The sequence below is a fragment of the Cryobacterium sp. PH31-L1 genome, assembly GCF_030063145.1.
Taxonomy (GTDB): Bacteria; Actinomycetota; Actinomycetes; order Actinomycetales; family Microbacteriaceae; genus Cryobacterium.
On record NZ_JASISM010000013.1, the window covers coordinates 1 to 40745 of the forward strand.

The window sequence follows — 40745 nt, forward strand, 5'->3', positions numbered from 1 at the left end:
AGGCTAACCAGACCCCGGCCAACCCCCACAGAATTCCCTCGCAGGAACCAGGCGGGCCCCACGTGCACACAGCACGCGAGGCCCGCCTTCTTTGCGCGCCCAGACCCGGGACGGCCGGACCGCAGACGCGTCACGCAGGGCGGGTTGACCGCCTACTTGGCCTGGGCGTAGTTGTCTACGGTGGCCACCGTGAGCATGAAGTCGACCGGAAAATCGCCGAAGAGTAGTCGCCCCGCCGTCTCGGCGGCCGTGACGATGATCTGAGCCACAGCGTCGGCCTGCTCCGCCGGCGTGTGCACAATCACTTCGTCGTGCAGAAAGAACACCAGGTGTGGTGCGGTATTGAAGGGCGGGCGGGCACCGGGTACCGGCCACGTCGACCCTTGGTCGAGAGAACCGGACGTGCCGACCGTGTCGGACGCGGCATCCGCTGCAGAATGGGCCGCACTCGAAGGATCGCGCGGCGCCGGTCTCGGCAAGGCCGTGAGCTCGCGGCGGATCTCGGCCATCCAGCACAGGGCCCATTCGGCGGCGCTGCCCTGCACGATGAAGTTGCGGGTGAAGCGGCCCCAGTCGCGGGCCTGGCTGCGCGCGCGCCGCTCATCGCTCGCTGTTGCCGCCGGATCGTACGCCTGCGCCTGGGCCTCATGCCAACCCGGGCCCGGGATCGGCGACGAACGTCCGAGTCTGGTCGTGACGACCTCACCACGTTCGCCCGCACGGGCGGCCGACTCGGTGAGAGCGATCGCCCGGGGATAGGCGCGGGCGAGGCGGGGCATCAGCCGACCGCTTTCCCCGGTCGTGGCGCCGTACATGGCGCCGAGCATGGCGACCTTGGCGTGGTCGCGAGTTTCGACGACGCCGCTCGACACAATTCCGGCATACAGGTCGGTTCCGCGGCCGGCAGTGGCCATGCTCGTGTCCTGAGCCAGCGCCGCGAGGATTCGGGGCTCGAGTTGGGCAGCGTCGGCGACGACGAGCTTCCAGCCGTCGTCGGCGACCACGGCACCGCGAATCTGTTTGGGCAGCTGCAGTGCTCCCCCACCGCGAGTGGCCCAGCGACCGGTCACGACACCGCCGGGCACGTAATCGGGATGGAACCGGCCGTCGACGACCCAGGACTCCATCCAGGTCCAGCCGTTGGCGCTGAGCAGCCGGGACAGTTTCTTGTACTGCAGCAACGGTTCGATCACCGGATGCTCCAGCTTCTGCAACTCCCAGCCGCGCGTGGACGTGACGCTGAGCCCCGCTCGCTTCAGCGCCTTGAACAACTCCTGCGGGGAGTCAGGGTTGAGGTCCGGATCATCCAGTTCGAACCGGATGCGCTGGGCCAGCAGTTCCAGACGCTCCGGTCGTACCCCAGGCGCGACCCGCGGCCCCAGTTCCCGGGTGAGGAGCACATCGTGCACGTCGGTGCGCCAGGGCAGTCCGGTGTAACGCATCTCCGCGGCGATGAGCGCCCCGGCGGATTCGGCCGCCAACAGCAGCCGCAGTCGGCCCGGTTCGTCGGCGGATGCCACGGCGTCCAGCTGGCGTCGAAACTCGCGCGCTGCGCCGGAGTCACCGGCAGCGGCATCACCGGAGCCGTCAGAGTCAACGGTGGGGTCGACGTATTCATCCGCGTCGAGATCCAGGTCGAACAGTGTCGCCCGGGGCTCCGCCTCGTCGATTGGTCCCGCGCCCACCACATCCCAGCGACCTGGTGCGGCCAGCGCGAGTGGGCTCGTCATCGTCAGGGCGGAATTCTTCAGGATCACGTGACAGAGGCGGAGATCATGGCAACGGTTCACACGGATTCCGGCCACGAGCAGCACGGGATAGATTCGTGCGGTGTCCTCCCAAACCCAGCGGGGCGCTGCCGGGTCGTGCTCTGCCGGTTCACGCGTGGCCGGCTCGAGCGATGTCACGAACGAGTGAAACTCGGCCAGGGTGAGTCGGCGGGTAGTCCCGAGCGGGAGGCCGGCTTCGTCCAACGGTTCGACGAGCACGTCGCCCCCGCTTGATTGCCGCACCAGAACATACACCCGTCTATTCTGCCCGGTGCCGTGCCGGGTATCGGACGGCACCGTACCCATCGGCTTCGCGGTGCCGATGGGTACGGAGTCTGCGAGGAAGCGCCGGAGCGGGGCCGCTCTAGCCGGCGATCTTGTCGCCGTTGGGCGCGACCACCCACCACACGCCGCCAACACCCTCGCCGGTGGTGTCACCGGCAGCAGCGTCGCCCGCCCAGTAGTAGAGCGGAAGTCCATTGAGGGTGACCTGTTTGGTGCCGTCGGTGCGGGTGATGACACCAACAGTGCCGGTTACACCGTCAACCGTGGGGGTATCAGAGTCGGCGACGACGGCTGGCCATTTGACGAGGCATTCGCCCTCGCAGGTGCTCTTGCCGGAGTCGGCGACGTCCTTGTCGAACACGTACAGGGTCATCCCGGCGGTATCGACGACGATCGTGCCGAGTGAACTGTCCGCGGTGGCCAGAGCCGGCTTGACGGCGGCGTCGCTCGTCGCACTGGACGAACTCGGGGTGTCGGCTGCCGGTGTCGTCGTTCCCTGCGAGCATCCGGTCAGCGCGAGAACGCTGAGCGCTATCGCCCCGATGACGGGCCCGGCCTTGAGCCAAATTCTGCTGTTCATGATTGCTTCCTTCTCTCGGTGCACGCTTCTCGAAGTGGTGCGTGCTGAGGTGCTATTCAATGAGTTGAGATGACTAGGTGCGTAGTGCGGTGATTCTCGGCGTAGGGATCCTTGGAATTACCACGAGGTGTAGCCGGGAATGGTTCAGTGCTCCGAGCATTTCTTTGGCCGAGAGCCCCGGCGCGCGGCAATGTCGTTAGCTTTGCGCCGTGCGGCGTAAGGAAGTCGTGAGGATCAGCCAGGAGCGTCCCCGGCGGGTGTCTACTTTCTCCGGTGCAGCACACAATTCGCGCCGCCACGTCTATCTCTCGCCGCCACAGAAGGAGCTTTCGTGCTCGACTTTGTCTATCTCCTGGGCGTCTGTGCCCTGTTCGCCCTCGTCGCGCTCGTCGCCTGGGGGGTCGAAAAATTGTGATCGTGTTCTCGGTCCTTGCCGCCGGACTTGCCGTGGCCGCCATCGTCTACCTGCTCGTAGCCCTGATCAAGCCGGAGTCGTTCTAATGGACAACTGGCAGATAGCACTGCAGGCGGCAACCGTGGCTCTGGTACTAACGCTCATCTATCGCCCGCTCGGTGACTACATGGCGCTCATTTACACCAGCCGGCGGGACCTGCGCGTCGAGCGTGGCTTTTACCGGCTGATCGGTGTCGATCCGCGCTCCGAACAGACCTGGCAGTCCTATCTGCGGAGTGCGCTGGCGATCTCCTTTGTTGGCGTGCTGGTGCTCTACGGGCTCCAGCGGCTGCAGGCCGCGTTGCCGTATGCCCTCGGCTTTCCGGCTATCCCGGAAGGTCTCTCGTTCAATACAGCCATCTCGTTTGTGACCAACACCAATTGGCAGTCCTACTCCCCCGACGTCACCATGGGGTATTCGGTGCAGCTTCTCGGCTTGGCCGTGCAGAACTTCGTTTCGGCCGCGGTCGGGCTGTGCGTGGCCATCGCCCTGGTGCGCGCGTTCGCGGCCGTCCGCTCGGGCACCATCGGCAATTTCTGGGTGGATTTGACCCGAGGCATCCTGCGCCTGCTGCTACCGGTGTCGGTGCTGGTCGCCATCCTGCTCATCGCCGCCGGCGTGATCCAGAACGTGGCCGGATTCACGTCGATCACCACCCTCACCGGAACCACGCAGTCCCTGCCCGGCGGCCCGGTCGCCTCGCAGGAGGCGATCAAGATTCTCGGCACCAACGGTGGCGGCTTCTTCAACGCCAACTCGGCGCATCCGTTTGAAAATCCCACGGCTCTCACGAGCCTGCTGCAGGTCGTGCTGATGCTCGCGATCCCGTTCAGCCTGCCGCGCACCTTCGGCACGATCGTGGGAGACCGCAAGCAGGGCTACGCCATTCTGGCCACGATGGCGAGCATCTTCGTCATCTCCCTCACCGCGCTGACCCTGTTCGAAACCCTCGGCGGGGGGACAGCTCCCCAGCTGGCCGGCGCGGCCATGGAAGGCAAAGAGACGCGGTTCGGAATCGGCGCGTCGACGCTCTACGCGACAGCCACCACCCTCACGAGTACCGGCGCTGTCAATTCCATGCACGACTCCTTCACCGCTCTCGGCGGCCTGATGCCGATGTTCAACATGATGCTTGGCGAAGTCGCCCCAGGCGGTGTGGGTTCCGGCTTGTACGGAATGCTCATCCTGGCCGTCATCGCCGTCTTCGTCGCCGGGCTGCTCGTCGGCCGTACACCGGAATACCTCGGCAAGAAGCTCGGCCCCCGTGAAATCAAACTCGCCAGCCTCTACATCCTGGTGACCCCGACCCTCGTGCTGGCGGGCACGGCGCTGTCGTTCGCGATCCCTGCCGTGCGAGCGGATGTCGAGGGCACGTCGATCTGGAATCCCGGCCTGCATGGGCTGTCGGAGGTGCTCTACGCCTTCACCTCGGCGTCGAACAACAACGGCAGCGCGTTCGCCGGACTCACCGCGAACACTCCCTGGTTCAACGCCGCTCTCGGTGCCGCGATGCTGCTCGGCCGGTTCATACCGATTGTGCTCGTGCTCGCACTCGCCGGAACCCTTGCCGCCCAGGACAAGGTGCCGGCAACGACGGGCACCCTGCCGACCAATAAGCCGCAGTTCGTCGGCCTGCTGTTCGGCGTCACGATCATCATCGTGGCTCTGACTTACTTTCCCGTGCTCGCGCTCGGACCACTCGCTGAAGGGCTGCAGTAATCATGACCACTCTGGAAACGGTATCCGTCACTCCCCCGCACAAGCCACGCCCGCCGGCGCGCGCCACGGGTGCCATCAGCGCAGCCCAGCTGCTCGCCGCCCTGCCCGGAGCGTTTCGCAAGCTCGACCCCCGGCAGATGTGGCGAAACCCCGTCATGTTCATCGTCGAGACCGGGGCGCTGCTCACCACCGCCCTCGCGATCGCTGAACCGTTTCTCGGCGGCCCGGCCACCTCGGGCGGCGACACCGTGCCGCCCAGCTTCACCGCGGCGATCGCCGGCTGGCTCTGGCTGACCGTCGTGTTCGCCAACCTCGCTGAGTCCGTGGCGGAGGGACGCGGCAAGGCGCAAGCGGACAGCCTGCGCAAAACCCGCACCAGCACCCGTACCGCGCGGCTGGTCGGCTACGACAGTGAAACGGATGCCGCCGCCCAGCACACCCCGACCGAACAGGTGTCCTCGGCCGACCTCACGCTCGGCGACGTCATCGTGGTCGTGGCCGGCGACCTCATACCCGGCGACGGCGACATTATCTGGGGCATCGCCTCGGTGGACGAATCCGCCATCACCGGAGAGTCGGCACCGGTCGTGCGCGAATCCGGCGGCGACCGCAGCGCGGTCACCGGCGGCACCCGGGTGCTCAGTGACCGCATCGTGGTGTTGATCACCAGCAAACCGGGCGAGACTTTCGTGGACCGCATGATCGGGCTGGTCGAGGGCGCCAAACGGCAAAAGACCCCCAACGAAATGGCCCTGAACATTCTGCTCGCAGCCCTCTCGATCGTGTTCGTCGTGGTGACCCTCACCCTCAACCCCATCGCCGGCTATTCCAATGCGGCGGTGAGCCTGCCTGTGCTCGTAGCCCTGCTCGTCTGCCTCATTCCGACGACGATCGGCGCCCTGCTCTCGGCGATCGGCATCGCGGGCATGGACCGGCTCGTTCAGCGCAACGTTCTCGCGATGTCGGGCCGTGCCGTCGAAGCCGCCGGAGACGTCACGACACTGCTGCTCGACAAGACCGGCACGATCACCTACGGCAACCGGCGCGCCACCGAATTCGTGCCGTTGGCCGGCGTTGAGACCAGCGTCCTCGTGTATTCCGCCGCACTGTCGTCGCTGAGCGACCCCACCCCGGAAGGCAAATCCATCGTCGACCTGGCTGTCGCCCAGTGCCTCGAACGGCCCAACGCTCAAGACGGCATTGTCGTGCCGTTCACCGCGCAGACCCGGATGAGCGGAATCGACCTGCCGGATGGTGCCCAGATTCGTAAGGGAGCCGGGTCGGCAGTCATCGCCTGGGCATCGGAAACCACCCCGAGCGACCCATCCGCGCTGGCCGAGCTCGCCGGCCAGGTCGAGCGCATATCCCAGGCCGGCGGCACCCCGCTCGTGGTCGCCGTGGGCTCAGCAGAGGGGAAGCGACAGATCGTGGGCGTCATTTATCTCAAAGACGTCGTCAAGGAAGGCACCGCCGCACGATTCGCGGAACTGCGCGCCATGGGTATCTGCACCATCATGGTGACCGGCGACAACCCGCTGACCGCCAAAACCATCGCTGCCGAAGCCGGGGTCGACGACTTTCTGGCCGAAGCCACACCCGAAGAGAAGCTCGAACTCATTCGACGCGAGCAGGCCGGCGGCAACCTCGTGGCCATGACCGGTGACGGCACCAACGATGCCCCGGCCCTCGCGCAAGCGGATGTCGGCGTGGCGATGAATACTGGAACCAGCGCCGCGAAGGAGGCGGGCAACATGGTTGACCTCGATTCCGACCCGACCAAGCTCATCGACATCGTGCGGATCGGCAAGCAACTGCTCATCACCCGCGGGGCACTGACCACTTTCTCCATCGCCAACGACGTGGCGAAGTACTTCGCGATCATTCCGGCGATGTTCGCCGGGGTCTTTCCAGGGCTCGCCTTTCTCAACCTGATGCAACTGCATTCGCCGGCCTCCGCCATCCTCTCGGCCATCATCTTCAATGCGCTCATCATCGTGGCCCTGATTCCGCTGGCTCTGCGGGGCGTCAAGTACCGCCCGGCCGCGGCCTCCAGCATTCTGAGTCGCAACCTGCTGGTCTACGGACTCGGCGGGGTGCTCGTGCCGTTCATCGGCATCAAACTCATCGACCTTGCGATCACCCTGATTCCGGGGTTCTAGACCGTGTCTGCCAACCAGAAAGAAGCCCGCTCATGACCAGTACCCGTTCCAATGCCCGTCACTACGGCGTCGCGGTGCGCGCCATGCTCGTGCTCACGGCGGTGCTCGGCCTCGCGTACCCGCTCGTCATCACGGTCGTCGGCCAGGTCGGGCTGTCGGCGCAGGCGAACGGTTCGCTCCTGACCCAGAACGGTTCCGTCGTCGGCTCCGCCCTGATCGGGCAGTCCTTCACCGATGCCGACGGCGCGCCGCTGCCGGAATGGTTCCAGTCCCGGCCGTCAGCGGCGGGGGCCGGCTACGACGCGGCTGCCTCCAGCGGCAGCAACTGGGGTCCCGAGAATGCCGATCTGATCACCGCGATCAAGGAACGTCGTAAAACGATCGCGGCGTTGGAAGGGGTGAAAGCGGATGCGATACCCGCCGACGCGCTGACGGCATCCGCTTCGGGACTCGACCCGCAGATTTCCCCGGCCTATGCCCTGCTGCAGGTTCCGCGAGTCGCCGCGGCACGCGGACTGTCGGAGGGCGAGGTGAAGTCACTGGTCGAGTCTAAGATTGCGGCACGAGACCTCGGCTATCTGGGGGAACGGACCGTGAATGTGCTGCAACTCAATCTGGCCCTCACCCAGCTGGGTGGCTAACGTGAAAGTGGGGTGGTCAGCGTGAAGCGTGGCCGACTGAGGGTGCTGCTCGGCGCTGCCCCCGGCGTCGGCAAAACCTACACAATGCTCGAAGAGGGCCGGCGTCTGCAGGACGAAGGCCACAGTGTGGTGGTGGCGGTCGTCGAGACGCACGGTCGGGAGGCGACGGCCCGCATGGTGGTCGGCCTCGACGTGATCGACCGCATCGAGGTGCAGCATCGGGACATCGTCCTCACCGAGATGGACGTTGACGCCGTACTGGAGCGGGCACCGGAGATTGTGCTGGTCGACGAGATGGCGCATACCAACGCACCGGGCTCCGCTCGCCAGAAGCGCTGGCAGGACGTGCAGGTGTTGCTCGACGCGGGTCTGGACGTGATCACCACAGTGAATATTCAGCATCTCGAGTCCCTCGCCGACGTGGTGGAGCAGATCACGGGGGTGGCCCAGCGCGAAACGGTACCCGACGCCGTGCTACGGGCCGCCGATCAGATCGAGGTCGTCGACCTCGCCCCCCAGTCCCTGCGCAACCGCTTGGACGAGGGACTGGTGTATCCGTCGTCGCGCATCGACGCCGCGCTGTCCAACTATTTTCGACTCGGAAACCTCACGGCACTGCGGGAATTGACTCTGCTGTGGCTCGCCGACGAGGTCGATTCCGCGCTGCAGAAGTATCGGGCCGAGCACGGTATCAGTCACAAGTGGGAGGCCAGGGAACGCGTGGTCGTGGCGCTGACCGGCGGACCGGAAGGCGAGACGCTGCTGCGTCGCGGGGCGCGGATCGCGGCGCGGTCATCCGGAGGCGAGCTGGTCGCCGTACATGTGACCAGCCAGGACGGCCTGCGCGTCTCGCATCCGGGCTCGCTCGCCGCGCAGCGCGCGCTCGTCGATGAGCTCGGGGGAAGCTTTCACCAGGTGGTCGGCGACGACGTTCCGCGCGCGCTCGTGGACTTCGCGCAGGCCGCCAATGCCACCCAGCTCGTCATCGGCGTGAGCCGGCGCGGCAAACTCGCGGCGGCGCTGACCGGCCCGGGCATCGGGTCGACGGTGATTCGTGAGTCCGGCGACATCGACGTGCACATCGTCACGCACTCCGCCGCTGCCGGAAAATGGACGCTCCCACACCTCGGCGGCGCGCTCTCAACGCGTCGGAGAGTGCTCGGCTTCGTCGGCGCGCTCATCGGCGGGCCGCTCGTGACCTGGCTGCTGGTCACCTATCGCTCGGACGAGTCGATCACGAGCGACGTCCTCAGCTATCAGCTGCTGGTCGTACTGGTCGCCCTGGTCGGTGGCATCTTGCCGGCGGTCTTCGCCGCGCTCCTGTCGGGACTCACCCTGGACTTCTTCTTCGTCGCGCCGCTGTACACCGTTACCGTGGCCGAGCCGCTGCACGTTCTGGCCCTGGTGCTCTACGTTCTGAACGGCGTTCTGGTCAGTTACGTGGTCGACCAGGCCGCGCGGCGTACCCGCATTGCGGTGCGCGCCCGCGCCGAATCCGAGCTGCTCGCGACCGTGGCCGGCGGTGTGCTGCGCGGCCAGGACGCGCTGCAAGCGCTCGTCACGCGCACGCGGGAGGCGTTCGGTCTCGTCGGCGTGCGGCTGCGTGTCGGTGACACCGTGCTTTACACCGATGGGGAGCCGGTCGGTCCCGATGCGGTCACCCTGATGCCGGTTGGAGACCGAGCCGTGCTCGAGCTGCACGGACCCGACCTCGCCGCATCGGAGCGACGGCTCTTACAGGTGATCGCCACCCAAATGGATGCCGCGCTCGAGCACAAGGACCTGGCCCAGACCGCGAATGCGATCGCGCCGCTGGCCGAGGCCGACCGGGTGCGGAGCGCCCTGCTCGCTGCGGTCGGACATGACCTGCGGCGCCCGCTCGCTTCGGCCACCGCGGCCGTGAGCGGGCTGCGCGCCACCGACGTGACTCTGAGCGCGGGAGACCGCGCCGAGCTGCTCGCGACCGCCGACGAAAGCCTCGAATCCCTCTCGGCGCTCATCACGAACCTGCTCGATGTGAGCCGCCTGCAAGCCGGCGCGCTGGCCGTGCGGCGGGGCCCGGTCGATGTGGCCGACGTGGTTCTTCCTGCCCTCGACGAGCTCGAACTCGGTCCCGAGCAGGTCGACCTCGACCTTAGTCCCCGCCTCAGCACGATTCTGGCCGACGCGGGGCTGTTGCAGCGAGCCATCGTGAACGTCGTGGCCAACGGCATCCGCTTTGCTCCCGCCGACTCGCGGGTGCGGATCTCCGCCAGCGAATTCGCCGGGCAGGTGGAGATCCGGGTGACCGACCACGGACCGGGAATACCCGCCGGGCGGCGAGCGGATGTCTTCGTGCCGTTCCAGAGACTGGGCGACACTGACAACCTCACCGGCCTCGGTCTCGGCCTGGCCATCGCCAAGGGTTTCGTCGAGGGCATGGGCGGCACGCTCGACGCCGATGACACGCCCGGCGGCGGAGTCACCATGGTCATCTCCCTGCCGGCCGTTCCGGACGGCCCGGCCGAGGAGGAACCCGAATGAGAATTCTCATCGCCGACGACGACCCGCAGATTTTGCGTGCCCTGCGCATCACGCTCGGCGCGCGCGGTTACGAGATCATCACGGCCGGCGACGGCGCCGACGCGCTCAACGCCGTCATCGAGCAGCACCCCGACCTGCTCATGCTCGACCTGGGCATGCCGCGCCTCGACGGTCTGGCCGTGATCGAGGCGGTGCGGGGGTGGAGCCAGGTGCCGATTCTTGTCGTCTCCGGTCGCACCGGTGCCGCCGACAAGGTCGACGCGCTCGACCTCGGCGCAGACGATTACGTCACCAAACCGTTCCCCCACCGAGTGGCGCATTCTGGAAGTTCTGCTGCGCAACCCCGGCAAGCTTGTCACTCGCGAGCTCCTGCTCAGCGAGGTCTGGGGGCCGCACCACACCAACGACTCCGGCTATCTGCGGCTCTACGTTGCGCAGCTGCGAAAGAAACTTGAGGCGGTGCCGGCTTCGCCACGCTACCTGCTGACTGAGGCCGGCATGGGATACCGGTTCGACCGCGATCAGGCGGCGTCAGCCGGGTGAATCGCCGCCGTGGCAGACGATTCACCCGCTGCGCGCTCGGGTAGCGCTCTAGTCGCCGCCGAGGTCCACCGAGAGCTTCACGACCTTGCCAATCGGTTGCGGTGCGCCGGTCGCATCGGCCACGAACGAGTTCGTCGTGACGTAGACGCTGTTACCGGCGAGTTCTATTGCCGACGGTGACGTCACCGGAATCTGCAGCACGCGTTCGGTCAGGGTCGGGTGGAACACCGACACCTGGCCGGTGCCGTTCGGACCACCGAACAGTTCGGTGACGGCGATCAGTCCGGTGCTCTTCGACACGGCCAGGTCCGTCGCACCGACGAACCCGCCCTTCACGAACTGCACCTCACCGGTGGCCGGGTTGAACCGGTAGACGGCGCCGCGTGCGCCGAGGCTGGCGTCTTCGGGACCGCCGGGCAGGCTCGTCACGTAGAGCCAGCCGTCACCGCCCTGCTCGACGTCGGTCGGCACCGGTTCGAACCGATAGCCGAACCCGGCCGTGCAGGCTGGGAAGCCGACCCCGGCAGCGATCTCGGGAGTGACCATGATCGGGTCGCCGGCCGGCAGCACGGCCGCCGTGCTCACCGTTCCGTCGTAACCGACTTTGACAACGGCGTTGGCACCGGCATCCGCTACATAGACGCCATCATCGAGGGGGAGGCTGGCGTACGGGTGGGTATCGACGATTCCGTTGTAGCTGGCGGGGCCGGTGGGCGCCGCCGGATCGAACTGGTCGAGGCAGGTCTGCGGCAGGTCGACGAACCCGTAGCTGTTGACCTGGTCGGGGTTCGCCGTGCTCTCATAGGCGAAGAGGTCGGCCAACGGTGCGGCCACACCCCCCACCGGCATCGAGTACAGCGCCGATGCGGTGTGATCCTGCGTGTTGGTCGAGTAGTAGACGGTACCGTTACGCACGGAGACGGCTCCGAGTTCATCGCCGGGGTTGGCGCTCGCAACGACACTGGTCGTGCCGTCGGGACTGACCTTGGTGAGCACCCCCAGTGCGTTTTGCGAGACATAGGCTGTATCGCCCGCCCCGACGCCCAGACTGAGCGGTAAGAACAGGCCGCTCGCCAACACTGTGGGTCCGCCAAGTGTGGGAATCTCCACAGCGGATGCCGGGGCTGCGATCATCGCGGACGAGACGGCCGTGACGCAAGCTACGGCGGTAAAAACCAACTTTTTCACAACGTGCTCCTTGACTCGATGTGGCTTTCAGGGTGGATGTCCGAGAAAACACGACGGGTCGCGGAGAACGGTGGAACTGGTGAATGCGTCAGCGAGTACTTCCTGTGTGCGGCGCACCGGTGCGACGTGGATCGTGCGTTCCCGAAGAGAGCCGACGCACACAAACGCCGACGAAGGCACAGTATCCCCGAAGCTGAGAGTTGTCTAGGTAATCTGAACTTCGAGCTGTGTCTTCGTCGGCGGTCGTGGGCGGCTCCACGTCACTACCCCGCTCACAGGCCTGGGATCAGACGGTGCGCGGTGCCTTTGCCAGGTTGGCCTCGAGCTCGGCGATTGTCTGACGCACGCCATAGGCAGGGCGGTCACGCTCGACGCGCCAGCTGTCGACGAGGGGGCCGATATTGACGGTGTCGAAACCGAATTCGTCGTAGAGCTTGGTCACGAAAGCAGAGGCATCCGCAAAGTCAGACGACGTGGCCAGCGCGCGCCGCGCGGGGTCCCCGCTCGGGAAGGAATCCGCGGTGATGTCAGCGGCCATGATGTGGTTGAATCCCTTGGCCACGCGAGACGTTGGCAGGTGCTTCTGCAACATGCCCGTCACGGTCGCTTGACCATTGTCGAGGGCCTCGATGTGTCCATCGCGTTCGAAATAGTAGTTATTGGTGTCGATGACGATCTTGCCGGACAGGGGCTCGACGGGCACGTTCGCGTAAGCCTTCAGCGGCACGGTGACGACTGCCACGTCGGCGGCTTCGGCGGCCTGCGTGGCGGTCCCGGCGCTCGCCTTCGGACCTAATTCCGCCAGGAGGTCTGCCAGGGTTTCCGGTCCTCGTGACTTGCTGATTACGACGTCATAGCCGCTCTCGATCGCCTTGCGCGCGACCTGGCTGCCGATGTTTCCTGCACCGATAATTCCAATAGTTGTCATACTGGCGACAACGAAAGCGAACCCAAAAATGTTCCCGCCGTGCGGCCACGCGGAGAGGCGGGGCGGCGCTGAGAAGAGAACGGTACACATCTGATGCCTCGATTCACCACGAAGTTATTGCAAAACGGCAACAACGTCGGCATCGTGATCCCGGACGCGGTCGTTGCAGAGCTCGGCGGCAAACGCGTTCCCGTGTTGATCACGCTCAACGGCACCTACAGCTATCGCAACACGACCGCTGTCATGGGTGGGCTCAATCTGGTCGGACTGAGTGCTGAACACCGGGCTGCCTCCGGACTCGGCGGCGGAGACGCCGTGGAGGTCACTATTGTGCGAGACGACGAGCCGCGGGAGGTCGAGGTGCCGCCGCCGCTCGTAGTGGCGCTCGCGAACGATTCAGATGCTACTGCCGCCTGGAACAGGCTGTCCTACAGCCGCCGAAAGGAATATGCGCGGGCCATCGCGGATGCCAGGGGTGACGAAACGCGCGCTCGTCGCGTAGCGAAGACGATCGCAGAACTAGGTGGTGAGTCTTCAGCGCAGTGACGATCGAATCCTGGGCGATCAAGCATCCGTCCCAACGATGCCGGCCCTGCGACGACTCGCGCACGGTGCCTCGCTTGACGCATGATCAGCCCGGAACGGTGCAGATCCCGGCCCGTGTGGCGTCGTTCTAGCCGACGGCTTTCTTGAGCAGGGCCACCAGCCGATCCTGATCGGCAGCGGTCAGCTTGGTGACGGCGTAGGAGGTCGGCCAGAAATCGCCGTCATCAAGGTGCGCGTCTGGCTGAAAGCCGATGGTGGCGTAGCGCACCTTGAACTTCGCGGCGCTCTGGAAGAACACCACCACCTTGCTATCTCGATCGGCGTAGGCCGGCATGCCGTACCACGTCTTCCCGGCCAGGTTCGTGTTGCTCGTGACCAGCGAGTGCAGGGTCTCGGCTAACTCCTTGTCTGTGCCGGTCAGGTCGGCGATTGCAGCGAGGCATGCTGCCGCCAGGTCGGCGCCGGCCTTGGCGGCTTTCTCCTCGGCCACAGCCGCCCGCATGGCTGCCTTTTCCTCTTTGCTGAAGGTGGTGCTCATGGTCTGTTCCTTTCCAGGGGCCGATCTATGCCATCTACTGTAGGCGGCGTCTCGGACATCCGTTTTATGCGGTTGAGTGAAGAAACGCCAGCGTGCGGTGCAGCAGCAGCGCGGCCGCCTCCGCGTCATACGACGGCAGCGAGCTGTCGGCGAAATCGTGCTGGTCACCGGGATACAGAAAGAGCTCAGCCGCGTCGGTCGACTCGACCAGCGCACGGGCAGCATCGATGTCACCCTCGCCGACGAAGATCGGGTCAGCGTCCATGCCGTGCACTTGCACCGGAACGCCATCCGGCCAGGCTGCGCCGAATTGAGAGACTGGAACGCAGGAATAGTACAGCAGGGCCCCGCGTGCGCACCGGCGCGTCTGCGCCAGCTTCTGGGCGGGGAGCACCCCGAGGGAGAATCCCGCATAGACCAGTTCCCCCGGTAGTCCCTCTACCGCCTGTTCGCCGCGGTAGATCAAGTCGCCGAAGCCGATCTGCTCGGCATAGTTGACGCCACCATCTACGGTTTCAAAGGTACGGCCATCGAAGAGATCGGGTGTGTGAACGACATGCCCATCCCGGCGCAGTTCGTCGGCGAAGGAAACGATGCCCTGTGTGAGTCCCAGGGCGTGATGGAACAGAACGACTTCGGCCATTTCGGGAACTCCATCCGCTTGAACAGCAGGAACGTTGAGCATGCTAGTAGTTCTCATGACTGAGATCAACGTTGCCTCGCCGTTGGCGGGCGTCCCCGCGTCACTCGTCCCAAGTAGGCTGGGAACCGGCCGCGCGCCCGTTACGGCGACCGCAACGGGACCATCTCTCCGCTGGCGTCTTGGCGCGAGCGCGTGAATGTTACTCCTGTTGATTGGCGGCGGCGCACTGTCTCCCCTGGCTTTCGGGGTTGTCGCGGTCATTGGCCGTCGTCGGTTGTGGGGCATCACTGCCGTCGCCGCGGTCGCCGTAGCGCTGCCGGAGGACCCCGTCGGGCGCATCGCTCAGGGCTCGCTGATTCTGGTGGCCCTGCTACAGGGCCTGATCATCAACCATTGGTGGCTTCTACTTCTCTGGGGGCGGAAGGAATACGGACTCACGATCTTCGGCAACGCTCGCGGAGAGATGGTTCGCCGGACAGCGCGCGCTCGGTCGACGCAGCGTGCAGCGCCCGTGCCGGCAGAAGCTACGTCGATGATTCCGGCGCCTCGACTTCTGACCGTGTAAGCAGGTCGACTGAGCGTGAGCATCCACTCGCGTGATACCCCCACGACGACTCTTCCTCGTCTCCCCCACGGTAATCTGGACCTCACCGCCATTGCACCGTGCGTGCGCGATACCCCACCCGAGGAGAACCACATGTCTGTCGGCCTGCTTGCTGTCGTCGATGACATACTCACGGCCGCCCTCAAGGCGAGCGCGAAGACCGCGGGCGTCGTCATCGACGATGCGGCCGTCACCCCGCAGTATGTGCAGGGGCTCTCGCCGGCACGCGAACTCCACGTTGTCTGGCGCATCGCGCTCGGCAGCCTGTTCAACAAGTTCGTCATCATCATCCCGCTCGCACTACTCCTCTCCGCGTTCGCGCCGTGGGTGTTGCCGTTTCTGCTGATCTTCGGCGGGACCTACCTGTGCTTCGAAGGTGCGGAAAAAGTCACCGAGTGGTTCGGCACCCATCACGTCGCCGACGAGACGGAGTCCCGCGACGAAGGCAAACTCATTTTCGGCGCAATCCGCACCGACCTCATCCTCAGCACAGAGATCATGCTGATCGCGCTGGCTAGCCTCGACCCCGGCTTCGGCATCTGGATGACCCTCGGCGCCCTGGTGGTCATCGGTCTCGGCATGACCGCGCTTGTCTACGGCGCCGTCGCACTATTGGTCAAGATCGACGACATCGGCTTGGCGCTGCTGGAGAACCCCGCCCGCCAGGTGCGAAGTACCGGCGCACGCATCGTGGCATCGATGCCCACCGTGTTCCGTGTGATCGGCATCATCGGGACGGTCGCCATGCTCTGGGTTGGCGGCCACTTGGTCATCACAAACTTCGCAGAGACGTTCTGGCACGGCCCCTACGATCTGCTCCATGTCGTCACGCACTCGGTCGAATCCGCCGGCCCGGCTGTCGTCTGGCTCACCGACACGGCCCTGTCGGCCGTATTCGGCTTGGTCCTCGGGCTGATCATCGCCGGGATCACTTTCGCACTGTCGGGCCTTCTCAAGCGAAGTAATCCTCCCGTTTCGACCACGGAAGATTCCACACGGAGCGTCTAGCGGTCATACCGACAGCACGCCACGTCGCGTCTGGAAGCCACAGCCGAACGATCAACCATCGGCCGAGCCCGCGATCGGGTGAGATTGACGAGGCGGGGACGAGTGATCAATCTGGCGCTCCAGTTACGCGCGGCTGCTGAACAAAACGATGCCCTGCACGCGGATCTCGACCAGGAATTCGCCACCCTGATCGGTACCAACCGGGACGCACACGACGTGATGGACGCGCTGTGGTGGGCGGCGCATCCGCTACAGCCGACACCATCGGGCGTGATAGACCCTGGTGTGCACCTCGTGAAACTGCAATCCAGTGTGTTCTCGCGTGACCACACCCGCCGTGCCGCCGCACGTGCCACCAGTCTCCGCCTACGTCGCTCCGTAGTCGAGCGGATGCTCCGAACTGCACTGTCAACGGGTCGATTGAACCGGCAGGCCGCTCCTGCGTCAACGCATCCGCTGCGCCAAAGCCACAATGAATCCCTCGGGACCACGGTACTGTGAGGGCGCGATAACCCGCGTTGGCTCTCTGAGTCCCCACATGTCAGATACGGATGCTCGCGAACTATCTGGCGCGAAAGCCAGCCAGCGGGGCATTGTGCGCGTCACGGGCGTCCGGTCTCTCAGCGCGAAGTCGCGATCGTGCCTCGTGCTCCACCAGAACCGGGATGAAGTCCCTGACCGGCTTGTCTGACAGAGAGGCATAACAGGCCGTCACGACCGCCTGCACCCGATCCGCTGGAAGATCCGAAAACCGCTGTTCAAGCCTTCGAACCACGTCGTCAACCGCATGCTCTTCTTGAATTGCATCCATGATCCATTCTGCGCCCAATCAACACAGTCGGACAAACGTCAGGTTTACCCCCAGACAGACAACGATGGCGTTCGTGTATGGCCGCGACGACGGCCCTGTCGGGGATGTGGACGCTCCTTGCCGTCGGTGTGGACAAGCTCTCAGCGGCCCGCTCACGCTTAGCTGTCATGGGCGACACTCACGACGACCGCGCATAGGTCGATCGTGGGATTCCCCCGGGACCCGACTACTCCCAGGGCATTTGCCGGAGACGTCTCGCTTGCCGGAAGCGTAACCGACGCGTCGAGGAGCGTGTCAGAGGTCTGACACGATATATCTTATGAAGAAGCTCATCGCGCCCATCGTCCTCGTTGCCGCTCTGTCCCTAACCGGGTGCGGCGCCACGGACGCCGCACCCGTAACGACCTCACCCGCTGCCAGCAGTGAGGCCAAGCCTGTCGAGGCAGCACCAATAGCTCCCGACCTGACTGGCGGCTGGAAGCAGAGCAACTCGCAGAGCGAGACGGACTTCATGACGGCAACGATCGTCGATGGCGTCATCAGCATCGACTGGGAACTGGGGAGCGAAGACATCACCGCCGTGTATTGGGTCGGCACGTTCGAAGGCCCGGCCGATGCGAACGCAACGCACACCTGGACCTCGCAGCGAAACGCTGCAGAGACGGATAACGCCTTGATGGCGTCCACAGACAACACCAAAGAATTCACGTACGAGGACGGCCTCATCAGCTACTCGGTGAGCATCCAGGGCGAGTCTGCGACCGTGGAGCTGAAGCACACCTAGCTGCTGGTCCTCCACGCGCTGAGCATCCGTGAGTCGACCCATGCGTCACAGAGTGACACCCTGCGTCTGGCTGAAGGCACCAAGGCGCGACTGCAACTCCCAAAAGGGAGTCGCGGCCGGCGGCTGGCGGTTATCGCGCAGAGCAGTAACGATGCTCACCGCAGCATCCAAGGCTGCACGGTACGACAAGGAGTCCGAACCCACGCCTGACGCCCAACTGCCCCAGCTCAGCGACGGTCAACGAGGGATGTGCCAGCACGTTGACCGGGAGGCCCCCTCGACTAGCGGGACGATGAACACCACGGGTAGCCCGGTAATCACAGTGAGAACGATGAAAACGGTGCCAACCGACGGCAAGAGCCACCCGGGAAGTCGGTTGGCAAGGTTGTGCCAGCGCTCGGCGTGCGACCACGCGTAGGCCGCAGCCGCGAAGGCACCCCGGTTTGGCTGGACACAGGCGTCGGGGAGCGTGCGGGTGGTGTTATTGAAGGCGGCCAGCTGAAAACCTGCGCCCAGTATGCTTGCAGCCGCCGTCTGCCTGCCACTTTGAACACTCATCGTCGATGCACAGCTGCACGAGGCCGGCATCATCCGTGGCGCCGTCAAGCGTCACGGTGAGCGTGTTGGCCCACCCGGTCGCGGGGCACGCAGTCATGATCGGACACCTGCAGCCCGCCAGAATTGCACTAGCGACAAACACAGCGCTAGTACCGACGAGACGAGGGTGCGAAAGTGGCTGGCGAATCGGACCACCCTTGTTACGGGCGAGTCGGGCGCAGGTATGGCGGAGGTCGTTCGGACGACTGCTCTGTCAAATGATCCCCAGACTCGCCCAGAGACGGAAAACATCGCAGCGCCGGGGGCTCGGGCGTCGCATGCTTGAAGGACTCCCCCGCAAACGTGAACTACTCCGTGACACCCGCGAATAGGATCGCGAGCTCGTCGAGTTCGACTTCCCAGCCCTCTCGGTTCTGCTCGAGACGTTCGCGACGGTAGCGGGTGCCGCCGGGGAGTGTATCGAAGCCCGATTCGATCACCGTGACATCCGTCCCGGAACCGGCTTCGGCGAGGGTGAAGCGCACGTGCGTCGAGTACTCGTCGAGCTGTTCGGCGGGGATTCCCGACCAACGGAAGCCGAATGAGGCGTCGGGCACGACCTCGGTGATTTCGATTGGAAAGCTGCCGTAGTCATCCCAATGGACGCTGCCCGTTGCGCCGGGCTCGAGCGCGGCGAACTCCACACCGTCGCCAAACCACTGGACCATCACCTCGGGGTCGGTCAGCGCCGTCCAGACGCGCGCCCGCGAGGCTTCGATGTGCACGGTGCGGGTCACGGTGTGCCCCTTGATTCTTGCGTGATCAGACACGGTGTTTCCTTCACGTTCCAGCCGAGCGCGACGGGGTATCGCCCGCCGAGCGGCACGCCAACAGGTTCTGCAAACGCACAGCGTCGAGCCTACCCACGAATGCGTATCTGTTCACGGCCGGAAAGGGGCAACGCTTCAGCGGTCGGTCCGTGGGCGCCCATAATGCAGGTACGCCTCACGACTTCAAACAGTTGCCGTGTGAGTGTTCCCCCTAGTCCAGAACTGGTAATCGGAAGAGACCGGTTTGCTCAATCCTTTCGTCGCCACCGACTAGGAGAGCGCCCGTCGATAAACCGATTGGTCCACCTGCGATATCACCGAATTGCCTAGTCGTCGATGACCGCGCGGCCGTCCCGTGTCAGGGCAGCGAGACTATCTCGCATCGACTGCACCTGAACCGGCGAGTGCCCAGTCCAATCGACGAGTTCGCCGACCACTTCCACCGGTTCGCGGGTGCGGAAGGAGTGAGTCGGATTGCCGGGGAACTTCTTGTCCGTCACATTGGGGTCATCCTCGAGTGCACCTCTCGGTTCGACGATGTAGATGCGTCCCCGGCCGTCCCCTACGGCCAATTCAGCTCCCCAGGTTGCGGCGTCCACCGTTTCCGTCAAGTAGACATGGTTCGTTCGCCTCCCGGCTTCGAAATTCGAGTCGCGACCAGGGACCAAAAGGTCACCCAGCGCCAAGTCTGCCTTTGTCCCGTGCAACAGAACACCGGGTTCGTAGACATCGAATGGTTTGGGCTCGCCGGTCATTGTCACCTCCACAACGGTTGATAGCAGATCTTAACTCGAAACGTTGGTCCGCGACCTCGCCAGAATCCGGCGAGGCGGTCAGCCTTTGCTGTGCTCTGCTCTGCTCGTATCCAGCCCGAGCGGCGAGCGGCCGAAGCGACAGATTCATCGCGTGCACACCGACCAGGTGCTCGGAGCCATTTTCAGGAATGATCGTTTCGGCCGTGCTGCCCTCGGCGCGGAGCTCGGCGACCTGAGTGGCGAGGTGCACTCCCCCGGGAAGCGGCGTTAAAGATTTGTCGCGGAACGGTGACAACACCAGCACCCGTCCGTATCCGACGGCCAGATCTGCAGTCTCGGCGTTCGATCGGTATTCACCGTCGATGTACGATCTTCGATTCGGTACGGAAGGCCACTGGGACAACTAACGGCGACGGCATCCGTCAATTTGACTCCGTAACCGGTTGCAGCTCGACCCGCGGTGTTTTTGCGAGCGGGTCTCGTCGAGTCCGACGTCGGGCGGTGGAGAGCCCGCCACAGATCAGTAACGGGCTCTCCTCAAGTCTCTACCTCGCGAGAAACTCGAGTACGTTCCGGTTCCATTCGTCCGTGTGCGACACCGTGAGTCCGTGCGGAGCACCTTCGATCAGCACGAGTTCGCTGCCGGAGATGGCCTCGTGTGTACGCTTGCCGCTGACCTCGAACGGCACGATCGTGTCGGAGTCGCCGTGAATCACCAGGGTCGGCACGGTGATTTTCGTCAGGTCGTCGCGAAAATCCGTGGTCGCAAATGCGGTCGTGCAGTCGAGCGTGCCCTTCGGCGACGCTATTTCGGCGATGTCGAGGTTGTAGGAAATCTGCTCGGAGCTGACCTTGGGCCTGTTGACCAACGAGGGCTTACCGGCCGTGAAGAACATTTCAAGAAATTCGTGCAGAAATGCCGGCCGGTCGCCAGTCAGTCCATCGTGGAACCACTGGGCCAGTCCGGCGTCGACACCGCCCTCGGGGTTGTCCTCCGACTTCCAGAGATACGGTGTTACTGCGCTGGCGAAGACGAGTTTCGCGACACGGTCGGTGCCGTAAGTGCCGACGTATCGGGCGAGCTCACCGCCGCCCATCGAGAAGCCGATGAGGGTGACCTCGTGCAGGTCGAGGGTGTCGAGCACGAACTTCAGGTCGGCAGCGAACGTGTCGTAGTCGTATCCGTTCCAGGGCTGGGATGACTGGCCGAACCCGCGGCGGTCGTACGTGATCACCCGGTATCCGGCGTCAACCAGTGCGGGTACCTGACCTTCCCACGACCTGCCGCTGAGGGGCCAGCCATGAATCAGCACGACGGGCTTGCCGGTGCCAACGTCCTCGTAGTGCAGTTCGACGTCGGAATTGTTTGGGGCGGGAACGTTGATGAAAGGCATACTCTCTCCTTGTTATTGGGATTGTTCCTTGACCGTATTCGGGATGTTCGCGGGGCGGAATCAGGATTTGCTAGGAGAAGGCTGAATTATTCGATCACAGGTCCTGCCCCATTCGTCTTAGCTCTCTTGTGTTTCGTGCTGCTCATCGCGTGGCTCATGCAGGCTTGGGCTGTCATAGGCGTCGGTACCATCAAAATGGTCGCCTATATCGGTAGCGCCCCGGTGATCTCCGCCCTGACGACGCACGTGCTGCGCGCGATTGTCGCGCTCTCTCTGGCGTTCGTCACTGAGGCCTGGCAGATTTATGTGCTCATCATCGTGCTTCAGGCCGCCTCGGCCACGTTCCCCCCGGCATTGCAGGCCCTCATCCCGGCCGTACCTCCGAAAGCGAGCGACTACATCCGGGCGCTATCGCTGTCTCGTTTGGCCTACGACCTTGAATCTGATGAAACTGGCACTCAGGATTCGCTACTCGCCGTGGGGTACTCTGCCAAGGAAGACATTGGCGGTTCATTCGTGGACTGTGGGCAGAGAAGTAGGTGAAATGATGCTGAAGCGAGCGGTACGGCGGGTTATTGCACCCGTCTATGTGTCGCCTTTTGTCTCCTTTCTTGCTCTGGTCGCGTTACTCTTTGCGGTGTTTGCCATTCACTCCGAAGCCACCGGGCATGCCGTGCACATCCCGGCCCCTGCTTCGACCAGTGTTGCTGCTTCATCGGCTGTGGCTGAGCAACAGGCGTCGGTGATGGTTATGGCCGCTGTCATGGCCGCTCCCGTCATCGCGGCGATCACGTCCGGAAGCCTGAACGGAATGCTGGATTGCGCTCTGCTGGCAATGACGTGCATCGTACTACTCACCCTTGTCGTCATGGTGTTCCTAACTCGGCTTCCTGCCACGTATCGGCGGCTTCTCGATGCCGGCGGCCTCATCCTGAACTCTTGGCGCACCGCCGCGCTGCCCGTTCAGCGCCCCAGTCTCACCCTCCTGTCCATCTGTCGCGTTTAGACCGAGATGACGTTCCGAGCCAGCATCTGGCTTCGGAACTTCGCCGTGCCCTCGGCTCCTCGGTCTCTACTACTACTTAACGACGAATGGATGAACGATGCTCAACCCACGAACTTTTCTATATGCGACTGTGGCCCTCGCGGCCACACTGACTCTCAGCTCCTGTGCCGGTGGCAGTCCCGCCACCGACTCAGCAAGCCCCTCCGCCAGCCAAACCACAGCGGCCTTCAACTCAGCGGACGTATCGTTCGCGCAGATGATGATCCCCCATCACGAGCAGGCCGTTCAAATGAGCGATGACCTCCTTGCGAAGGCCGGTATCGACCAAAGCGTCACCGATCTCGCAACCGAGATCAAGGCTGCCCAAGAACCCGAGATCACGCAGCTGAAAGACTGGTTGACGGCGTGGGGCGAGGATGACAGCAGCATGGACGGCATGTCCGGCATGGGCGGCGGCTCCGACGGAATGATGTCCGACGACGACATGATGGCCCTGCAGGACGCTTCGGGAGTAGAGGCCAGCACCCTGTTCCTCGAACAGATGACGGTACACCATGAGGGCGCTGTCGCGATGGCGCAGCTCGAAATCGATGACGGTGAGAATGCGGACGCTCAGGCGATGGCCGCCAACATCGTCAAAACGCAGACGGCTGAGATCGCCGTCATGGCCGATCTCCTCGCCGCGCTCTAAAGAGACACGTTCGGCGCGCTGTTCTTTGGAACAGCGCGCCCGTGGAGCCCAGCCTTCGTTTCCCGAATGACCCGCAAGGACATAAGAATGCATCGCCGTTACACTCCCCCTCTGGTTCACCTCGCTAGCGCGGTAATCCGTGGATAGCACCGGTCACGTCGCCACGGCGCCCCTAATCTCCGGTGCCACTCCCCCCATGACGCGACGCGATCTGCGCGCCATGGAAGCCATGCTGAGGACGGGGCGATCCGGCCCGTCGGAAGCTGCCCCACCCGCGAAGGTTGTTCCTCGGCAGATCCCGCTTCGCCAACGTGCTGCGGCCGGCAGCGCCATGGCGATGATCGCACTGTTCGCGATCAGTACGTCGCTGCCCGCGCTTGTGGTCAAGACGAACACGCCACAGGCCGCTGCTAGCAGCGCCGCCCCGACGAACGATTTACAAAGCGTCAGCGCCGCTGGGGTAGCATCCGTTCTCATTGAACGCGACGGGTACGCCATCACGGAAGCGCCCGAACCGGCCTCGTACACCGACGTCGCCAGCAATGGGAAGTGGGCGAGCCTGAGTCCGGGCCAGATCAGCGATAAAGGCTGGGCCTTACCGGTTCTGGGCCGGATCTCGAGCCCGTTCGGTTCTCGCCCGAACAAGCCCGTGGATGGTGTCGGTGACTTCCACAACGGAACCGACATTGCCGCGCCCTGCGGGCAGCCCGTCTTTGCCGCCACCGGAGGGAAAATTGTCACCTCGGGCTATCAGGGTTCCTACGGCAACTGGGTCCTCATCGACCACGGTAACGGCGTCGAGACGGGATATGCCCACAACAGTCAGCTTCTCGTGGACTCCGGTCAGCTAGTTGTGGCCGGTGAGATCATCGCGATCGTGGGCTCAACCGGTGCATCCAGCGGCTGCCACGTACATTTTGAAACACGCGTCGACGGTGAACGCATCGATGCGGAACCATTCATGAACGCTCGGGGGGTCTCTCTTGGCTGAGCACAGGACTCTCGCGAGGATCGCAGTTGTCGCGGTGACGGCATTGTGGTTACTCGGAGTCGCCGGGCCGGCCCAGGCGGTGGAGTATCCGAGCTGGTCTGATGTGGAAAGTGCTCGATCGTCCGAAGCCAGCACACAAGCGCAGGTCACGGAGTTGACCGCACTGATCTCGGGTCTCACGACCGAAGTGGATGTCGCCCGTGCGGAAGCAGATCGGCGCGCGACCGACTATGAAGCCGCCCAAAGCGCGTTCGACGGGGCAACCTTGCGGGCGACCAATTTGCAGAGCCAAGCGGATGAGGCCTCGGCCGCTGCCGTCGTCTCCGGAGAGCAGGCCGGCCGGCTCGCGGCGATGCTCGCCCGCACGGGAAACAGCGATCTGTCGCTGTCCCTGTTCGTGGACGGGTCCAGCGCCAGCGACCTCCTGAATCAACTCGGTTCGATGAGCAAGCTGACGCAGCGAATGAGTCTGGTCTATGATTCCGCGGCGGCCGACCGAAATTCCGCCCGATCACTTACGGATCAGGCACAGAGTGCACAGCAAGCACTTGGCGCCCTGGCCGAGACGGCCGAGACTGCGCTGGCCGAGGCGATGGCCGCGAGCATCCGCGTTGAGACGGCACTGGCCGACCAGCAAGCAGTAGCCGCAACCCTGCAGGCTCAGCTTGCAGTACTCACCGAGGATCGGGCCGCGACAGAAGTCGACTACACCGCAGGTGAAGTAATCCGCCGAGCGGCCGAAGCTGCTGCCGCCAAAGCGCGAGCCGAACAGGTTGCGGCAGCGGCCGCGGCAGCGAGCAGACCGGCCGGCGGCAGCAGCAGCAGCACACCCAGTGGACAAGGCTGGACTTTGCCCGTGTCGGGATGGATCAGCTCGGCATACGGGGCCCGCCCCAACAAGCCCGTAGCCGGAGTCGGTGCGTTCCACTATGGAACCGACATCGCCGCGAGCTGCGGACGCAACGTTCACGCCGCATCCGCTGGAACGGTCGTCTACGCCGGCTGGCTCGGATCCTACGGCAATTGGGTTCTCATCGACCACGGTGACGGCACCCAGACAGGATACGCACACAACAGTTCCCTCTTGGTTAGCACCGGGCAGCAGGTGTCCACCGGCACCACCGTTGCGCTCGTGGGCAACACAGGCGCGTCCTCGGGCTGCCACGTGCATTTTGAAACCCGAGTCAACGGTGCACGCGTCAATCCACAAACCTTCATGAGCGATCGGGGAGTCACCCTTGGTTAGTTTGCCCCATTCTCAACGCCGGGCCCAGGCCCTCACCGTGCTGTTCGTGAGCTTGGTCGCCCTTACGGGTTGTTCGGCCAGCGCTTCGAACTCGGCAGCAGGGTCGCTCGGCACCGCTCCGGTTCCGAACGCTTTCGAGCACGTGCACGGCCTCGGAGCCGATCCGCTGACGGGAGAGACCTATGCGGCCACGCACCACGGGGTATGGCTCGTCCCGACCGGAGCTCTTCCGGATAGCTACTTGGCGGGGGCGCCCCGACCCGATACAGCGCAACCGATTCAGATAGCCGGTCTGGCGCAGGACACGATGGGCTTTACCGTCGCCGCGCCCGGCCAACTGCTGGCGTCCGGTCATCCCGATCCGGCTGCACCGAGCGACCTCGCGCTTCCGAATCTGGGACTCATTTCCAGCATGGACGGGGCGTCATCCTGGACGACAGTGTCGCTGGCGGGCAAGACCGACTTTCACGACCTGGATGCCGTCCCTCTCGACGACGGCACCCTCCGCGTCTACGGCTACGACGCGGGCGCCGGGGCGATCGCCGTCAGCGACGATTCCGGCCTCACTTGGTCGCCTGGGGCGGTCCTCGCGCTCCGCGACCTGGCTGCGGACTCATCCCAGGCCGATCGACTCTACGCGACAACCGTAGACGGTCTCATGATGAGCACCGATGCAGGCCGAACGTTCGCCACAGTGGTTGGCGCTCCAGCGCTCCTCCTGGTCGATGCCGTCGAAACCGACGCCGACAGCCAATTGGTGGGGATCGATCCGAGTGGCGCGGTCTGGCGCCAGACCGCCGACACGTGGACACAAACCGGAACGACCGGACGCGCCCCCGAAGCGTTCACCGTCGTCGGCGGCGGCCCCTCCCCGTGGCTCCTCATCGCTGACGCTACCGGCATCGCCGCCAGCGACGACGACGGTGCCACATGGACCTCGCTGATTTCACTGGCCGACTGACACCGACCGCTGACCGACACCGGCCATCCGACCGACGTCCGCATCATCGATTGAAGGAAATTTGATGAATTCGTCTTTCACCCGTCGAGCCTTTCTCGGCGCTTCCCTTGCTATGACGACCACTGCTGCACTGGCCTCCTGCGCGCCGTCGGCGCCTCCGGCCGCACAAGTGGTCGATCGCATCCTGCCAACGGATCGGCTCGTTTCACAGTACGAAGACGCTCGCCCCTCGAACGGGACAACGATCACGCAGAAACTCAGCGCAGGCGTGTTCGACACGACCGTCGCCGGGATTGCACTGACCACCTGGGGATACAACGGGGCTCTCAATGGGCCCGTCATCCGCACCAAAACCGGGAACACACTCAACGTCCCGGTCACCAATACGCTCGCGGAATCGACAAGCGTGCACTGGCACGGCCTGGCCCTGCGCAATGACAATGATGGGGTGCCGGGTGTGACGCAACCGGCGATCGCTGCCGGCGGCGACTTTGAATATAAGTTTCGACTCAACCAGCCCGGCACTTACTGGTATCACTCACACGTTGACATGCAACGCGAACGCGGCCTCTCCGGCGCGCTCATCATCGAGGACCAGCGTGAGCCGTTGCTCTACGACCAGGAATGGGTCATCCTCCTCGATGACTGGCTCGACGGCATCAGCGGCACCCCCGAGGACGCTCTCGACGAACTTTCCACGGGTATGGACATGTCCGGCATGGATATGCCCATGACCCACATGCTGATGGGCGCCAGCAGCACGTACCTGGGTGGCGACGCCGGGGATGTACGCATTCCCGCCCACCTCTTCAATGGAAAGGCCACAGAGGATGCGGAGGTATTCCAGAGCCGACCGGGCAACCGTATTCGTTTGCGGATCATCAACGCGGCCGGAGACACCGCCTACCGGGTGGGTGTGCCGGGCCAGAAGATAACCCTGACGCACACGGACGGGTTCCCGGTAAAACACGAGGATGTCGACGCGGTCGTGCTTGGCATGGGCGAACGCATCGATGCGATCCTCACCGTTCAGGACGGATACACGCCGCTTCTGGCCATCCCCGAGGGGAAGGACGGCCGCGCGTACGGCCTCATCAGCACGGGTAGCGGCACCGCCCCAGACGCCGCCACACTTCCGTCAACCCTGGACGGCACAGTCACCGACGGCGGGCGTCTCACCGCAGACGAATCCGTTCTCCTCACCGCCACGAAACCCGACCGCATCCACACCATGCGTCTAACCGGCAGCATGGGAAAGTATGACTGGAGCATCAATGGGCGTCGCTTCGATATGAAGAAACCGTTCGCGGGCGCCTTTGATATCAGTCTGGATGAACGCGTCCAGGTCAAGATGGTGAATGACACCAGCATGTGGCACCCCATGCACCTGCACGGACACAGCTTCCAACTGAGCAACAACGGCGCACGCAAAGACACGGTAATCGTCCGTCCAAAAGAGACCGTCACGTTTGAATTTGACGCCGACAACCCCGGACAGTGGATCGCCCACTGCCACAACGCCTACCACGCTGAACGCGGCATGATCGGACTGTTCTCCTACGTGCGTTGACACGCCGCAGGCGGCGAGAATCGCAGCAGCTCGGGGCATTCGGCAGAAATCCAGTACCAATGGATACCCCTAGAGGTATATTGAGACGACGAGGCACGAAGAAAGGAATCAATCATGATGTGGGGCACTGGGAGTATGGGGTGGTCTTGGGGGTTCGGGCTGCTGGCTGTGGCAGGGATCGCAATTCTTGTGTATCTCGTCATCCGCCTGTCTACCAAAAACGGGGGTAGCGACCCCGCGTCGTCGCTGACTGCGTCGCCTGGTCCAACCAGCGCGCGGAAGATTCTCGACGAGCGGTTCGCGCGCGGGGAGTTGACGGCAGAGCAGTACCGTGACCAGATTCGGGTGCTCGGCGAAGACCGATGATGGTCGATATCAGCCGTCGAAAGGCTCTCATTCTCGGCGGCGTCGGCATTGGCGGTGTGGCCCTCGGCGGGACAGGCTTGGTTCTGAATCAAAAATCGGCAACCACTCGGACTGCGGTAGCTGGGTCAGGGGTCGCTCTTGTTCTTCCCACCGAGCTGCGCAGCTCCAATGGAGTTCTCACGGTGGCCTTGGAATCGTCGCCACAGCGAATCCGTATTGCCGGCCGGGATGTGCATGCGCTCACCTACAACGGAGGCCTTCCCGGTCCCACCCTGCGCGTTCGGGCCGGGGACATTATCAATGTCAGCCTCCGCAACGGCCTGACCGATCCGACCAACCTCCACGTACACGGCCTTCACGTGTCCCCCGACGACAATAGCGACAACATGTTTGTCATGATCAACGCTGGCGATTCCTTCGACTACTCCTACGCGATACCCGCGGATCACCAGCCGGGTGTGTATTGGTATCACCCGCACCAGCACGGATCCGTCGCCGACCAGGTGTTCGGAGGCCTCTATGGCGCGATCATCGTGGAAGACCCCGAGCAAATTCCCGCCACTCGGGAGCGCGTACTCGTCATCTCTGACATCTCTTTCGATTCCTCCGGCACGATTTCAGTGGCCACCGAGATGGAAAAGATGTCGGGTCGAGAAGGCGAGCTCGTTCTGGTGAATGGACAGCTCACTCCCGAATTGAATGCTCGTCCGGGCGAACGGGAACGCTGGCGCGTTGTCAACGCGTGCACCTCCCGCTACCTGCAGCTTCGCCTCGACGGGCAGCAGATAACTCTCCTCGGAGTAGACTCCGGCCGGTTTGAAGCACCGCGCGGCGTCGACGAAATGATCCTGGCCCCGGGCAATCGTGCCGACCTCCTCGTGACCGCTCGCGCCGGCACTTCTACGCTGCGCGCCCTTCCCTACAACCGGGGCACGTCCGGCGGAATGATGGGCAGCACTGGGTCCAATTCTGCCGAAGTCGCTCTGGCGACGTTCACGGTCTTCGGTGCCGACACCGCAGCATTTGCCGCCATACCCGACCAGCCCGTTCCGCCCGACCTCCGGACGGGCACCGTCACCGCGCGCCGCGAGTTGGTCTTCGCCATGGGAATGGGGGGCGGCATGAGCGGCGGAATGATGTCCGCGACAATCAACGGCCACGCATTTGATGCCGCCCGCATCGACACAACCGTGCAATTCGGCAGCGTCGAAGAGTGGATGCTCACCAACACCAGCACCCTCGACCACCCCATGCACCTGCACGTCTGGCCAATGCAAATCGTCGAACGGGCCGGCCAACCGGTCGAAGAAGTGATCTGGCAGGATGTCGTGAATGTGCCAGCGCGCAGTACTGTGCGCGTGCGGGTGGCATTTACCGACTTCAGCGGCCGCACCGTTTATCACTGCCACATCCTCGACCACGAGGACGCGGGAATGATGGGCATCATTCAAGCGCTTTGATCGCGTCCGTGTCATCCCCGTTCGGGGCAGGACACATCGCAGGTTTCACACGCGAGTGGCCGGAGCGCAGGCGCGCCCCGGCCATCCTGCGGTGAGAGGGCTTAGTCCTGTGTGCCGTCTTCGACGGCGACACCGTTGATGTCGTCGCTCGTGTTTTCGGTGCCTGTTTCAGTACCGGACTCGGTGCTGGATTCGGTGCTGGATTCGGTGCCGGTGTCGTCGGCGGTTTCGCCGTCGTTGGTGCCGTCTTCGACCTCGTTTTGCACGTTGTCGGTGTCGGCCGTGGTCGCCCCGGGCTCAACGGTCGTGTTGGACGACGAGGGGCTGGCGGGAGTGGCTTGGGCGCCGGCGGTGAGGGTGATGCCGCCGACGAGGGCCAGGGCCAGGGCAACTGCTGCGCCGCCGGCGATTTTCATCTTCTTCTGCATGGTGTCTGCCTTTCGTGAGAGGGCTCCGCAACTGCGGGGCCATACTTCCAAGCTAGAGAGGGGCAGGTGAGATGAGCGTGAGAGCCCACACGTCGGTGCCCGATTAGGGGCGGAGTGGGAGGTTCACCGTGATGGTGGTGCCGATGCCGACCTGCGAGGTGAGCGCGATGCGGCCCTCGTGGGCCTGGACGATCTGCTGCACCAGGCTGAGACCGAGGCCGTGCCCCGGGCGGGATCGTGCCTGGTCGGATCGCCAGAACCGGTCGAAGGCGTGCTTCACGTCGTTGTTGTCCATGCCGATGCCGCTGTCACACACGGTGACGGTGCAGGTGCTGTCGTGGACGTCAGTACTGACGGTGACGACACCGGGCGACGGGGTGAATTTCAGCGCGTTGTCGATGACGTTCGCGATCGCTCGAGCGAGCAGGCCCGGGGAGCCCAGGACGACCGCGGCTTGCCCCAGGTGAACGTTCAGCCGGGAGGCATCCACTGGGTTACTGGAGCGCGCGTCGAGGTCCTGGCGAACCAGGTCGTTCAGGTCGACGAGTTCGTACGTTCTCTTCAGTTCAGCTCCTCCGCCGCTGGACAACAGGAGGAGGTCGTTGGTGAGCTCGGTCAGCCCGCCGACGGCGTCGAGCGCGGTCTGCATCGCCCGCTCGTACTCGGCCGGGGTGCGGGTGGTGAGGAGGGCGAGTTCGAGTTCGCCCTGGATGATGCTCAGCGGGCTGCGCATCTCGTGGGAGGCGCCGTCGACGAAGCGTTGCTGCAAATCGTAGCTTTTCTGCAACGGTGTCAGCGCGGCGCGGGCCATGAGAAAACTCGCCAGTGGGATCAAGACCAACAAGATGGCGTAGAGCACGATGAGTCCGGTGCGGAGGTTGGCGAAGCCCCGCTCGGCCGCGTTGAGGGCGCCGGCACCGTCCGATTCAGCGGCGTCGAAGTCGAAGGTTCCGGTGACGAAGATGTAGATGCCGACCGCGAACGCGGCAAACAGCACCAGCTGCACCAGCGTGTAGGTGACGGTGAGTCGAACCAGCGCGCGGCGAAACATCAGCTGTCCGCGGTGATGAGGTAGCCGGCGCCGCGCCGGGTTTCGATGATGTCGGTCTCGCCGGGCAGCGTGAGCTTGTGCCGCAGGTAGCGAATGTAGGTTTGCACGACGTTGCTGAACCCCTCGTAGTTGCTGTCCCAGGCATGGTCGATTAATTCGGTGGCGCTGATGATGGTGCCGGCGTTGCTCATCAGGTATTCCAGCACAGCGAATTCCTTCGCTGTCAACACAATCGTGCGCCCGGCCCGCACCGCCGTGCGGGTGGCGGGATCGAGAGAGACTCCCTGCGCCTGCAACACGGGTTGCTGTGCCCGCGGAGAACGCCGAAGGAGCGCACGCACGCGGGCCAGCAGCTCGACCAGGTGGAACGGTTTGACGATGTAGTCGTCGGCGCCGGCGTCGAGCCCTTCAACCTTGGTGCGCATCGAATCCAGTGCGGTCAGCATCAGCACCGGCACGTCGCTAGTGATCAAGCGGATGCGGCGGCACACGTCCATCCCACCGCCCGGCAGTCCCGGGAGCATGAGGTCGAGGACGACCAGATCGTAGGTGTCGATTTCGAAGGCCTGCACGCCGTCGGGCGCGGTGTGGGCGACGTCGACGGCGTAGCCGGATTCGGTGAGGGTACGACGGATGACGTCCGCGATGCGGACGTCATCCTCGACGACGAGTATCTTCACGCGCCGCCCGACCAAAGATCGTTGGCCGGGCAGTTGGCCGGGCAGTTGGCCAGGCAGGTCGCCGGGCCGTTGGCCGGGCAGTTGGCCAGGCAGGTGGCCGGGCCGTTGGCCGGGTGGTTAGTCGGCTTGTTCACCGGTTCCTGCTCCCTTGGTTGCGGTGCCGTTGGCGATCTGTACGCCGTTGGCGCTGACCTGGATGGTGAAGTCGACCTGGTTGGTGGAGCTGCGGTAGAGGCTGAACGTGTTTTCCGGAAAATGCCCGGCGCCGGTCTCATTGTCGAAGGAGAGCGTCGTTTCCGTGTTCGGTGCGAGGGTCACTCCGTCCAGGGGAAGGTAGTAGGCCTCGCTGGCTCCGGTGGTGACATCCGTCATCACATAGTAGGTCTCCAGATTGGTCAGCGGGTTGCTGGTGGTGTTTTCGACGGTGATCTGGAGCCGGTCGGTGATCGCTGTGCCGGAGCCGTCGACGTTGTCTTCGGCCAGGGCGGACACGACCGTCAGGCCCGGGGTGGTGCTCGTGTTGGTGATCGGATTTGATGTCACGGGCAGTACTGTTCCGGCCGTGGCGTTGGAGGAGGTCGTTGCTGCGGGGGTGGCGGGTGCGTTCAGCTGGGAGAGGGCGATTCCGCCAGCGGCGACGAGGGCCACGAGGGCGACGGGGATGACGATGAGTTTCAACTTCATGATTGCTTCCTTTGCAGAGTGCGCCTCGTCGTTGCGAGGGCGGCGAAGACCACGGCGGCAAGAGTTGCCACGGTGAGGGTGATGGCGTAGGGCAGCATTGCTGCCCACACCAGGCTGAGGGGTTGTTGGTTGTACTGGTCTTTGATGCCCAGGAACGCGAAAGTGAGGCGTTCGAAGTGTTTGGTCACCGACGACACTTCCAGGCCGTTGCGGATACCGTCGAACGCGGAGAACTGGGCCAGAACGGCCAGTTCATCGGCTTTCTGGATCTGCAGGGTGGCGAACAGTCCGCCGGGAACCTGGTTGTCCGGGTCCATGGTGTCGCCGATCTGGGGAATGATCAGCACGAATGCGAGCCAGATCACCAGTGCCACGATCAGTCCGGTACTCAGCCGGGTGGACAGCGCGGTCAGGCCCACGGCCAGTGCCGTCCAGAACACCAGGTAGAGCCAGGCGAAGCCGCCGGCGATGAGGAGTCGGGCCACGTCGATGCCCTGGATCGGGGCATGACCGATCGTGACCACCGCGATAAGTGAGACCGCGGTGAGGGCGGCGACGACACCGAGCCAGACGATCGACAGGCCGAGCATTTTGCCGCCGGCGAACGCGAATCGACCGACCGGGCGGCTCAGAAACAGGTGCAGCGTTCCGCGGTGTTTCTCTTTGGCGATGGTGCCATAGCCGAGGACGATGGCGAACAGGGCTCCGAGAATTTCGAGGTACTCGATTCCGCCGCGCAGCAGCTTCAACGGGAAGAGTTGTGGAGCGGCCGCCGTAACGGTGCTGCCGCTGTTGGCCAGATTGGCGACATAGAGGTTGTAGGCATCCAGCTGGTTGCGGAAGTCGGCCGACGCGACAGCTACGGAAATCAGCGTGGCGACGGCCAGGAACCCGATCAGGATCGCGAATAGACGATCACGTCGGAGGTCCAGCAGTTCCTTCTCGGCGACAATCCAGGTGCTATTCATTCAGACCACTCCTCAGTGTGTGGCGTGGTGTGACGACCACAATCCAGGTCATTGCGATGAGAACGGCCACCAGCAGCAGGATGCTGAGCCAGGGGCTGCCGGTAACGCTGTCATCGCGCAGCACGATGCTCGCGGCTCGTTTGAACTGCTCGGTAATTGTGAACGGGCCCGTGACCGCACCGATCAGGTCAAAGGAAGCACTGCCCGGCGCTACCAGAGCGGGAACCGGATTCAACAACGCCACCGGCCGCGCAGCGGTGCCGATTTGTGGGAGCACGAACGCGATCGCACTCCAGATCACGAAGGGTACGAGCAACGCCGTTGTCTCTTTGCGACTGTAGAGCCCGGTGAGCATGCCGAGCAGCGCGAAAATCATCATCAGTGACCAGGACAGGGTGGCGAATGCGATCAGTCGCACCGAGGTGTCAAACCCGAGGGGCGCACCCATGATGATGCTGATGGACGCCCAGCTGATCACCGTGCTGGCAGCCAGAACGGCCGCGATCACAGCGCCCAGCCCCAGAAACTGCCCGATCAGCCTGTGAATGGTGTCCACCGGCCGGCTTAGAACCAGATCGGACGTGCCCGACTGACGATCACGCAGGGTCGCCTGCACGCCGAGGATGATCGCCATGAGTGCGCCGATCAGTACCACATAGATCACCGAATTGCGTGAGTAGTACAACGCCGACACCGCCGCGAACGGGTTCGGCGCCGTGGTGAGCCCATCGGCGAGGATCTTTTCGTACACCCGGGTGACGGTCGTGTTGGTGAGCCAGCCGATGAGTGAGGACAGCGACACCATCCCGAGAAACAGCACCAGCAGCAGCATTGCGACCCGGGCACGGAGGGTGCAGAGGACTTCATGCCGAGCGCTGGTGAGGATGGTGTTCATGCGGCGGCCGAATCGAGCTGAAAGTAGATATCTTCCAGGGATTCGTCCGCGGGGAACGCGGCGAGCGTGTTGCTCATCGAGTCGTGGTGCACCAGACGCCCATGGTTGAGGATGCCAATGCTGGTGCAGGTCTTTGTCACCTCGGACAATAAGTGCGTGTTCATGAAGATTGTCATGCCGAATTCGTGGTTCAGGCGAACGATCGTTTTACGCAGGGTGCGTACGCCTTCCGGGTCCAGCCCCGACGTCGGTTCGTCCAGGAACAACACGGCCGGCGCGTGCAGCACGGCCTGGGCGATGCCCACGCGCTGGCGCATTCCCTTGCTGAAGGTCCCCACGCGCTGGTTGTCATGACCGGTGAAGTCCAGGAAGGTCAAAACGTCGCGAATTCGAGCGTCCGGGCGGCGCAGTCCCGACAACCGGGCGAAGAACCGCAGGTTCTCCAGCAACGTCAGGTTGTCGTAGAACTGCACATTTTCGGGCAGATAGCCGATGGACTGGCGCACGCCGGCGGCATCCGTTTTCACGCTGTGACCGTTGATCATCGCGTCGCCGGCCGTGGGTTCGAGCAGGGTGGTCAGCAGATTCACGGTCGTGGTCTTCCCCGCCCCATTGTGGCCGAGGAGCCCGAAGACCTCCCCCTGCGGTACATCAAGGGTGAGGTCTGCGAGGGCCTGATGCGCGCCGAAGCTGCGCGTCAAGGCTGCGGTTGAGATAGCGGATGTTGTCATAACACCGAGATTATTGACCCCTCCGTGAGACCACGATGAGAGACACCAAGCCCGAGCTTTAGCTGCTGCGCACGACCGAATGGAGCTACCGTGCACGCACGGTCTGGCGACGTGAAACGAGGGCCCTGATGATGACGGGAACCACGGAGAGCACGACGATGCCGATCAGCACGAGATCGATGTAGCGCGCGGCGAAGTCGGCGACGCCCGGAATGTGGGCCAGACCGAAGCCCAGCAGCACCACCCCGGTCGTCCACAGCGCGGCGCCGATGATATTGAACAGGGTGAACACCCGCCGGGGCATCTTGCCGACGCCGGCCGCGACGGGAGCAAAGGTACGCACGACCGGCACGAACCGGGCGATGGTGACGGCCGCCGGCCCGAACCGATCAAAGAAGCCCTGAGTGCGGGTGACGCTCTTTCGGCTGAACAGCCCGGAGTCGCGCCGGTCGAAAATACGACGGCCCGTCGTGCGCCCGATGAGGTAACCGAGCTGGTCGCCGAGCGCTGCCGAGACCGCGATGGCCGGGATCACGACCCAGAGCGGCTGGCTGATCACCCCGCTGAGGGTGAGCACGCCCGTGAAGAACAGCAGGGTATCGCCGGGCAGGAAGAACCCCACGAGCAAGCCTGTTTCCACGAACACGATCGCGCAGACGACCACGAGGCCCCAGACGCCGGCACCGGCGATCACGGACTGTGGATCCAGAAAACCGGACGTGGGCAGTGCGGTAACGATCATGGTATTCATGCTGCAAGGGCTTTCTCTGAGTTTTCTGAAGGCGAGCCGCGCATCCGCTTCTGCGGTGTTTAGACGGTGGCGGTCAGTTGGGCGTTCGTGGTGTGGGCGCGGCGGGTGAGCACGACCACCAAAACGAGAATCACGGACAGGAACAGCACACTCGTTCCCGTGGTCCCGAGCCCCAGGCCGCCGTCAGCGACAGGCTGGGAGAGCAGATCGCCGGTCGAGGCGCCCAGCGGGCGGGTGAGGATGTAAGCGATCCAGAAAGCGAGCACAGCGTTCAGGTGGAAGACGAAGTACGCCACAGCCACCAGCGCGATCGCGCCCGTGAAAACGAGCAGCGCGACGAGGAACCCGAGGTTGAGTCCTTCGGCGACGAGGTCGCCGGCGGCTGTGCCGAGGGCGAAGGTGAACAACACGGCCAGCCAGTAGAACGCCTCCCGGCGGGTCGTGAAGATGGAGTGGATGGACAGTGTCTTCTCCGAGATCGCCCACACCGTGAAGGTCGCAGCCAATGCGATGGCGAACACGACCGTCGTCAGCCACAGGGGCACCCCGAGATTGTCGGTGAGGTTATCGGTGATGAGAGTTCCCACGACGCTGATGAGCACCACGGCCAGCCAGTACACGGCCGGGGTGTATTTGTGCAGCTTGAATTGCACGATCAGCGCGGCGACCAGCAAGACGGCCATGATGACCGACGTGATCGACAGGCCCAGGCCGAGGTCGACGTTGAGGAAGTCCGCGGCGGTCTCCCCCACGGTGGTCGCAAGGACCTTGATCACCCAGAAGATGAGGGTTACCTCGGGCACCTTGGTCAAGATGTGCCGGACGGGCGAAACGGTCGTGGAGAGCGTTGAGGTCGTGGACAAGTGTTCCTCCTGGGATGGGGTCGGTAGCACCAGCGAACACGGCCCGGTCTAAGACTTCTCACAGAACCAAACAATCGACACCTTTCTTCCTCGTGAGCAGCGACCTGCTCGACGGTGAAGGATCAGGACGCGGCTGGCTTCACCTGCGGGAGGGTGAGGGTGATCGCTGTGCCCGCGGCGGAGCTGTCGACGACGTGCACGGATCCGCCGTAGCGCACCGCGATTTCTCGCACCAGGGACAGTCCGATCCCGAACCCGGTGCGGGCGTCTCCGCCTCCGTCCATGGCCGTTCCGGAGTGTGCGAAGCGGTCGAAGATGCGGGTGGGGTCGATGCCCTGGATGCCGGGGCCGCGATCGCGCACGGTGACCGCCACCGTCTTTTTGGTCACGGTCACGTCCACAGTGATGATCGAGTCTCTGGGGGCGAAGCGCACCGCGTTATCGAGCAGGGCGACCACGCACCGGGTGATGCTGGACGCGGGCACGCGCACGGGCGCGGGCTGCGGGGCATCCAGCTCTATGGTGATGTGCTTGTCGACGGCGATGAGTGCCATCGACTGAACGGCGGTATCAACGGCAGCGACCAGATCGACGATGGCCGTGTCCGGCACGGCCGCGCCGCCGATTTCGGCCGATTCGAGCAGGTCATTGACGATGTGGATGAGGTCCTTCGCATCACTGCGGAGCTCCGCAACGACCGCGGCCGACGGGTCCTCGGCGGGGAGGGTGCGCTGCAGTATTTGCAGGCGGGCATCAAGCACCGCGAGCGGGGTACGGAGTTCGTGGCTCGCGTCCGCAACGAATGCCCGCTGGATGCGCAGCACGTCGCCGAGCGGTTGCACGGCCCGGCGGGTGACCAGCCAGCTCAACACCCCGGCCAGAACGATCAATCCCACGCCCAACACGGCAGCCGCGCGCAGCAGCTTGAACGCGCTGACCTGCAAGTTCTCGGTGTCCGGCACCGGTTCGAACAACTCACCGGGCGAGATCTCGGACAGGATGTACACGAACACGGCCACGATGACCACCGCAACGACCGCGGCGCACGCGATCGCAATGCGAGTGCCGACAAGTCGGGAAGCCCGACGGATGGCAAGGGTGTCGCTGTCGACAATGCGATTACTGCGGATCATGGTTGTCCCAGGCGGTAACCCTCACCGCGCACGGTGAGGACGATGTCGGTGTCGGTCTTCCGCCGAAGATAATGCACGTAGGTGTCCACCGTTCCAGCGGTGTCCGCAGTGCTGAACACGGTCTGCAAAATCTGCTGGCGCGAGAATGTGCGCTGCGGGGCATCCGCCAACAGTTTGAGCAGTTCATTCTCTTTGACCGTCAGAAGGATACGCCCGTCATACGGGGAATAGATCGTGCGACTGTCGGGGTAGTATTCCCAGCCACCGACCAGCACCGTGCGACCCTCCCCGGTGAACACCCGGCGAATGGCCCGGAGCCGGGCGAAAAGCTCATCGAATTCGAACGGCTTGACCAGATAGTCATTGGCACCGACGTCAAGCCCGGCCACCTTGTCGCCGGTCGTGCCGAGGGCGGTGAGCAGCAGAATGGGAGTGGTGACCAGTTTCCGGCGAAGCGCTTCCACCACGCCGAGACCGTCCAGCGTGGGTAGGCGCCGGTCAATGACCATCACCTCGAACTCGCCAGCAAGGCCGACGGCCAGGCCGTCCCCGCCATCGGCCACCAGGGTGACATCGTAAATTTCTGCGAGCACGTCGCGGATCATCGGGCCGAGCTTGGCATCGTCTTCGATCAACAGCAGCCGAGCGCCAGCTGTGCTCTCAGCGTGCATGCCTGACTCCTCCGCGGACGGGTTCGGCAGGGAGGCCGGATCCTCGTTCGCTCCAGTGTGCCAGTAGTAGCCTCCAGGCGGCGTTCACCAGCGCCACCGCCGCCAGCGAGTACACGATGGACGCCACAACATCCGACGGGTAGTGCACGCCCAAATACACCCGGGACGCGGCCGTCGCGAGCACCACGACCGTCGACGTTCCGATCACAAACGGATGCCAGCGGCGGCCGGACGTGACGAGGATGATCCCGAGCAGCAAGCAGGCGGCGAAGCTGGTGTGTCCGCTGGGAAAGCTGAGACCGCCCGGTTCGAGCAGGAGAATGTGCGGCAGCGACGGAATATCAGGCCGGGCCCGATGCACCAGCAGCTTGATCACGTCGGCCCCCAGCGTGGGAATCATCACCACCGCCACGAACCGGATCGCCGGCCCGGGTCGCCGGGTCGCTAGCAGCACCGATCCGGCGGCCAGCAAGACAAGGACTGCGCCCACGGCGGGGCTGAACAGCCAGTCAATGCTGAGGGCCACCGCGTCCACCGGCGCGGTGTGGGTCGTGTTCACCAGGCGAAGCAGGTCCATCTCTCCGGCCGTCCACCCTGCAGACCCGCTCAGCACGAACCCGGTGAGGATGACGGCGAGGATGACTCCGGCGGCGGTAAGGGCGGTCCGGGCGAACCGGTGGAGTGGTCGGAGGTCTGTGCTCATCCCCCTAGAGTTGCCCGTGACGTCACAGAACCGTCTAAGAATAGTTCTTGCCGTGCGAAGCATCGTCCCTATTCGTACTCGTAGCGATTGAACCTTTCGACTGAGCGGAAGAAAGAAACTACGTGCATCATGACCTGGTCATCTCGCTGGTCTTGTCGACCCTTGTTTGGGGCCTGTTCGGTTGCCTCGTCGAGGAGGGTTATAAGAAATATTGGACGTCCGGAGGACATCTTGCTATCTATTTCCTATGTGAGCGCTGCGGCGCTCTCCCTATCAGACCAAGACATCGTCGCGATTCTCGTGCAAGCGCGAGCGAACAACGTAGCGCATCACCTCATCGGCGCCCTCATATACCACGAGGGCAGATTCATACAGATTCTCGAGGGGCCCGATGACGAGGTGCGCGCTCGGTTCGCAATTATCAGCGCAGACCCGCGACACCGCCTAACTTACACAGTGAGTGAAGAGCAGATTGCGTCACGCCAATTTCCCGAGTGGACGATGGGTTTCCGGCCCCTCTCGGATATCGCGGTGGAGCAGTTGGCCGGATATGACGACATATTCGACGGAAATACCGGCAAAGTACATTTGGGAAAACAAACCGCCAAACAGAGAGTTTTCTTGAATGGCTCGCAGAATATTGGTTCTCGCCTGTCCCGTCCCAAGCGCGTGCTAATTCCGTTCCTGCCTGAATCCTGCCCTTTCGGTACAGACAAGAAACCCTGATCGAATCAATTTCTAGTAGTCAAGACGTCACGAGCCGACTTTGCTACCGTGGGGCGTCCTCTAAGGAGCTTCTTGGTGAACAGCGCAATGTTGTGCTCGAGCCCACCGCTGCCTAAGCGTTCAGGCGTGCGGCTAACTCGTGGAGGGTGGGAACGGTGTAGTCCGGTTGCGCGAAGTAGCTCGGATAAGCTGCATCGCCTCGGTTGATCCAAGCGGTGCGGAGTCCCGCTTGAGCTGCCCCGTGGGTGTCCCAGGGATGCACGGCGACCAGTAGCATCTCCGCCGTCGGAACCCCGAGTGCTTTCGCGGCGTACTGATAGGCGGAACCGACGGGTTTCCACGCCGGTGCGTCCTCGACAGTGAGAATGGCGTCAAAGTTGTCTCGTATCCCCGCTTCGGTCAGCAGGGCTTGTGCCAACCGTGCCGACCCGTTGGACAGAGTGGCAAGGCGGTATCCGGAGCCCTTCAATGCCCTGACCCCGTCTGCGACGTCGGGGTGTAGTTTCAGCGTGCTGAGGCCCTCCAAGACATGGGATACGGCCTCATCGAGAGGACACGTCAGGGCGACGTCGCGGAACAGATGATGGAGCATCTCGGTGCCTATCAAGGAGAATTTCGCACTGCCGCCAGACGCGGCGAGGGCGAATCCATCCCGAAGCAAGGATGCGAACCAGATGTGGGCCAGATAGCCCGGGGCACCGACCTCCACAAAACGACTCTCCATCGGTAACATGTCCGAAAGAGTTTCGTTGACATCGAAAATGATCAGTGTTGTGGCTGCATTCATGGTGGAGTCCTCAAGATGTTAACGCCGAGCCAAAACAGGGCCAATAGTGCCGTTTGAAAACAGGACCACTATCTGTGTTTTCTACTATGCCGTATCAGCGGCGGGCTGGTGGCTCTTGAGTCGATAGCTGACGCCTTGGAGGC

Annotated in this window: 44 protein-coding genes and 1 pseudogene; 21 read left to right on the plus strand and 24 right to left on the minus strand. The window is 63.9% G+C overall.

Features of this window, described 5'->3' with window-relative positions; all coding sequences use genetic code 11:
• Positions 1–152: 152 nt before the first annotated feature.
• Entirely contained in the window at positions 153–2024 is a 1872-nt protein-coding gene (locus QMF22_RS16550) for a bifunctional 3'-5' exonuclease/DNA polymerase (RefSeq protein ID WP_283455664.1), read from the minus strand.
• Between the two features lie 109 nt (positions 2025–2133).
• A complete protein-coding gene (locus QMF22_RS16555) occupies positions 2134–2634 on the minus strand; it encodes a COG4315 family predicted lipoprotein (RefSeq protein ID WP_283455666.1) in 501 nt (166 codons plus the stop codon).
• Positions 2635–3045: 411 nt separating this feature from the next.
• Here QMF22_RS16555 and QMF22_RS16560 point away from each other — a divergent pair, with 411 nt between their 5' ends.
• The 6 genes and pseudogenes from QMF22_RS16560 to QMF22_RS16585 all read left to right on the plus strand — a co-directional run bounded on the left by QMF22_RS16560 (position 3046) and on the right by QMF22_RS16585 (position 10674).
• On the plus strand, positions 3046–3135 hold the full coding sequence (locus QMF22_RS16560) for a potassium-transporting ATPase subunit F (protein WP_283455668.1): 90 nt from the start codon (positions 3046–3048) through the stop codon (positions 3133–3135).
• Positions 3135–4808: a potassium-transporting ATPase subunit KdpA gene (gene kdpA, locus QMF22_RS16565; RefSeq protein WP_283455670.1), complete on the plus strand. Its 1674-nt coding sequence runs from the start codon at positions 3135–3137 to the stop codon at positions 4806–4808. Before QMF22_RS16560 ends, kdpA begins: the two co-directional genes overlap by 1 nt.
• A gap of 2 nt (positions 4809–4810) precedes the next feature.
• The gene (kdpB, locus tag QMF22_RS16570; RefSeq protein ID WP_283455672.1) at positions 4811–6967 is read left to right on the plus strand and encodes a potassium-transporting ATPase subunit KdpB; all 2157 of its coding nucleotides are present in this window, start codon (positions 4811–4813) and stop codon (positions 6965–6967) included.
• A 32-nt stretch (positions 6968–6999) separates the two neighbouring features.
• Positions 7000–7608, plus strand: a complete 609-nt coding sequence (gene kdpC / locus QMF22_RS16575; RefSeq protein ID WP_283455674.1) for a potassium-transporting ATPase subunit KdpC — start codon at positions 7000–7002, stop codon at positions 7606–7608.
• Between the two features lie 21 nt (positions 7609–7629).
• Complete coding sequence (locus QMF22_RS16580; RefSeq protein ID WP_283455676.1) at positions 7630–10131, plus strand: ATP-binding protein; 2502 nt, start codon at positions 7630–7632, stop codon at positions 10129–10131.
• Positions 10128–10674 (plus strand): annotated as a pseudogene (locus tag QMF22_RS16585) (response regulator transcription factor). Before QMF22_RS16580 ends, QMF22_RS16585 begins: the two are co-directional and overlap by 4 nt.
• Before the next feature lie 48 nt (positions 10675–10722).
• Here QMF22_RS16585 and QMF22_RS16590 read toward each other — a convergent pair.
• Together QMF22_RS16590 and QMF22_RS16595 are read right to left on the minus strand one after the other, a co-directional pair.
• Complete coding sequence (locus QMF22_RS16590) at positions 10723–11862, minus strand: ScyD/ScyE family protein (RefSeq protein ID WP_283455678.1); 1140 nt, start codon at positions 11860–11862, stop codon at positions 10723–10725.
• Between the two features lie 286 nt (positions 11863–12148).
• Positions 12149–12790: an NADPH-dependent F420 reductase gene (locus QMF22_RS16595; RefSeq protein WP_283455680.1), complete on the minus strand. Its 642-nt coding sequence runs from the start codon at positions 12788–12790 to the stop codon at positions 12149–12151.
• 93 nt (positions 12791–12883) lie between these two features.
• Between QMF22_RS16595 and QMF22_RS16600 the strand changes: the two genes are divergently transcribed.
• Positions 12884–13336 carry a YdeI/OmpD-associated family protein gene (locus QMF22_RS16600; RefSeq protein WP_283455681.1) on the plus strand — a complete coding sequence of 151 codons (453 nt, stop codon included), beginning with the start codon at positions 12884–12886 and terminating at the stop codon, positions 13334–13336.
• 127 nt (positions 13337–13463) lie between these two features.
• On the opposite strand, the gene QMF22_RS16605 is transcribed toward QMF22_RS16600, so the two are convergent.
• Both QMF22_RS16605 and QMF22_RS16610 read right to left on the minus strand, forming a co-directional pair.
• Entirely contained in the window at positions 13464–13874 is a 411-nt protein-coding gene (locus QMF22_RS16605; protein ID WP_283455682.1) for a hypothetical protein, read from the minus strand.
• 64 nt (positions 13875–13938) lie between these two features.
• Positions 13939–14574 carry a dienelactone hydrolase family protein gene (locus QMF22_RS16610; protein ID WP_283455684.1) on the minus strand — a complete coding sequence of 212 codons (636 nt, stop codon included), beginning with the start codon at positions 14572–14574 and terminating at the stop codon, positions 13939–13941.
• Between the two features lie 139 nt (positions 14575–14713).
• Between QMF22_RS16610 and QMF22_RS16615 the strand changes: the two genes are divergently transcribed.
• From QMF22_RS16615 to QMF22_RS16625, 3 genes are all read left to right on the plus strand, one after another.
• Complete coding sequence (locus QMF22_RS16615; protein ID WP_283455686.1) at positions 14714–15082, plus strand: hypothetical protein; 369 nt, start codon at positions 14714–14716, stop codon at positions 15080–15082.
• Positions 15083–15214: 132 nt separating this feature from the next.
• Positions 15215–16129, plus strand: coding sequence for a DUF808 domain-containing protein (locus tag QMF22_RS16620; protein WP_283455687.1), 915 nt, complete (start codon positions 15215–15217; stop codon positions 16127–16129).
• A gap of 102 nt (positions 16130–16231) precedes the next feature.
• Positions 16232–16630: a hypothetical protein gene (locus tag QMF22_RS16625; RefSeq protein WP_283455689.1), complete on the plus strand. Its 399-nt coding sequence runs from the start codon at positions 16232–16234 to the stop codon at positions 16628–16630.
• A gap of 61 nt (positions 16631–16691) precedes the next feature.
• On the opposite strand, the gene QMF22_RS16630 is transcribed toward QMF22_RS16625, so the two are convergent.
• A complete protein-coding gene (locus QMF22_RS16630) occupies positions 16692–16940 on the minus strand; it encodes a three-helix bundle dimerization domain-containing protein (protein ID WP_283455691.1) in 249 nt (82 codons plus the stop codon).
• A gap of 319 nt (positions 16941–17259) precedes the next feature.
• Here QMF22_RS16630 and QMF22_RS16635 point away from each other — a divergent pair, with 319 nt between their 5' ends.
• Positions 17260–17724 (plus strand): hypothetical protein, encoded by a 465-nt coding sequence (locus QMF22_RS16635; RefSeq protein ID WP_283455694.1) that lies wholly within the window; start codon positions 17260–17262, stop codon positions 17722–17724.
• 905 nt (positions 17725–18629) lie between these two features.
• Here QMF22_RS16635 and QMF22_RS16640 read toward each other — a convergent pair.
• The 3 genes from QMF22_RS16640 to QMF22_RS16655 form a co-directional block, all read right to left on the minus strand.
• Positions 18630–19091, minus strand: coding sequence for an SRPBCC domain-containing protein (locus tag QMF22_RS16640; RefSeq protein ID WP_283455696.1), 462 nt, complete (start codon positions 19089–19091; stop codon positions 18630–18632).
• 326 nt (positions 19092–19417) lie between these two features.
• A complete protein-coding gene (arr, locus tag QMF22_RS16645) occupies positions 19418–19846 on the minus strand; it encodes an NAD(+)--rifampin ADP-ribosyltransferase (RefSeq protein ID WP_283455698.1) in 429 nt (142 codons plus the stop codon).
• A gap of 545 nt (positions 19847–20391) precedes the next feature.
• Positions 20392–21240, minus strand: a complete 849-nt coding sequence (locus tag QMF22_RS16655; protein ID WP_283455700.1) for an alpha/beta fold hydrolase — start codon at positions 21238–21240, stop codon at positions 20392–20394.
• A gap of 135 nt (positions 21241–21375) precedes the next feature.
• Here QMF22_RS16655 and QMF22_RS16660 point away from each other — a divergent pair, with 135 nt between their 5' ends.
• The 9 genes from QMF22_RS16660 to QMF22_RS16700 all read left to right on the plus strand — a co-directional run bounded on the left by QMF22_RS16660 (position 21376) and on the right by QMF22_RS16700 (position 29531).
• On the plus strand, positions 21376–21783 hold the full coding sequence (locus QMF22_RS16660; RefSeq protein ID WP_502846975.1) for a hypothetical protein: 408 nt from the start codon (positions 21376–21378) through the stop codon (positions 21781–21783).
• A gap of 1 nt (position 21784) precedes the next feature.
• Positions 21785–22246, plus strand: coding sequence for a hypothetical protein (locus QMF22_RS16665; RefSeq protein ID WP_283455702.1), 462 nt, complete (start codon positions 21785–21787; stop codon positions 22244–22246).
• Between the two features lie 97 nt (positions 22247–22343).
• Positions 22344–22937, plus strand: a complete 594-nt coding sequence (locus tag QMF22_RS16670) for a DUF305 domain-containing protein (protein WP_283455704.1) — start codon at positions 22344–22346, stop codon at positions 22935–22937.
• A 331-nt stretch (positions 22938–23268) separates the two neighbouring features.
• On the plus strand, positions 23269–23928 hold the full coding sequence (locus QMF22_RS16675) for a M23 family metallopeptidase (protein WP_283455706.1): 660 nt from the start codon (positions 23269–23271) through the stop codon (positions 23926–23928).
• Between the two features lie 34 nt (positions 23929–23962).
• Positions 23963–25174, plus strand: a complete 1212-nt coding sequence (locus QMF22_RS16680; protein WP_283455708.1) for a M23 family metallopeptidase — start codon at positions 23963–23965, stop codon at positions 25172–25174.
• 1 nt (position 25175) lies between these two features.
• The gene (locus QMF22_RS16685; RefSeq protein ID WP_283455710.1) at positions 25176–26135 is read left to right on the plus strand and encodes a WD40/YVTN/BNR-like repeat-containing protein; all 960 of its coding nucleotides are present in this window, start codon (positions 25176–25178) and stop codon (positions 26133–26135) included.
• A gap of 112 nt (positions 26136–26247) precedes the next feature.
• On the plus strand, positions 26248–27705 hold the full coding sequence (locus tag QMF22_RS16690) for a multicopper oxidase family protein (protein WP_283455712.1): 1458 nt from the start codon (positions 26248–26250) through the stop codon (positions 27703–27705).
• Between the two features lie 114 nt (positions 27706–27819).
• Positions 27820–28071, plus strand: a complete 252-nt coding sequence (locus QMF22_RS16695) for an SHOCT domain-containing protein (RefSeq protein ID WP_283455714.1) — start codon at positions 27820–27822, stop codon at positions 28069–28071.
• Positions 28071–29531 carry a multicopper oxidase family protein gene (locus QMF22_RS16700; protein WP_283455746.1) on the plus strand — a complete coding sequence of 487 codons (1461 nt, stop codon included), beginning with the start codon at positions 28071–28073 and terminating at the stop codon, positions 29529–29531. The genes QMF22_RS16695 and QMF22_RS16700 overlap by 1 nt, the downstream gene beginning before the upstream one ends.
• 101 nt (positions 29532–29632) lie before the next feature.
• Here QMF22_RS16700 and QMF22_RS16705 read toward each other — a convergent pair whose 3' ends face one another.
• The 13 genes from QMF22_RS16705 to QMF22_RS16765 form a co-directional block, all read right to left on the minus strand.
• Positions 29633–29959, minus strand: coding sequence for a hypothetical protein (locus QMF22_RS16705; protein ID WP_283455715.1), 327 nt, complete (start codon positions 29957–29959; stop codon positions 29633–29635).
• A gap of 103 nt (positions 29960–30062) precedes the next feature.
• The gene (locus QMF22_RS16710; RefSeq protein WP_283455717.1) at positions 30063–31010 is read right to left on the minus strand and encodes a sensor histidine kinase; all 948 of its coding nucleotides are present in this window, start codon (positions 31008–31010) and stop codon (positions 30063–30065) included.
• The gene (locus QMF22_RS16715) at positions 31010–31690 is read right to left on the minus strand and encodes a response regulator transcription factor (RefSeq protein WP_283455719.1); all 681 of its coding nucleotides are present in this window, start codon (positions 31688–31690) and stop codon (positions 31010–31012) included. Before QMF22_RS16715 ends, QMF22_RS16710 begins: the two co-directional genes overlap by 1 nt.
• Positions 31687–31824 carry a hypothetical protein gene (locus QMF22_RS16720; RefSeq protein WP_283455721.1) on the minus strand — a complete coding sequence of 46 codons (138 nt, stop codon included), beginning with the start codon at positions 31822–31824 and terminating at the stop codon, positions 31687–31689. The genes QMF22_RS16715 and QMF22_RS16720 overlap by 4 nt, the downstream gene beginning before the upstream one ends.
• Complete coding sequence (locus QMF22_RS16725; RefSeq protein ID WP_283455723.1) at positions 31808–32374, minus strand: hypothetical protein; 567 nt, start codon at positions 32372–32374, stop codon at positions 31808–31810. The genes QMF22_RS16720 and QMF22_RS16725 overlap by 17 nt, the downstream gene beginning before the upstream one ends.
• A complete protein-coding gene (locus QMF22_RS16730) occupies positions 32371–33342 on the minus strand; it encodes an ABC transporter permease (protein ID WP_283455725.1) in 972 nt (323 codons plus the stop codon). Before QMF22_RS16730 ends, QMF22_RS16725 begins: the two co-directional genes overlap by 4 nt.
• Positions 33335–34237 (minus strand): ABC transporter permease, encoded by a 903-nt coding sequence (locus QMF22_RS16735; RefSeq protein ID WP_283455727.1) that lies wholly within the window; start codon positions 34235–34237, stop codon positions 33335–33337. The genes QMF22_RS16730 and QMF22_RS16735 overlap by 8 nt, the downstream gene beginning before the upstream one ends.
• Positions 34234–34968, minus strand: a complete 735-nt coding sequence (locus tag QMF22_RS16740) for an ABC transporter ATP-binding protein (protein WP_283455729.1) — start codon at positions 34966–34968, stop codon at positions 34234–34236. Before QMF22_RS16740 ends, QMF22_RS16735 begins: the two co-directional genes overlap by 4 nt.
• An 85-nt stretch (positions 34969–35053) precedes the next feature.
• Complete coding sequence (locus QMF22_RS16745) at positions 35054–35710, minus strand: DedA family protein (RefSeq protein ID WP_283455731.1); 657 nt, start codon at positions 35708–35710, stop codon at positions 35054–35056.
• A gap of 68 nt (positions 35711–35778) precedes the next feature.
• Positions 35779–36582 carry a COG4705 family protein gene (locus tag QMF22_RS16750; protein ID WP_283455733.1) on the minus strand — a complete coding sequence of 268 codons (804 nt, stop codon included), beginning with the start codon at positions 36580–36582 and terminating at the stop codon, positions 35779–35781.
• A 122-nt stretch (positions 36583–36704) separates the two neighbouring features.
• Positions 36705–37715 (minus strand): sensor histidine kinase, encoded by a 1011-nt coding sequence (locus QMF22_RS16755; RefSeq protein WP_283455735.1) that lies wholly within the window; start codon positions 37713–37715, stop codon positions 36705–36707.
• Complete coding sequence (locus tag QMF22_RS16760; RefSeq protein WP_283455737.1) at positions 37712–38386, minus strand: response regulator transcription factor; 675 nt, start codon at positions 38384–38386, stop codon at positions 37712–37714. Before QMF22_RS16760 ends, QMF22_RS16755 begins: the two co-directional genes overlap by 4 nt.
• Positions 38376–39089: a phosphatase PAP2 family protein gene (locus tag QMF22_RS16765; RefSeq protein ID WP_283455739.1), complete on the minus strand. Its 714-nt coding sequence runs from the start codon at positions 39087–39089 to the stop codon at positions 38376–38378. Before QMF22_RS16765 ends, QMF22_RS16760 begins: the two co-directional genes overlap by 11 nt.
• Positions 39090–39218: 129 nt before the next feature.
• Here QMF22_RS16765 and QMF22_RS16770 point away from each other — a divergent pair, with 129 nt between their 5' ends.
• The gene (locus tag QMF22_RS16770; RefSeq protein WP_283455741.1) at positions 39219–39815 is read left to right on the plus strand and encodes a BLUF domain-containing protein; all 597 of its coding nucleotides are present in this window, start codon (positions 39219–39221) and stop codon (positions 39813–39815) included.
• A gap of 112 nt (positions 39816–39927) precedes the next feature.
• On the opposite strand, the gene QMF22_RS16775 is transcribed toward QMF22_RS16770, so the two are convergent.
• Positions 39928–40602 (minus strand): haloacid dehalogenase type II, encoded by a 675-nt coding sequence (locus QMF22_RS16775; RefSeq protein ID WP_283455744.1) that lies wholly within the window; start codon positions 40600–40602, stop codon positions 39928–39930.
• Positions 40603–40745: the final 143 nt, after the last annotated feature.

Excerpts from the sequence above, each read along its gene's own strand:
- QMF22_RS16555 (WP_283455666.1), bottom strand. The coding sequence starts at position 2,634 with ATGAACAGCAGAATTTGGCTCAAGGCCGGGCCCGTCATCGGGGCGATA.
- kdpA (WP_283455670.1), top strand. The coding sequence starts at position 3,135 with ATGGACAACTGGCAGATAGCACTGCAGGCGGCAACCGTGGCTCTGGTA.
- kdpB (WP_283455672.1), top strand. The coding sequence starts at position 4,811 with ATGACCACTCTGGAAACGGTATCCGTCACTCCCCCGCACAAGCCACGC.
- kdpC (WP_283455674.1), top strand. The coding sequence starts at position 7,000 with ATGACCAGTACCCGTTCCAATGCCCGTCACTACGGCGTCGCGGTGCGC.
- QMF22_RS16595 (WP_283455680.1), bottom strand. The coding sequence starts at position 12,790 with ATGACAACTATTGGAATTATCGGTGCAGGAAACATCGGCAGCCAGGTC.
- QMF22_RS16600 (WP_283455681.1), top strand. The coding sequence starts at position 12,884 with ATGCCTCGATTCACCACGAAGTTATTGCAAAACGGCAACAACGTCGGC.
- QMF22_RS16605 (WP_283455682.1), bottom strand. The coding sequence starts at position 13,874 with ATGAGCACCACCTTCAGCAAAGAGGAAAAGGCAGCCATGCGGGCGGCT.
- QMF22_RS16610 (WP_283455684.1), bottom strand. The coding sequence starts at position 14,574 with ATGAGAACTACTAGCATGCTCAACGTTCCTGCTGTTCAAGCGGATGGA.
- QMF22_RS16615 (WP_283455686.1), top strand. The coding sequence starts at position 14,714 with ATGTTACTCCTGTTGATTGGCGGCGGCGCACTGTCTCCCCTGGCTTTC.
- QMF22_RS16620 (WP_283455687.1), top strand. The coding sequence starts at position 15,215 with ATGTCTGTCGGCCTGCTTGCTGTCGTCGATGACATACTCACGGCCGCC.
- QMF22_RS16630 (WP_283455691.1), bottom strand. The coding sequence starts at position 16,940 with ATGGATGCAATTCAAGAAGAGCATGCGGTTGACGACGTGGTTCGAAGG.
- QMF22_RS16635 (WP_283455694.1), top strand. The coding sequence starts at position 17,260 with ATGAAGAAGCTCATCGCGCCCATCGTCCTCGTTGCCGCTCTGTCCCTA.
- arr (WP_283455698.1), bottom strand. The coding sequence starts at position 19,846 with ATGACCGGCGAGCCCAAACCATTCGATGTCTACGAACCCGGTGTTCTG.
- QMF22_RS16655 (WP_283455700.1), bottom strand. The coding sequence starts at position 21,240 with ATGCCTTTCATCAACGTTCCCGCCCCAAACAATTCCGACGTCGAACTG.
- QMF22_RS16665 (WP_283455702.1), top strand. The coding sequence starts at position 21,785 with ATGATGCTGAAGCGAGCGGTACGGCGGGTTATTGCACCCGTCTATGTG.
- QMF22_RS16670 (WP_283455704.1), top strand. The coding sequence starts at position 22,344 with ATGCTCAACCCACGAACTTTTCTATATGCGACTGTGGCCCTCGCGGCC.
- QMF22_RS16675 (WP_283455706.1), top strand. The coding sequence starts at position 23,269 with ATGGCGATGATCGCACTGTTCGCGATCAGTACGTCGCTGCCCGCGCTT.
- QMF22_RS16690 (WP_283455712.1), top strand. The coding sequence starts at position 26,248 with ATGACGACCACTGCTGCACTGGCCTCCTGCGCGCCGTCGGCGCCTCCG.
- QMF22_RS16695 (WP_283455714.1), top strand. The coding sequence starts at position 27,820 with ATGATGTGGGGCACTGGGAGTATGGGGTGGTCTTGGGGGTTCGGGCTG.
- QMF22_RS16700 (WP_283455746.1), top strand. The coding sequence starts at position 28,071 with ATGGTCGATATCAGCCGTCGAAAGGCTCTCATTCTCGGCGGCGTCGGC.
- QMF22_RS16705 (WP_283455715.1), bottom strand. The coding sequence starts at position 29,959 with ATGCAGAAGAAGATGAAAATCGCCGGCGGCGCAGCAGTTGCCCTGGCC.
- QMF22_RS16710 (WP_283455717.1), bottom strand. The coding sequence starts at position 31,010 with ATGTTTCGCCGCGCGCTGGTTCGACTCACCGTCACCTACACGCTGGTG.
- QMF22_RS16725 (WP_283455723.1), bottom strand. The coding sequence starts at position 32,374 with ATGAAGTTGAAACTCATCGTCATCCCCGTCGCCCTCGTGGCCCTCGTC.
- QMF22_RS16730 (WP_283455725.1), bottom strand. The coding sequence starts at position 33,342 with ATGAATAGCACCTGGATTGTCGCCGAGAAGGAACTGCTGGACCTCCGA.
- QMF22_RS16735 (WP_283455727.1), bottom strand. The coding sequence starts at position 34,237 with ATGAACACCATCCTCACCAGCGCTCGGCATGAAGTCCTCTGCACCCTC.
- QMF22_RS16740 (WP_283455729.1), bottom strand. The coding sequence starts at position 34,968 with ATGACAACATCCGCTATCTCAACCGCAGCCTTGACGCGCAGCTTCGGC.
- QMF22_RS16745 (WP_283455731.1), bottom strand. The coding sequence starts at position 35,710 with ATGATCGTTACCGCACTGCCCACGTCCGGTTTTCTGGATCCACAGTCC.
- QMF22_RS16755 (WP_283455735.1), bottom strand. The coding sequence starts at position 37,715 with ATGATCCGCAGTAATCGCATTGTCGACAGCGACACCCTTGCCATCCGT.
- QMF22_RS16760 (WP_283455737.1), bottom strand. The coding sequence starts at position 38,386 with ATGCACGCTGAGAGCACAGCTGGCGCTCGGCTGCTGTTGATCGAAGAC.
- QMF22_RS16765 (WP_283455739.1), bottom strand. The coding sequence starts at position 39,089 with ATGAGCACAGACCTCCGACCACTCCACCGGTTCGCCCGGACCGCCCTT.
- QMF22_RS16770 (WP_283455741.1), top strand. The coding sequence starts at position 39,219 with ATGACCTGGTCATCTCGCTGGTCTTGTCGACCCTTGTTTGGGGCCTGT.
- QMF22_RS16775 (WP_283455744.1), bottom strand. The coding sequence starts at position 40,602 with ATGAATGCAGCCACAACACTGATCATTTTCGATGTCAACGAAACTCTT.